Source organism: Streptomyces sp. CA-278952, assembly GCF_028747205.1.
Lineage (GTDB): Bacteria > Actinomycetota > Actinomycetes > Streptomycetales > Streptomycetaceae > Streptomyces.
In genome coordinates this window covers 6,889,182-6,946,157 of record NZ_CP112880.1, presented here as the reverse complement: position 1 = coordinate 6,946,157, position 56,976 = coordinate 6,889,182, and the positions used below count along the sequence as shown (strand labels likewise).

The window sequence follows — 56,976 nt, the reverse complement described above, 5'->3', positions numbered from 1 at the left end:
TCGATCCGGTCCGCGTACTGCGCGTACCCCTCGACGAGCTCCATCGTGAATTCACCGACCGGCGGCTGACGGTCGTCGGTCCGCGAGAGCCGAACCCAGTCCGCGAGCACGCTCTGCACGGACTCACCGCGCTGGTCGGCCTCGAAGAGGATCTGGAAGGCGCGCTTGCGGGCCTTGTTCCGGGCAGCCACGGTTAGCTGTTCACCCGGCCGAGGTAGTCGCCCGAGCGGGTGTCGACCTTGATCTTCTCGCCGGTGCTGATGAAGAGCGGCACACCGATCTCGTAGTCGGTCTCCAGCGTGGCGGGCTTGGTGCCGCCGGTGGAACGGTCGCCCTGGACGCCCGGGTCGGTGTGCTTGATCGTCAGCTCGACCGCGGCGGGCAGCTCGACGTAGAGCACCTCGCCCTCGTGCTGGGCGACGGAGGCGGTGAAGCCCTCGATCAGGAAGTTGGCGGCATTGCCGACGGCCTTGCGGTCGACCATGAGCTGGTCGTAGGTGTCCATGTCCATGAAGACGAAGTACTCGCCGTCCATGTACGAGAACTGCATGTCTCGGCGGTCAATGGTGGCCGTCTCGACCTTCACACCGGCGTTGAACGTCTTGTCGACGACCTTGCCGGAGAGCACGTTCTTGAGCTTGGTGCGCACGAAGGCGGGGCCCTTGCCGGGCTTGACGTGCTGGAACTCGACGACGGACCAGAGCTGGCCTCCGTCGAGCTTGAGCACCAGGCCGTTCTTGAGGTCGTTCGTGGAAGCCACGGTTGCGGAATCTCCTGGACTGAAGCTGGTGGAACGACCGAGGATGCGCGCTAGAGCGCGAGCAGCTCCTTGGTCGTCATGGTGAGTAGCTCGGGTCCGCCGTCCGCCTCGGGGCGCACGACGAGCGTGTCATCGATCCGGACACCGCCCCGGCCCGGGAGGTGGACCCCCGGTTCGACGGTGACCGGCACACAAGCGTCCAGTTTACCCATGGCTGTCGGTGCCAGTTGCGGGTCCTCCTCGATTTCCAGGCCCACACCGTGCCCGGTCCTCGGCTGAAGCCCCTCTCCGTGCCCCGCCGACTCCAGCGGATGACGGGCGGCGCGGTCCACGTCCCGATAGGCGGCCCCCGGCGCCAGGGCTTCCCGGCCGGCCCGCTGAGCGGCGAAAACGAGGTCGTAGAGCTCGATCTGCCACTCGGCGGGGGCGGTGCCGATGACGAAGGTCCGGCCGATCTCGCAGCGGTAGCCGTGGTAGCTCGCGCCGAGGCGGACAGAGAGGAAATCCCCCTCCTCCACCCTGCGGTCCGAGGGCCGGTGGCGGCCCTGGCCGGAGTTGGGGCCGGTGGCCACGGAGGTGGCGAAGGCGGGGCCGTCCGCCCCGTGGTCGACCAGGCGGCGCTCCAGTTCCAGGGCGAGATGCCGTTCGGTGCGGCCGACCAGGATCGATTCGAGGAGTTCGCCGAGGGCCTGGTCGGTGATCTCGGCGGCGATCCGGAGGCAGCCGATCTCCTCCTCGTCCTTGACGATCCGCTGCTGCTCCACGGTGAAGCCCAGATCGGCCAGGATCAGGCGTGGGGCGGCCTTCCCCATGGCTCGATGCCGGGCCACGGTCAGATCGTGCTCCTCGACGGCGAGCGAATCGGCGCCCGCCGAGGCGGCGAGGCCGGCCGCGGTGACCACCGGGTCCCCGTCCGGGACGGGCAGGAGGTCGATCCGGAGCGCCTCGTCGGGCCGCCCGTGGGCGGGTTCACCGGTCGGGGCGCGGGGGCAGAGCAGAACGTCCTCGCCGGGGCCGAGCAGCAGCACGGCACCGGGCGGCGCTCCGCCCGCGAGATAGCGGACGTTGGCGGGGCGGGAGACCAGGGCGGCCGCGGAGCCCGCGGCGGCGCACCGGTCGCGGAGCAGCCCGCGTCGGACGGCGTGCACCTCTGACATGGTTCGAGCGTACGAGCGGGGGCGGCTCCCCGCCCGGCCAACGCACCCGACCGGGGTCCGGGCACCGGGGCGCCGCGCGGCCGGCCGCCGCCGGGAGGTCTCCCGGCCGGGCGGGCCGCCGACGGCTACCAGGCGGGCGGGCTCGCGATGGAGCGGGCCAGCACGTCGTCCAGGACCCGGGCGGTGGTCTCGACGTCGTACGTGGAGTTGTCGATGATCGGGAGGCCGGAGCCGTACCAGCCGGCCATCCGGCCGTGGATGCGGGCGACCTCCTCGTCGGAGAGCCTGCGGTTGCCGCTGCGGGCGGCGTTGCGCTCCAGGACGATCTCCAGGCCGGGCAGCAGGACCACGGGCAGCAGGCCGGGGCCCACGTGGCGCTTCCAGCCGCCGAGGCCGACGACCGGGCGGTCGGGGAAGACGGCGTCGTCGAGGATGCAGGAGATGCCGTTGGCGAGGAAGTTACGGGCGGCAAAGCCGCAGGTGCGCCGGGCCAGGCGGTACTGGGCCTCGGAGTGGTCGTTCCAGCCGGCCTGCGGGTCGGCGAAGCCGGAGCGGACCCATTCGCGGACGTCGTCGAGGGAGACGTGGGCGGTGGGCACCCGGCGGCGAGCCGCCCAGAGCTTGGCGACCGTGGTCTTGCCCGCCCCGGCGGGGCCGATGAGCAGGACGGCGAGCGTGGCGCCGCCGGTGCCTGCCTCGGCGGGCGGTGCGGGCAGCGGAACGGGGCCGCCGGGGGGCAGCTGGACGTGCCCGGTGTGCCCGGTGACCTGCCCGGCGGGCGGCGGCGTGGGTCCGGTGCCGCTCCAGCCCGGCTGCGGGGCCTGGCCGGGGGCGGCAGGCTGCTGGGGCCGGCCCTGGGCCGGGGGCGGAGCCTGGCCGGGAGGCGGGGGCGCCTGGCCGGGAGGCGGCGGAGGCGGGGCCTGGCCGGGCGGCGGGGATATCGGGGGCGGGCCGGGGTGGCCGGCGTGCTGGGCCTGGTACGGCCGGCCGACGTGCCCGATACCGGGGCCGTGGGGCGGCGGCAGCGGGGCCCCCGCTGCGTGCTGCATCCGGTGCCACTCCGTCTCGTAACTGCAACTGACGCTGATGGGACGGCCACCGTACCTTCCCGGGCCGTCTCGGGGTGAACGGCCCGGGAGGGTGCGAAGTGCCCGTCGGCCGCGCGGAGGGCGGACGGGCCTCCGTGTGGTGTCAGTCCGTCAGTTCGTCGGCCAGGGCGCGCAGGGCGAGCCGGTAGGAGCCGATGCCGAACCCGGCCACCGTGCCCGTGGCCACCGCGGCGACCACGGACGTGTGCCGGAACTCCTCGCGGGTGTACGGGTTGGAGATGTGCACCTCGATCAGCGGGGCGGTGCGCTGGGCGGCCGCGTCCCGCATGCCGTACGAGTAGTGCGTGAAGGCGCCCGGGTTGAGAATGACCGGAATCGATCCGTCCGCCGCCTCGTGGAGCCAGCGGATCAACTGTCCCTCGTCGTTGGTCTCCCGTACCTCGACGTCGAAGCCGAGCTCCTTGCCGAGGGCCGTGCAGGCGTCGACGAGTCCGGCGTAGGAGGTGGCCCCGTAGACGTCGGGCTCACGCGAGCCGAGCCGTCCGAGGTTGGGGCCGTTCAGGACGTAGACCCTGCGGGTCACGCGGAGACCTCCCCGTAGGCGGCGAGCAGCACGGCCGGGTCGGGGCCTTCCAGGACGGTGGGCCTGCCGATGCCGTCCAGGACGATGAAGCGCAGCAGGTCGCCGCGCGACTTCTTGTCGACCTTCATGTTCTCCAGCAGCTTGGGCCACTGGTCGCCGCGGTAGGCGAGCGGCAGGCCCACCGACGCGAGGACGCTGCGGTGCCGGTCGGCGGTGGCGTCGTCGAGGCGTCCGGCGAGCCGGCCCAGCTCGGCGGCGAAGACCATGCCGATGGAGACGGCCGCGCCGTGGCGCCACTTGTAGCGCTCGTTCTTCTCGATGGCGTGGGCCAGGGTGTGGCCGTAGTTGAGGATCTCGCGGAGTCCGGACTCCTTGAGGTCGCTGGAGACGACCTCGGCCTTGACCCGGATGGACCGCTCGATCAGTTCGGCGGTGTGCGGCCCGGCCGGGGTGCGCGCGCCCTCGGGGTCGGCCTCGACCAGGTCCAGGATGACCGGGTCGGCGATGAACCCGGCCTTGATGATCTCGGCCATGCCGGAGACGTAGTCGTTGACCGGCAGCGAGTCCAGCGCGGCGAGGTCGCAGAGGACCCCGGCGGGCGGGTGGAAGGCGCCCACCAGGTTCTTGCCCTCGGCGGTGTTGATGCCTGTCTTGCCGCCGACGGCCGCGTCGACCATGCCGAGCACGGTCGTCGGGACCGCGATCCAGCGCACCCCGCGCAGCCAGGTGGCCGCGACGAACCCGGCGACGTCCGTGGTGGCGCCGCCCCCGATGCCGACGATGACGTCGGTGCGGGTGAAGCCGGTCTGGCCGAGCGCCTTCCAGCAGTAGGCGGCGACCTCGACGGTCTTGGACTCCTCCGCGTTCGGCAGCTGGATGGCGATGGCCTCGTACCCCTGGTCGACGAGGTCCTGACGGACCGCCTCACCGGTCTCGGCGAGCGCCTCCGGGTGCAGTACGGCGACGCGTCGCGCGCGGTCGCCGATCAGCTGGGGCAGCTCGCCCAGGAGCTGGTGGCCGACGAGGACCTCGTACGGGTCGGAGCCCGCGGAGCCTGCGACCTGGATGCGGGTGGGGCCCTGCTGCGTCATGCCGGTGTTCTCCACGCCGGGGGCCGCTTGGCCCTCCGGCAGTTCCAGTGCGTCGATGATCGCCTGGGCGACCTCTTCGGGGGTGTGTTCGTCGGTGGCGACGACGGTCCGGGCGACCTCTTCGTAGAGGGGGCGGCGCGCGTCCATCAGCTCGCGCCACTGCCGGCGCGGGTTGACCGCGAGCAGGGGGCGGGCGGCGCCCAGGCCGACGCGGCGGACGGCCTCGTCCACGTCCATGGAGAGGTAGGCGACCGGACGGCCGGCCAGCAGCTTCCTGGTCGCCGCGTCCAGGACGGCACCGCCGCCGAGGGCGAGGACGCCGGTGTGCCCGGCGACGGCCGCCTCGACGGCCCGGCGCTCCAGGGCGCGGAAGTGCTCCTCGCCCTCGTCGTAGAAGATCTCCGCGATCGGCTTGCCGGCCGCGGCGACGACGTCCGCGTCGGTGTCCCGGTAGGTGGTGCCGAGCCGGGCGGCGAGCAGTTCGCCGACGGTGGACTTGCCGACGCCCATCGGGCCGACGAGGACGACCAGGGGGCCGCTCATCGGATCTGGAGGTGGTCGAGGTACGACTGGACGTTGCGGTGGGTCTCGGGGACGCTGTCGCCGCCGAACTTCTCCGCGACCGCGTCGGCCAGGACGAGGGCGACCATGGCCTCCGCGACGATGCCCGCGGCCGGGACGGCGCAGACGTCGGAGCGCTGGTGGTGGGCCTTGGTGGCCTCGCCGGTGACGACGTCCACGGTGGCCAGGGCGCGCGGCACGGTCGCGATGGGCTTCATCGCGGCGCGGACGCGCAGCAGCTCGCCGGTGGTGAGCCCGCCCTCGGTGCCGCCGGACCGCCCGGAGGTGCGCCTGATGCCGTCCTCGGTGGCGACGATCTCGTCGTGCGCCTGGGAGCCGGGGACCCGGGCCAGCTCGAAGCCGTCGCCGACCTCGACGCCCTTGATGGCCTGGATGCCCATGAGCGCGGCGGCGAGCCGGGCGTCCAGGCGCCGGTCCCAGTGCACGTGCGAGCCGAGCCCGACGGGCACGCCGTAGGCCAGCACCTCGACGACTCCGCCGAGGGTGTCGCCGTCCTTGTGGGCCTGGTCGATCTCGGCCACCATCGCCTTGGACGCGTCGGCGTCCAGGCAGCGGACCGGGTCGGCGTCCAGCTTCTCCACGTCGGCGGGGACGGGGACGACCCCGTACGGGGCCTTGGCGGCGGCCAGCTCGACGACATGGCTGACGATCTCGATGCCCGCGGTCTCCTTGAGGTAGGAGCGGGCGACGGCTCCGAGGGCGACGCGCGCGGCGGTCTCCCGGGCGCTGGCGCGCTCCAGGACCGGCCGGGCCTCGTCGAAGCCGTACTTCTGCATCCCCGCGAGGTCGGCGTGGCCGGGCCGGGGGCGGGTCAGCGGGGCGTTACGGGCGAGCTTCGCCAGTTCCGCGGGGTCGACCGGGTCGGCCGACATGACCTGCTCCCACTTGGGCCACTCGGTGTTGCCGACCATGACGGCGACCGGGGAGCCCATGGTGAGGCCGTGGCGTACGCCGCCGAGGAAGGTGACCTCGTCCTTCTCGAACTTCATCCGCGCGCCGCGGCCGTAACCGAGCCGTCGCCGGGCCAGCGCCTCCGCCACCATCTCCGTGGTGATCGGGACACCGGCGGGAAGGCCCTCCAGCGTCGCCACCAGTGCGGGGCCGTGCGACTCCCCCGCGGTCAGCCAGCGCAACCTGCTCAACGGTGCTCCTCATGCTCGCGCCTGAAATCCAACGGCGCCACCGGGTGCGCGGCCCTGGCCCGCCGCCTTTGATCCTCCCACGACCGGGGGCACGTTCCGGCCGCCGGTCCAGCAGACGGACGGGCGGCGCCGGTCCGCGGGCCCGTCAGCGGGCCGCGAGCGCGGCTTCCCCGGCCTGCCGCATGGCGGCCAGCGGCGCCGGGACCCGGCCGGTCATCTGCTCGACCTGGAGCAGTGCCTGGTGGACGAGGAGGTCGAGTCCGCCGACGACGGCCCCGCCGTGCGCCGACCAGGCGGCGGCGAGGGCGGTGGGCCACGGCTCGTACAGCACGTCGAAGAGGATGCCCGGGGCCGCCGGCACGGATCCGGCCAGGGCGTCGGTGGCACCGGCCGGGGTGGTGGCGATGACGAGCGGCGCGCTCAACGCCGCGGCCGCGTCCGCCCAGTCGGCGATCACGACGTCGACGCCGAGCCGCTCCCCCCAGGCCCGCATCTCGGCCGCCCGCTCGGGGCCGCGCACGTACGCCGTCACGGGTCCGGCGCAGACGGCGGCGAGGGCGGCGAGCGCGGAGGAGGCGGTGGCTCCGGCGCCGAGGACGGCGGCGGAGTCGACCTTGTCGATGCCGCGCTCCCGCAGGGCGGCGATCATGCCGGGGATGTCGGTGTTGTCACCGACCCGCCGCCCGTCCCCGGTGAACACGACCGTGTTGACGGCCTCCACGGAGGCGGCCGTCGCGCTGATCTCGTCGAGCAGCGGGATGACCGCCCGCTTGAGCGGCATGGTCAACGACAGCCCCGCCCACGAGGGGTCCAGCCCCGCGACGAAGCCCGGCAGCGCCGCCTCGTCGACCTCGAACCGGTCGTAGGACCAGTCGTCGAGGCCGAGCGCGGCGTACGCGGCGCGGTGCAGGACCGGGGAGAGGGAGTGGGCGATGGGCGAACCGAGGACGGCGGCCCGGCGGCGCATATCAGCCAAGTCCCTGCTGCTCCTTGAACTTGTCGTTCAGCTTCTCGTGCTCCTCGACGGTCTTCGTGAAGTCGGTCTTCTTGCCGTCGAGCGAGATGAAGAACATGTAGCCGTTCGTGGTCGGGTTGAGCGACGCCTTGATGGCGTCCATGCCCGGGTTGCTGATCGGCCCCGGCGGGAGACCCGCGTGGTAGTAGGTGTTGTACGGATCCGGGTTGGTCCGGATCTCCTTGGAGCTGATCTTGATCTTGCTCTGGTTGTTGAGGTAGTTGAAAGCGGAGTCGAACTCGAGCTTGCGGTTGGTGATGATGTTGTCGGGTTCGAGCCGGTTGTAGACGACTTCCGCCATCTTGCGGAAGTCGTCGTGCGTGAGGCCCTCCGCCTGCACCAGGCTCGCCACCGTGAGCACCTGCCACGGCCCGTCGAGGTTGAACTTCTTGGCCGTGGCCTCGAAGTCGATGTCCGCGTACTCCTTGTTGGCCCGCGCGACCATCCGCTTCAGCGCGTCCTCGGGCTTCGACCCCTTGGCGACCGGATAGGCGGCCGGGTACAGGAAGCCCTCCAGCGGGTCCTTCACGTCCGGGTTGTCGCCCACCCAGTCGGGCAGCCCCAGGGACTCCGCCTTGGTCTTGGCGATCTTCGCCGTGGTGCCCTTCTCCAGTCCCAGCCGCTCGTCGATCTTCGCGTAGACCGCGACGTTACGGGTCCCCTCGGGGATCACGAACGCGTTCTGGCTCTTCGGGTCGAGCATCAACTCGATCGCGCTGGCGGCGGACATCTCCTTCTTGAGGAGGTAGACGCCGGCCTGGAGCAACTTGCCCTTGGGGTTGTCGTTCTGCGCCGCGACGAAGGCGTCGGAGGACTTGATGACGCCCTTCTTGCGCAGGATGTTGGCGATGTCGTAGCCGAGCGACTTTTCGGGGATCTCGACCTCGACCTCGCCCGTGCCCGTCCCCGCGTAGTCGGCCGGGGCGCCGAACTGCTCCTGCCAGAAGGTGTAGCCGACGTAGCTGACTCCGCCGAGGCCGCCGACCAGGACGACGGAGACCACCAGACAGGCGACGCCGCTGCGGCTCTTCTTCTTCCCCTTGCCGCCCCGGCGGTCGCTGCCGCCGCGATCGCGGCGCGAGGCGCGCGAACCGTCGCCGTCCGGGTCGTCGTCGTCGCGCGGCTCGCGGCCTGCCGGTTCGTCCGCACCGGTGAAGAAGGGGTGCGTCTCCTCCTGCGGTTCGTCCGGGTCCCACTCCGTCGGCTGCTGCTGCGGCTCGGCCACGGCGTCGCGGCGGCCCGGGGGCTGCGGCGGAGGGTAGGCCTCAGGGGTGCCGTAGTAGTCCTGCGACGCGTCGTAGCCGCCGGGCTGCTGGGCGTACGGGTCCTGGGGCTCGGCCCCGTACGGCATGGCGGCCTGCTGCCCGGTGTCCCAGCCGCCGTTGTACTGCGGCTGGGCACCCGGCTGCTGGGCGTACGGGTCCTGCTGGGGCGTGCCGTACTGCTGGTGGTTCTGCTGCTGCCCGTACTGCTGATGCTGGTCGTACGGCTGCTGCTGCGGGTACTGCTGGTGGTCCTGGTACTGGTGCTGGTTCTGGTGCTGCTGGGCGTACGGGTCCTGCGGATAGGACTGCTGCTGGTCGCCGTACTGGCCCTGGCCGTGGGCGGCCTGCTGGCCTCCCCATCCCTGGTCCCCGTACAAGGGGTCCTCGGGATGCCACGGTTCGGAGCCGGGGCCCCGGCCATACTCAGTCATCGATCCCCTTGAGCCGCGAGACGACGTTCCGTCTCTTCGCTTCGCTGTGCGGTGTTTGTTCGAACACCGCCGCATCGCGCGGAACGTTACCGTATCGCGATCAGACAACCGCTTCGACGCCCTCACCCGGGGGATTGCCTGACGCCCGTTCGGACTCCAGAGCGTTCTGAAGGATCACCACAGCGGCAGCCTGGTCGATGACAGATCGGCCCTTCTTGGACTTCACGCCCGAGGCGCGCATCCCCTGAGCGGCCGTCACTGTGGTCATCCTCTCGTCCACCAGCCGCACCGGGACGGGCGCGATCGAGTGGGCGAACACCTGGGCGAACTCCCGGACCTTGACGGCCGCCGGGCCCTCGCCGCCGGCGAGGGAGCGCGGCAGACCGAGGATGACCTCGATCGGCTCGTACTCCTCGACGAGTTGGCGGAGCCGCCGGTGGGCGGCCGGGACGTCGCGTCCCGGCACGGTCTCCACCGGCGTGGCCAGGATCCCGTCGGGGTCGCACGAGGCGACCCCGATCCGGGCGTCCCCGACGTCGACGGCGAGCCGTCGGCCCCGGCGCATCGGCGTCATCCCGCTCGTCACGCGGTCTCGGTGACGAGGCGTTCGACGGCGGCCACGGCGTCGCCGATGGCGGCCGGGTTCGTGCCGCCGCCCTGGGCGACGTCCGGCTTGCCGCCGCCACCGCCGCCGAGGGTCTTGGCGGCGGCGCGCACCAGGTCACCGGCCCTGAGACCGCGCTCGCGGGCGGCCTCGTTGGTGGCGATGACGGTGAGCGGGCGGCCGTTGGCCGTGGTGAACAGGGCCACGACGGCCGGCCGGCCGCCCTGGATGCGCCCGCGGACGTCCAGGACCAGCTTGCGCAGGTCGTCGGCGGAGGTGCCGTCGGGGACCTGGCCGGTGACCAGGGCGGTACCGCGGACGTCCTTGGCGGAATCGACGAGTCCGGCGGCGGCCGCGAGGACCTTCTCCGCGCGGAACTTCTCGATCTCCTTCTCGGCGTCCTTGAGCTTGCCGAGCATGCCCGCGATCTTCTCGGGGAGCTCCTCGGGGCGGCCCTTGACCAGCTCCTGGAGCTGGGCGACGACCGTGTGCTCCCGGGCCAGGAAGTTGTACGCGTCCACGCCGACGAGGGCCTCGATACGGCGCACGCCGGAGCCGATGGAGGACTCGCCGAGCAGCTTCACCAGACCCAGCTGGGCGGTGTTGTGGACGTGGGTGCCGCCGCACAGCTCCTTGGAGAAGTCGCCGATGGTGACGACGCGGACCCGCTCGCCGTACTTCTCGCCGAACTCGGCGATGGCGCCCTGCTTCTTGGCCTCGTCGATGGACATGACCTCGGCCTGGACGTCGAGTTCCCGCGAGAGGACCTCGTTGATCCGCTGCTCGACGTCGGTGAGGACCGTGCCGGGGACGGCGGCGGGCGAACCGAAGTCGAAGCGGAAGCGGCCGGGCGAGTTCTCCGAGCCGGCCTGGGCGGCCGTCGGGCCGAGCGCGTCGCGCAGCGCCTGGTGCGTGAGGTGGGTGGCGCTGTGGGCGCGGGCGATGGCGCGGCGGCGGGTGCTGTCGATGGAGGCGAAGACAGGAGCCCCGACCGTCACCTCGCCGACCTGGACGACACCCTTGTGCACGTGGACGCCGGGGACCGGCTTCTGGACGTCGCGGATCTCGATCACGGCGCCGGTGTCGAGCCGGATGCGGCCGGTGTCGGCGAGCTGGCCGCCGCCCTCGGCGTAGAAGGGGGTGCGGTCCAGGACGACCTCGACCTCGTCGCCCTCGGTGGCGGCGGGCGAGGGCACGCCGTCGACCAGCAGGCCGACGATGGTGGACTCGCCCGCGGTGGCGGTGTAGCCGGTGAACTCGGTGGCGCCGGAGGTGTCGGCGACCTCGCGGTAGGCGGAGAGGTCGGCGTGACCGGTCTTCTTGGCGCGGGCGTCGGCCTTGGCCTTGTCGCGCTGCTCCTGCATGAGGCGGCGGAAGCCGTCCTCGTCCACGGAGAGCCCCTGCTCGGCGGCCATCTCCAGGGTGAGGTCGATCGGGAAGCCCCAGGTGTCGTGGAGCAGGAACGCCTTGTCGCCGGCGAGGACCTGGCCGCCGGCGGCCTTGGTCTCGGTGACGGCGGTCTCCAGGATGTTGGTGCCGCCCTTGAGGGCCTTGAGGAAGGCCGCTTCCTCGGCGAGCGCGACCGTCTCGATGCGCTTGCGGTCGGTGATCAGCTCCGGGTACTGCAGGCCCATCGTGTCGATCACGACGTCGACCAGGTCCTTCACCACGGAGCCGGTGGCGCCCATGAGACGCATGTTGCGGATGGCGCGGCGCATGATGCGGCGCAGCACGTAGCCGCGGCCCTCGTTGCCGGGGGTGACGCCGTCGCCGATGAGCATCACCGACGTACGGATGTGGTCGGCGACGACGCGGAGCGAGACGTCGGTTCCCTGCTCGGCGCCGTAGCGGACGCCGGTCAGCTCGGTGGCCTTGTCCATCACGACGCGCAGGGTGTCGGTCTCGTACATGTTCTGTACGCCCTGGAGGATCATGGCGAGGCGTTCGAGGCCGAGACCGGTGTCGATGTTCTTCGACGGCAGGTCCCCGAGGATCGGGAAGTCCTCCTTGCCGTCGCCGGCGCCGCGCTCGTACTGCATGAAGACCAGGTTCCAGATCTCCACGTAGCGCTCGTCGTTGACGGCCGGGCCGCCCTCGACGCCGAACTCCGGGCCGCGGTCGTAGTTGATCTCCGAGCACGGGCCGCACGGGCCGGGGACGCCCATGGACCAGAAGTTGTCCTTCTTGCCCAGGCGCTGGATGCGCTCGGCGGGAACGCCGATCTTGTCGCGCCAGATCTGCTCTGCCTCGTCGTCGTCGAGGTAGACCGTGATCCAGAGCTTCTCGGGGTCGAGGCCGTAGCCGCCGTCCTCGACGGAGTTGGTCAGCGCCTCCCAGGCGAGCTGGATGGCGCCTTCCTTGAAGTAGTCCCCGAAGGAGAAGTTGCCGCACATCTGGAAGAAGGTGCCGTGGCGGGTGGTCTTGCCGACCTCTTCGATGTCCGGCGTACGGACGCACTTCTGCACACTGGTGACGCGCGGGGCGGGCGGCTTGACCTCGCCGAGGAAGTACGGCTTGAAGGGGACCATGCCCGCGGGGACCAGCAGCAGAGTCGGGTCGTCCGCGATGAGCGACGCCGAAGGCACGGCGGTGTGACCGCGCTCCTCGAAGAAGCTCAGCCAGCGGCGGCGAATTTCAGCCGACTCCATCAGTGGTCCTCATTCCGGTTGTTCGAGTTGTAGGGGAGCTTGCGGTGCGTGTTCGCGTTCGCGGGCGGTTCGGCCGCTTCGACGGCGAAGTGCCGCTGTACGGGGAGGTCGGGGTCGACCGGCGCTTGAAGGCCCAGGGCGCCGCCCAGTTCGGATTCGCGCCGGACCATGCCCTCGCGTACGTCGAGGGCGAAGTCCTTGAGCTTGTGACCGGTCTCGATCGCCTTGTCCGCGGCCTGCGCGGCGAGGCTCTCGGGGGTCAGCTGCTTGAGCTTGCGGTTGACCTTGGTGGTGGCCCACACACCGGCGGCTGCGCCGGCGGTGAACCAGAACGTGCGGCGGAACATCGCTCGATCAGTCCTTCTGTCCGCGGGCGTTTCGGCGTTCGCGCCTGCGTCCGCGCGCCGAGGGTACGGTCCGGCCGACGATCACCGTACGGCGGGCGGAGCCGCGGCCCCGCGCCGGTTCCGGTTCGGGCTCGGGTGCGGTGCGGCGGCCGAGGGCCTGCCGTACGCCGTAGCCGAACGCGGCGACCTTGACGAGGGGGCCGCCGAAGGTGGAGGCGACGGTGGTGGAGAGCGCGGAGGCGTTGGAGGTGACCTCCTGGACGTCGCTCGCGATGGCGTCGACCTTGTCCAGCTGGGTCTGCGCGGAGCGCACCGTCGCCGAGGCGTCGGCCAGCAGCGGAACGGCCTGGTCGGTCACGTCCGCCACGAGCTTGGTGGTCGCCCTGAGCGTCTGGGCGAGCCTCACCAGCACCACGGCGAGGAACGAGACCAGGATCGCCCAGAAGACGGCCACGAGGATCCCGGCCACCTCTCCACCGGACACTGTGCACCGCTCTCTGCTCGTCGCTCGGCCCTGCCGGGCCTTGTCTCCGTCGGTCGCGTCCGGGCCTGGGCCCGGACGCCCGATCGTCGTCACACGAGCCTATCGCGCCGCGCATCTCCTCCCCTACCGCATTCTCCGCGGGCCGGGCGGGAGTTGCCATAACGAGATTGTACGGAGAGCTTTCAAGCCAGTACGCTCCGTGTTTTATGCGACGCCTGCACGACCCCTGCCCGAATCCCGACGATCCGGACGCCCGCCCCGCACCGGCTCCCGGCAACCTCCCGGCCGAACTGAACCCCTTCGTGGGGCGCGCGGACGAACTGGCCGAGCTGGGCGGGCTGCTGGAGGAGTCCAGGCTCGTCACCGTCGCCGGAGTGGCGGGGGTGGGCAAGACCCGGTGCGTCATCCGGATCGCCGCGCTTCGGGAGAAACGGTACTGCGACGGGGTCCTGCTGGCCGAGCTGTCCGCCGTCCGCCACCCGGATCTGCTGGAACACGCCCTGATCGACGCGCTGGGCCTGACCGATCACACCAGCAGACCCCCGCGCGCTGTCCTCGTCGAACATCTCTCCGAGCGCCGGACGCTGCTGGTGATCGACGGCTTCGAGCACCTCGTCGACGGCTGCGCCGACCTCGTCACGGAACTCCTGCGCCGGGCCCCGCGCCTCCAGGTGCTCGCGGCCGGACGCTGCCCCCTCCGGGTGGACGGGGAGCGGACGTTCCCGCTCGCCCCGATGTGCGACGGGGACGCCGTGGAGCTCTTCACCGAGCGGGCGCGCGGGGTCCGGCCGGGGTGGGAGCCGACGGCGGGCGAGCGGGCGTCCGTGCTGGAGCTCTGCCGCCGCCTCGACGGGATTCCGCTGGCCCTCGAACTGGCGGCCGGGCGGCTGCGCGCGCTCTCGGTGGAACAGGTGCTCCTGCGCCTGGACGACAGGTTCCGGCTGCTGACCGGGGGCCGTCGCGGCGCACCGCCCCGCCATCAGACGCTGCGTACGGCGATCGGCTGGAGCCATGAGCTGTGCACGCCCGAGCAACGACTGCTGTGGGCGCGGCTCTCGGTGTTCGCGGGGCCGTTCGACCTGGAGGCCGCGGAGTACATCTGCGGCGGGCCGGATCTGCCGGCCGACTCGGTGCTCGATGTGCTGGACGAGCTGCTCGCCCAGTCGGTGGTGGAGCGCGAGGACGGCCCGGCCGGCGCCCGCTACCGGCTGCTGGACACGGTCAGCGAGTACGGGGCGCAGTGGCTGGCGGCCGCCGGGGACGCCTCGCGGCTGCGGCGGCGGCACCGGGACTGGTTCCTGGGGCTCGCGACCTGGTGCGAGCTGGACTGGTTCAGTCCGCGCCAGGCGGAGGTGGCGGCGCGGATCGACTGCGAGCTGCCCAATCTCCGCCGGGCGATGGAGTGTTCGATGGAGAGCCCCGACGAGGTGCACCTGGCGCAGTACCTGGCGGGCACGCTGTGGTTCTACTGGGCCGGCTGCGGGCGGCTGTCCGAGGGGCGGCACTGGCTGGACCACGTCCTGGAGGAGCCGACCCCGCACGACGCCGCACGGCTGAAGGTGCTGTGGGTGCTGGGCTATGTGGCCGTGCTGCAAGGTGACGCGGTGGGCGCGATCTCGGCGCTCCAGGAGTGCTGGGAGGAGGCCGAGCGCTCCGGGGACGCGACGGCACTGGCGTACGCGGTGCACCGCACGGGGTGCCTGGCGATCGTGACGGACGACCTGCCGCGCGCCGAGGAGCTGCTCCGCGACGCGCTCGGCCGGTACCGCGAGGTCGGCGAGCTGAACAGCAATGTGCTGATGGCGCAGGTGGAGTTGGCCATGGCGGTGGCGTTCCTCGGCGATCTGGACGCGGCGGCGGCGATCTGCGACGAGGTCCGGGAGGTCTGCGAGGACCACGGGGAGCGGTGGGCGCTGGCGTACGCGCTGTACGTCCTGGCGTACGCGGCGCTGCGGCGGGGACGGTCGGCCCGGGCGCGGCAGATGCTCGGGGAGTCTCTGAGGATCGGCCGGACGTTCAACGATCTGCTGGGCACGGTCCTCTCGCTGGAGCTGCTGGCCCTGGTGACGGCGGTCGAGGGGGACGCCGGGGAGGCCGCCGTGCTCCAGGGGGCGGCGGAGGGCATCTGGCCGTCGGTGGGGCTGCGGCTGTTCGGCTCGGCGTTCTACGGGCGGCCACGGGCGGAGTGCGAGGAGCGGGCGCGCCGGGAGCTGGGGAACGTGGCGTACGAGGAGGGGCTGCGGGCGGGCCGGCGGCTGGATCCGGCCACCGCGGTCGACCGGGCCCTGGCCGGCGGCGGACCGGCCGCGGCGATGGACGGACCGGGCGCGGGCGGCGCGCCGACCACGGGCGGATCCGGGGGAACGCGAAGGCCCGCCGCCTCCCGGATGACAGGGAGGGGCGGGCCGGAGCGCTGGTGAGAGCGGCTACGCCTGGATCAGCGGGCGTAGTACTCGACGACGAGCTGCTCGTCGCAGATCACCGGGATCTCCTTGCGGTTCGGGTCCCGGTCCAGGCGGAAGGCCAGGGCCTTCAGGTTCACCTGGAGGTAGCGCGGGGTCTCACCGTCGGTGTCGTAACCACCCTCGCGGGCCACCTGGAAGGGGACCTTGGAGCGGCTCCGCTCGCGGACCATCACGACGTCGTCGGGACGGACGCGGAACGACGGCTTGTCGACCTTGCCACCGTTGACCTCGATGTGGCCGTGGACGACCATCTGACGGGCCTGGTAGATGGTGCGGGCGATGCCCGAACGCAGGACCAGGGCGTCGAGGCGGCGCTCGAGCTCGACGACCAGCGCCTCGCCCGTCTTGCCTTCGGCCTTCTTGGCACGGTCGTAGGCGCGCGCCATCTGGCGCTCGCTGATGTCGTACTGCGCACGCAGGCGCTGCTTCTCCAGCAGACGGACCTTGTAGTCCGAGTTCTGCTTGCGGCCACGGCCGTGCTCGCCCGGCGGGTACGGACGAGCTTCGAAGTACTTGACAGCCTTGGGCGTCAGAGCAATGCCGAGGGCACGCGACTTCTTGACCTTGGGACGCGACTGGTTAGGCACGTTCTCCAGACCTCCGTTGTGGGTTAGGTTAGGCTTACCTTACTCAAGGAGATCGCATGTCTCGCCCTGGGAACACCACTCACGTCACGGACAGCACAGACAGCGGCAGCACACCAGAAGGTGCTGCTACGACGGAAGGCCGATCTGATCGTGGTCAGCCGCGTCCCAGCGGGCTTGAAAACACTCGGATGCCGTCAGCAGCCGAGCGCACACGAACTCTCGTACAGAGTACCTGCTCCGCGCTGCTCGTCGTACCGGGGCTGGATCTCGCCCGCGCCGACCCCCTTATCCCGGACAGCAGGAGCGTGGGCCCCGAGGGCGACCTGTTCCTCGAATTCTCCGCGGATTCCCCGGCCGTTCGGGCCGCCACGCACGCGGAGGGCGACGAGCTGACCGCCGTGCTGGAGATCACGGACGTCGCCCCGGTCTCCGTACCCCACCGGATCCGCGGCCGCGCGTGGGTCTCCGGCTGGCTCACCTCCGTCCCCGGGCTGGCCGAGCCCGGCCGGATGATGCTGCGGCTGGAGTTCGGCGAGGCGTACGTGGACGATCTCTGGGGCGCCGAGGACATCGAGCCGGAGGACTTCCGCGACGCGGCTCCCGACCCGCTGGTCTTCCACGAGCCGGAGCTGCTCCAGCATCTGCACTCGGCCCACGACGAGCAGCTGCGCACCCTGTGCGGTCTGCTGGGCGAACGCACCGCCCGCGCCTGCTCGCCCCGCCGGCCCAAGGCCGTGCCGGTCGCCCTGGACCGCTTCGGGCTGCGGGTCCGCTTCGTCGAGGACCGGGGCTCCTGCTTCGACGCCCGCTTCGAGTTCCCCGAGCCGGTCCGCGACGTCACCGAGCTGCGCCGCGCCATGCACACGCTCTTCGAGGCGGCCGCCTCCTGATCCGGCGGCGGAGAGGCCCTGGAGAAAAAACTAGGACGGCTCCGCGCTCTCGCCGGAACGGCCCAGGCGCTCGCGAACGCGCTCGACGACGTCCGCGTACCGCGCCTCGGCACCGTAGCGGGTCGGGGTGTAGTACCGCCGGTCGCGGACCGCGTCCGGGGCGTACTGCTGGGCGGCGATGCCGCCCTGCACGTCGTGGGGGTAGACGTACCCCTGGGCATGGCCGAGCTTGGCGGCGCCCTTGTAGTGGCCGTCGCGCAGATGGGCCGGGACAGGCCCCGCGAGCCCCTTGCGCACGTCCTCCTGCGCGGCGGAGATCGCCAGGGTCGCCGCGTTGGACTTGGGGGCGAGCGCCAGCGCGATGGTGGCGTGGCTGAGGGTGAGCGCCGCCTCCGGGAACCCGATCATGGCCACCGCCTGGGCGGCGGCCACGGCGATCGGCAGCGCGGTGGGATCGGCCAGGCCGATGTCCTCGCTGGCCGAGATCATCAGCCGGCGGGCGATGAACCGCGGGTCCTCCCCCGCCTCGATCATGCGGGCCAGGTAGTGCAGAGCGGCGTCCACGTCGGAGCCGCGGATCGACTTGATGAGCGCGCTGGCCACGTCGTAGTGCTGGTCGCCGTCCCGGTCGTACTTCACGGCGGCGCGGTCGACGGTAGCTTCCAGCGTCTCCAGGGTGATCTCCGCCTCGCCCGTGGCGATGGCCGCGCCCGCCGCGGCCTCCAGCGCCGTCAGGGCCCGGCGCGCGTCGCCGCCCGCGATGCGCAGCAGATGCGCCTCGGCGTCCTCGGGCAGGGTGACCGCCCCGCCCAGGCCCCGCTCGTCGGTCAGCGCCCGGCGCAGCAGATCACGCAGGTCGTCGTCGGTCAGCGATTCCAGGGTGAGCAGCAGGGACCGCGACAGGAGCGGGGAGATGATCGAGAAGTACGGATTCTCCGTGGTGGCGGCGATGAGGGTCACCCAGCGGTTCTCCACGGCGGGGAGCAGGGAGTCCTGCTGGGCCTTGGAGAAGCGGTGGATCTCGTCGAGGAAGAGGACGGTCTCCTTGCCGAAGCCACCGGTGGCGCGACGCGCGCTCTCGATGACGGCGCGGACCTCCTTGACGCCCGCGGTGATCGCGGAGAGCTCGACGAAGCGCTTGTTGGTCGCCTTGCTGACCACGTACGCCAGGGTCGTCTTGCCGGTGCCGGGCGGGCCCCACAGGATGACCGAGGACGCGCCGGCCGGACCGCCGCCCCCCTCACCCACGAGGCGGCGCAGCGGCGAGCCCGGCTTCAGCAGATGCTGCTGGCCGACGACCTCGTCGAGGACACGGGGACGCATCCGGACAGCGAGGGGGCTGCTGGACGGGTCCTTCTCCTGGCGGTCTTCGGCGGCTGCGGTAAAGAGGTCGGGCTCCACGTCATGAAGCCTATGCGACCCCACTGACAGCGCCGCCGGTCACCTACCAGATTGGTAGGTGAGGGTCAGCTGGTCCAGAAGTCCCACCAGCGGGTCAGGATCAGCATGCCGATGATCCCGATCCACATCACCGGCAGCACCCACGGAAACTCGGTGAGTCCATTCCGCAGCCAGGCCGGGGCCGGGAGGATGCGGTGCTTGACGTTGTGCGTGGTCACGTAGCAGAACATGACGATGGTGGCGACCCAGGCCAGGCAGCACCACAGGCAGAGCGAGTTGATGTTGTACAGCGACTGGTACTGGAGCCAGGTGCAGAAGCCGACGCCGAAGAGCGTCCCGGCGTTCAGCCCGAGCCAGAACCAGCCGCGGAAGCGGGCTCCGGCGAGGAGCCCCGTCCCGATCGCGATGACCATGCCGTACGTGACGAGGCCCAGCATCGGGTTGGGGAACCCGAACACGGAGGCCTGCTCGCTCTTCATGATGTTGCCGCACGCGACGACGGGGTTGAGGCTGCACCCGGGGGTGAAGGAGGGGTCCTCCAGCAGCTTGAACTTGTCGAGCGTGATCACCCAGGCGGCCAGCAGTCCGGCCGCGCCGGTGATCACCAGCAGCAGGGCGAGACCGCGTCCGGCCCCGAAGGTGCGCTTGCGGCCGCCCTCGTCCTGGTCGGAGGAGAGATCGTGGTCTACCGCTGCAGTCGTCATATCGCCGTTCCGTCACCGAGTGGTCAGCCGGGCATGGTCATTGTGCCGCACCCCCGGACGGATCAACTGTTCGATGGACATAAAGGTGTGCGTCCGCGAGCGCTCCCCCGGGGCGGGGCCACGGGGTGGCGGGGCCGGGACGACGGAAGATGTACGGGTCCCCCGCGCCGGTCCGGCGACGCCGCCCGCGCGGGCGGCCCCAAGTCGGGGTCACCGGCGAGGATGAATCCCCTCTCGCCTGGTTGACGGCGGACAGAAAGGCGCGGGCGGCAGGACCTGAGGTCCCGCCGCCCGCGCCCCGCTCACGACTCGGTCAGCCGAGGCGCTTCGTCAGCTCCGCCGCGACCTCGGCCAGCTCCACCGGGCCCTGCTCGCCGGACTCCATGTCCTTGAGCTGGACGACGCCGTCGGCGAGATCGCGCTCCCCCGCTACCAGGGTGTAGCGCGCGCCCGAGCGGTTGGCGCTCTTCATCGCGCCCTTCAGACCGCGGCCGCCGAACGCGAAGTCGGCGGCGATCCCCGCGCGGCGCAGTTCGGTGACGACGCCGAACAGCACCCGGCGGGCCTCCTCGCCGAGCGGGACCGCGTACACGCTGGTGGTGCGGGGCAGGTCGAGCTCGATGCCCTCGGCCTCCAGCGCGAGGACCGTGCGGTCCACGCCGAGCGCCCAGCCGACGGACGGCAGCTCGGGGCCGCCGATCATCTCGGACAGTCCGTCGTAGCGGCCGCCGCCGCCCACCGCGGACTGGGCGCCGAGACCGTCGTGGACGAACTCGAAGGTCGTACGGGTGTAGTAGTCGAGGCCGCGCACCAGCTTCTCGTCGTCCTCGAAGGCCACCCCGGCGGTCGTGAGAAGCGCCCGGACCTCCTCGTGGTACGCCTTGCACGCGTCGCAGAGGTGGTCGCGGAGCTTCGGGGCGTCCGTGAGCTGCTTCTGTACGTCGGCCCGCTTGTCGTCCAGGACGCGCAGCGGGTTGATCTCGATGCGGCGGCGGGTCTCCTCGTCGAGGTCCAGGTCGCGCAGGAAAGTCTGGAGCGCCTCGCGGTAGACCGGGCGGCACTCCTTGTCGCCCAGCGAGTTCAGCAGGATCCGGAACCGGCGCAGGCCCAGCGAGCGGTACGCCTGGTCGGCGAGGATGATCAGCTCGGCGTCCAGGACCGGGTCCTCGGTGCCGATGGCCTCGGCGCCGACCTGCGAGAAGTGGCGGTAGCGGCCCGCCTGCGGGCGCTCGTAGCGGTAGTACGAGCCGGAGTACCAGAGCTTGACGGGGAGGTTGCCCGCCTTGTGGAGATTGGCCTCCAGGGCGGCGCGGAGCACCGACGCGGTGCCCTCGGGGCGCAGGGCCAGCTGGTCGCCGCCCTTGGTGGTGAGGGTGTACATCTCCTTGGTGACGATGTCGGTGGACTCACCGACACCGCGGGCGAAGAGCTCGACGTTCTCGAAGCCGGGCGTCTCGATGTAGCCGTAGCCCGAGTCGCGCAGCGGGGCCGCGATGGCCTCGCGCACGGCGAGGAACGTCGCGGACCGGGGCGGGGTCAGGTCGTACGTGCCCTTGGGTGCCTGGAAGGTGCTCACGATTACGTCTCTCGTCTACATTCCTCGGCGCGGCGCCGCGTCCAGACCGTTCAGGAACGGGTTGGAGGCGCGCTCGCGGCCGATGGTCGTCTGGGGGCCGTGGCCGGACAGCACCACGGTCGAGTCGTCGAGCGGCAGGCACACACGGGCCAGCGACTCGAGCAGCTCGGCATGGTCGCCGCCGGGCAGGTCGGTGCGTCCGACGGAGCCGGCGAAGAGCAGGTCGCCCGAGAAGAAGACCGGCGGAACGTCCGCGGCCTCGGGCATCCCGAACGTCACCGACCCCTTGGTATGGCCGGGCGCGTGCGAGACGCCGAACTCCAGACCGGCCAGGGTCAGCTTCACGCCGTCGGCCAGCTCCTTGACGTCGTCCGGCTCCCCCACGGTCAGCTCGCCCATGAGCGGCATCCCGATCGAGCGGCCGAGCGCCTTCTCCGGGTCGCTCATCATGTAGCGGTCCTCGGGATGGATCCAGGCGGGGACGTCATGGGCACCGCAGACGGGGACGACCGAGGCGACGTGGTCGATGTGGCCGTGGGTGAGGACGACGGCAACGGGCTTGAGCCGATGCTTCTTCAACGTCTCCTCGACGCCCTGGGCGGCCTGGTGGCCCGGGTCGATGATCACGCACTCCTCACCGGCGGCGGGGGCGACCAGATAGCAATTGGTCCCCCAGGCCCCGGCGGGGAACCCGGCAATGAGCACGATCGTCCTTAATGTTCGTCCGGAGGATGCGGCAACGGCGAAGGATGCGGCGGATCAGAGCCTACCGGCGCTCCTCATGACACAGGTAACCCATATACGGTACGGGCAACTCAGGCCCTCATCTCACGACGTAACAAGGAGCCCAACCGGTGTCCAGCAGCGAACAGCGGCGGCGGCAGCTCGCCCGGGAAAAGTTCGAGCGCCAGCAGAAGCGCCGGGAGGAGGCCCGCAGCAGGACGAGGCGTATCACCGCGATCGTCGCGGCCTCGGTGGCCGTGGTCGCCGTCGTGAGCGTGAGCGCGTTCGTCGTGGCGGGCAAGGACGACGACAAGGACAAGAAGAGCGACGCGGCGTCGAGCCAGAGCCCCGCTCCGGAGCCCTCGGAGAGCGAGAGCAAGGCTCCCACGCCGCCGATGAAGATCGACAAAAAGGCGAAGTACACGATGTCGCTCAAGACGAGCCAGGGCGACATAGCGTTCTCGATGGACGCGGCGAAGACTCCGGAGACGGTGAACTCCTTCAAGGCGCTCGCCGACAAGGGCTACTTCGACGACACCAAGTGCCACCGGCTGACCACCCAGGGCATCTTCGTGCTCCAGTGCGGCGACCCGAAGGGCGACGGCACGGGCGGTCCGGGCTACAACATCCCGGACGAGAACCTGGACGCGCTCGGCAAGGCGGGTGCCGACGGCACGGTGGTCTACCCGCCGGGCACGGTGGCGATGGCCAATACCGGCCAGCCGGACTCCGGTGGCAGCCAGTACTTCCTGGTCTACAAGGAGACGAAGCTCCCGCCCACCTACACCCCGTTCGGCACGATGGACGACGCCTCGCTGAAGGCCGTCCAGAAGGTCGGCGAGGCCGGTGTCGAGGGCGGTGCGGGCGACGGCGCTCCCAAGAAGGCCGTGACGGTCGAGAAGGCTTCGGTCGGCAAGGGCTGATCCGGCGGGACGGGAACGGCGGTACGGCGACCGGCCGGGCGGCCACCGGCGGGCGGAGCGCTGCCGGGAGCCGGAGCGAAGAATTTCAGCCGTGCTGAGTGCGGACAGCCGGGTGGCCGGTCGCCTAGATTGGCGTTGTGCAGGGCGGGCGATGCCCGCCCCAGGAAACTGTGGACGATGCCCGGGGGGCGAACCCCCTCGCAGGCATCAGGTGGAGGAGGCGCTGTGAGCAGCGACCCGTGGGGCCGCGTCGATGAGACGGGCACCGTGTACGTGCGTACGGCCGAGGGCGAGCAGGTCGTCGGATCGTGGCAGGCCGGTTCGCCCGAGGAGGCTCTGGCCTATTTCGAGCGCAAGTACGACGGCATTGTGGTCGAGATCGGCCTCCTCGAACGGCGGGTGAAGACCACCGATCTGTCGGCGAAGGACGCGACGACGGCCATCGACCACCTGCGGCAGCAGGTCGACGAGCACCACGCGGTGGGCGACCTCGACGCGCTGCGCAAGCGGCTGGACGCGCTCGTCGCGACGGTCGAGGCGCGACGCGAGGAGCGCAAGGTCCTCAAGGCCAAACAGACCCACGAGGCCAAGCAGGCCAAGGAGGCACTGGTCGCCGAGGCGGAGGAGCTGGCACAGAGCGAGCAGTGGCGCTCGGCCGGTGAGCGGCTGCGGGCGCTGGTGGACACCTGGAAGGGTCTCCCCCGCCTCGACCGCAAGTCGGACGACGAGCTGTGGCACCGCTTCTCGCACGCCCGCTCGGCGTTCTCCAAGCGGCGCAAGGCCCACTTCGCCGCCCTGGACGCCCAGCGCGAGGACGCCCGTAAGGCCAAGGAGAAGCTGGTCACCGAGGCCGAGGCGCTGTCCGGCTCCACGGACTGGGTGACCACGGCCGCGCGCTACCGCGACCTGATGACCGAGTGGAAGGCGGCGGGGCGCGCCCAGCGCGAGTCCGAGGACGACCTGTGGAACCGCTTCCGCGGCGCCCAGGACGTCTTCTTCGCAGCCCGCAGCGAGGTCTTCGCGGAGCGGGACGCCGAGCAGGGCGAGAACCTCAAGCTGAAGGAGGAGCTCGCCGCGGAGGCCGAGAAGCTGGTGCCGGTGAAGGACCTCAAGGCCGCCCGGGCCGCGTTCCGGTCCATCAACGAGCGCTGGGAGGCCATCGGCCACGTACCCCGTGACGCCCGCCCCAAGGTCGAGGGCCGGATGCAGGCGGTGGAGCGGACGCTCCAGGAGTCCGAGGAGTCGGAGTGGCGCCGGACGAACCCGGAGGCGCGGGCCCGCGCCGCGGGTCTGACCGGGCAGCTCCAGGCCGCCGTGGACAAGCTGCGCGGCCAGATCGACACCGCGCGCGCCCAGGGCAACAACGCCCGTGCGGACAAGCTGGCCAAGGAGCTGGAGGGCCGCCAGGCGCTGCTGGACCAGGCGCTCAAGGGCCTGGAGGAGTTCGGCGGCTGAGACAACGGCTGCCAGAAGCCCCGGTACGCGTCGCGTGTACCGGGGCCTTTCCGTTGCCGCCGCTAGGGGCGGGACAGCCCTCAGGGCCTGCGGGCCGAGGTGACCCGGTAGACGTCGTAGACGCCTTCCACGCCGCGCACGGCCTTCAGGACGTGGCCCAGGTGCTTGGGGTCGCCCATCTCGAAGGTGAAGCGCGAGGTGGCCACCCGGTCGCGGGAGGTCTGGACGGCCGCGGACAGGATGTTGACGTGCTGGTCGGAGAGGATCCGGGTGACGTCGGAGAGCAGCCGGGAGCGGTCCAGCGCCTCGACCTGGATGGCGACCAGGAAGACCGAGGACTGCGTGGGGGCCCACTCGACCTCCAGGATCCGTTCGGGCTGCTGCGAGAGCGACTCCACGTTGACGCAGTCGGCCCGGTGCACGGAGACGCCGCTGCCCCGGGTGACGAAGCCGATGATCGGGTCGCCGGGGACGGGCGTACAGCAGCGGGCCAGCTTGACCCAGACGTCCTCGACGCCCTTGACGACGACGCCCGGATCCGCGTTGGCCCGGCGCTTGCCGCGACCGCCGTGCGAGGGCGGAGTGGACTCGGCGAGGTCCTCGTTGGCCTCGTCGTGGCCGCCGAGTGCCTGCACCAGCTTCTGCACGACGCCCGCCGCCGCGACATGGCCCTCGCCGATCGCCGCGTACAGCGAGGAGATGTCCGGGTAGCGCATCTCGTGGGCGAGGGTGACGAGGGAGTCGCCGGTCAGGATGCGCTGGATCGGCAGGTTCTGCTTGCGCATGGCGCGCGCGATGGAGTCCTTGCCCTGCTCGATGGCCTCGTCGCGGCGCTCCTTGGAGAACCAGGCGCGGATCTTGTTGCGGGCGCGCGGTGACTTGACGAAGCCGAGCCAGTCCCGGGAGGGCCCGGCGCCGGCCGCCTTGGAGGTGAAGACCTCGACCAGGTCGCCGTTGTCGAGCGTCGATTCGAGCGGGACGAGCCGCCCGTTGACGCGTGCTCCTATGGTCCGGTGGCCGACCTCGGTGTGGACGGCGTACGCGAAGTCGACGGGGGTCGCGCCGGCGGGCAGCGCTATCACGTCGCCCTTCGGCGTGAAGACGAAGACCTCGTTGCGCGAGAGGTCGAAGCGCAGGGACTCCAGGAACTCGCTGGGGTCCTCGGTCTCCTTCTGCCAGTCCAGCAGCTGGCGCAGCCACGCCATGTCGTTGACGGTGTCCTGCCCGCGCCCGGTGCTCTTGGGTACGTCGGTACGCACCTTGGAGGCGCCGGCGGAGGGCTCCTGCTTGTACTTCCAGTGGGCGGCGATGCCGTACTCGGCGCGGCGGTGCATGTCGAAGGTGCGGATCTGGAGCTCGACGGGCTTGCCGCTGGGACCGATCACCGTGGTGTGCAGTGACTGGTACATGTTGAACTTGGGCATCGCGATGTAGTCCTTGAACCGCCCGGGCACAGGGTTCCACCGGGCGTGGACGGTGCCGAGCGCCGCGTAGCAGTCGCGGACCGTGTCGACGAGGACCCTGATGCCCACCAGGTCGTAGATCTCGGCGAAGTCGCGGCCTCGCACGATCATCTTCTGGTAGACGCTGTAGTAGTGCTTGGGGCGACCGGTGACGGTGGCCTTGATGCGGGCGGCGCGCAGGTCGGCCTGGACCTCGTCGGTCACTATGGCGAGGTATTCGTCGCGCTTGGGGGCGCGCTCGGCGACGAGCCGGACGATCTCGTCGTACATCTTGGGGTAGAGGATCGCGAAGGCGAGGTCCTCCAGCTCCCACTTGATGGTGTTCATGCCCAGCCGGTGCGCCAGCGGGGCGTAGATCTCCAGCGTCTCGCGGGCCTTCTTCTCCTGCTTCTCCCGCTTGAGGTAGCGCATGGTGCGCATGTTGTGCAGGCGGTCGGCGAGCTTGATGACCAGGACCCGGGGGTCCTTGGCCATGGCGACGACCATCTTGCGTACCGTCTCGGCCTGTGCGGCCTCGCCGAACTTGACCTTGTCGAGCTTGGTGACGCCGTCGACGAGCAGGGCGACCTGGTCGCCGAAGTCGCGCCGCAGGGTGTCCAGGCCGTACTCGGTGTCCTCGACGGTGTCGTGCAGCAGGCCCGCCATCAGCGTCGCCGGGTCCATGCCCAGCTCGGCGAGGATCGTGGTGACGGCCAGCGGGTGGGTGATGTAGGGGTCGCCGCTCTTGCGCTTCTGGCCCCGGTGCCAGCGCTCGGCGACCTGGTAGGCCTTCTCGATCTGGCGGAGCGTGGCCGTCTCGATCTTGGGGTCGTTGCCCCGGACGGTACGCAGGAGGGGTTCCAGGACCGGGTTGTACGGGCTGGAGCGCTGTACGCCGAGGCGGGCGAGGCGGGCCCGCACCCGGTTGGAGGAGCCGCCGGTGCGGGAGGCGGACCCGGCGGTGGCCCCGGTCCTCGCCGGGGGGCCAGGAGCCGGGGGCTTGGGCGCCTCGGGGGCCGGTTTCCTTGCCGGTGGCTGCGCGGGCCCGGTCGTCCCGGCCGGAGTCGGCGGAGTCTCGGGGCCTGCGGGCTTCGCCGGAGGGGCGGCCGGCCCGGCGGGCTTCGCGGCGGCCGGGGGGCGCGCGGCGTCGGCGGCGGGCGCGGGCTCCGGCGCGTTCGAGGGCGCGGCCTTTTCGCCCGTGGCGGGGGCCGCCACGGGCTTGTCGGGCTGCGGGGCGGCGGCTGACTGGGCCTCGTCTGGCAAGAGCGCTCCTCGTGCGGATCCGGGGTACCCGGAGAGCCCATGGTATCGACCCCCCGGCGGGACCTCGCCCGGGGACGGTGGGAGCCTGCACAACGAGGGAGGGGCACCCGGTGTTCCCGGGTGCCCCTCCCTCGTGCTCGGTGCCCGTCGCGAGACGGTGACCGAGCGGATCAGACCGTGATCAGAGCCTCCAGCGGTGCGCCTGCGAGGCCCGGCTCCAGGCGGGCCCGGCCCGCGAGGAAGCCGAGCTCCATGAGCACCGCGACGCCCGCGACCTGGGCGCCGGCCCGCCGGATGAGCTCCAGGGAGGCCTCGGCGGTGCCGCCGGTGGCGAGGACGTCGTCGATGATCATGACCCGGTCCTCCGCGTCGAGGTCCTCGGCGTGGATCTCGATCTCCGCGCTGCCGTACTCCAGCTCGTAGGACTGGCTCAGCGTGGCGCCGGGGAGCTTCCCGGCCTTGCGGACCGGGATGAACCCCATGCCGGCCCGGACCGCGACGGGCGCGGCCAGGATGAAGCCGCGCGCCTCCAGGCCGACGATCTTCGTGGCGCCGTGCCGTACGCACAGCTCCGCGAGGGCGTCGGTGAGCGCCGTGAAGGCCACCGGGTCCGCGAGCAGCGGGGTGATGTCCTTGAACATCACGCCCGGCTTCGGGTAGTCCGCGACATCGCGGATCCGGCTGAGCAGCAGCTCCCTGGTGGATTCGGTGGTGCTCGTCATCGCTCAGCGCTTCCCGGGGGTGCGGCCGTGCGACCGGGGACGGCCGATCGCCGTGCCCGCGGTCTCGGCGTCGTCGTACTGGTCCTCGGGGCCGTCGTCGTCGGGGGACTCGCCCTTGGCGGCCGCGGCGGCCCGCTTGGCGAGGATCCGCTTCTTCAGCGCCTTCATCTGCGGCTCGCGTTCCTTGAGGTCGGCGACGAGCGGCGTGGCGATGAAGATCGAGGAGTAGGCGCCGGCGGCGAGACCGACGAACAGCGACAGCGAGATGTCGTTCAGCATGCCCGCGCCGAGGACGCCACCGCCGATGAACAGCAGACCGGCCACCGGCAGGAGCGCCACCACGGTGGTGTTGATGGAGCGGACGAGCGTGCTGTTGATCGACCGGTTGGCGATCTCGCTGTACGTGAAGCGGGTCTGCTTGGTGATGTCCTTCTGGCCCTCCTTGAGGCTGTCGAAGACCACCACCGTGTCGTACAGGGAGTAACCGAGAATGGTCAGCAGACCGATCACCGTGCCCGGTGTGACCTCGAAGCCGACCAGGGCGTAGACGCCGACCGTGATGGTGATGTCGTGGATCAGCGCGATGAGGGCGGCGACGGCCATCCGCCACTCGAAGGCGATGGCCAGATAGATCACCACCAGGATCATGAAGACCCCGAGGCCGGTCCACGCCTTGTTGGCGATCTGCTCACCCCAGCTGGGGCCGACCAGGTCCGCGTTGATGTCGTTGGCGGGGATGCCGAGCTCGTCGGAGAGCGTCTCCTTGATCTCGTTGGCCTTGGCGGTGTCGACCTCGGTGATCTGGATGCGCAGACCGCCGTTGCCCAGCTCCTGCACGATCGCCAGGTGGCCGGAGGCCTCGGTCGCCACGTCCGTGGCCTGGGCGGTGGAGATCTGGGCCTTGGTGTCGGTCGTGAAGACCGCGCCGCCCTTGAACTCGATGCCCATGCGGAGGCCGCCGACCGCCACGCCGATGATGGCCGTGATGGTGATCAGGATCGAGATGCCGTACCAGATCTTGCGGTTGCGGATGAAGTCGTAGCCGACCTCGCCGCGGTAGAGCCGGGCGCCGAGATTGCCGAGTCGCGACATCTCACGCCTCCTTCGGTTCGGTGGGGGCGTTGACACGGCGCGAGCGGCGCAACGGCGGCTGGGCGCCGAGCCGCTTCGGGTCCAGCCCGGACCACGGTCCGCCCTTGGAGAAGAACTTCGTCCGGCCCATGAGCGTCATCAGGGGCTTGGTGAAGAGGAACACCACGACGACGTCGAGCAGGGTGGTGAGGCCGAGCGTGAAGGCGAAGCCCTGCACCTTGCCGACGGTGACAATGAAGAGGACGACCGCGGACAGGAACGATACGAAGTCGGAGACCAGGATGGTGCGCCGGGCGCGTGGCCAGGCGCGCTCGATGGCCGGGCGCAGCGTGCGTCCCTCGCGGATCTCGTCTCTCACGCGTTCGAAGTACACGATGAACGAGTCGGCTGTGATACCGATCGCGACGATGGCACCGCAGACCGCCGGGAGGTTCAGCGCGAAGCCGATGGCCGGTCCCAGCAGGGCCATGATCGTGTACGTCAGGACGCCCGAGACCAGGAGGCTCAGCAGCGCGATGAACGCCAGCCCCCGGTAGTAGGCGACCAGGTAGATCACGACCAGCGCGAGACCGATCGCGCCGGCGATCAGACCCGCCTTGAGCTGTTCGTCGCCGAGGGCGGCGGTCACCGTGGTGACGCTCACCTCCTCGAAGGTCAGCGGAAGCGCACCGTACGACAGGATGTTGCCGAGGTCCTCGGCGGACTGCTGGTCGAAGCTGCCGGAGATCTGGGCGTTCTTGCTGAGCGCCGTGCGCACCGAGGGCGCGGAGACGACCTCGCCGTCGAGGACGATCGCGAACTGGTTCATCGGCGGCTGCTGCTGCGAGAGCCGGCTGGTGATCGTCTGGAACTTCTTGGCGCCGGCGGAGGTGAACTCCATCGACACGATCCACTCGCCAGTCTGCTGCTCGATGGCGCCCTTGGCGTCGTCGACGTCGCTGCCGGAGACCTCGGCCGGGCCGAGGACGTACTTCTCGTAGCTGCCCGGGACGTTCGAACCGCAGGCGACGATCGAGTCGGTGGGCTTGGCGTTCTCGCCGGCCTCCGAGCGCTGCTTGGGATCGGTGCAGTCGAGCTTGGCGAACTCCTCCTGGAGCTTGGCCGTGGCCGGGTCCGCGGGAGGCGAGGCCTCGGGGGAGTCGGACGGCTTCGGCTTGTCGGAGGCGCCGGGGGTCGGGTCGTCCTTCGTCAGTGCCCCGGTGACCGCGCGGCCCTGGGTGGTGGCGCTCGCCGAGGGGGTGGCCTCCGCATCGGTGGCCTTCTCGCCCTCGTCCTTGGGCTTGTCCTCACCTTCGGCGGACTCGCCGGGCTTCGGGGTTGCGCTGCCCGAGGGAGTTCCGGAGCCGGAGGGTGTGGGCTGCTCGGGGCCGCTCGCCTGAACTGTCAGAACAGGCCGGAAGTAGAGCTGGGCGGTGGTGCCGACCTGCTCCTGGGCCTGCTTGGAGTTCGTCCCCTTGGGGATGTTGACGATGATGTTCTTCGAGCCCTGGGTCTGAACCTCGGCCTCGGAGACGCCCAGACCGTTGACGCGCCGCTCGATGATCCCGACCGCGGTGTTCATGTTGGTCTGGTTGATCGCGTTCGGCTTGCCGGGCTGGTTCTGTGCCTCCAGCGTGATCGACGTCCCGCCGGCCAGGTCGATGCCCAACCGCGGCGTCGTGTGCCCGGACAGGAACATCCCGCCGGTGAGCGCGACCATGGCGATGAGGATCAGAGCCAGGGCCCGCCCCGGCCTGCCTTGACCGCCGGACGGCCCTCGGCCCTTCTTGGGTGCTGCCACCTTCTCGTTTCTCCCTGTCCAACCGCCCCGCGCCGGGTACGCGCCCGAGCGGCCACGAAGTGTAGTGGGGACCCTGCCCCCGCAGACGACCGCACGGTCCCGGGGACGCCCCGCGCCGGTGGGCGCGCGACGTCCCCGGGATCGTGAGAACTACTTGGAGTCGGCGTCGCCGTCGGTCTTGCTCTCGTCCTTGGCGTCCTTGGCGTCCTTGACCGCGGCGTCCTCGGGCTCGACGTCGTCGGCCGCGTCGTCCTTGGCCAGGTCGATCTTGGCGACCTCGGCGGAGTCGGACTCGCCGGTCAGCGAGGAGGCGTCGTCGGGAACGACGGTGCCGTCCGCGTCCAGCTCCGGGTCGTCACCGTGCACGATGCGGTTGTACTCCGCGTCGTCCAGGACGGCGCCGATGGAGTTCTTCGCGTAGATGGCGTGCACGCCGGGAGCGACCTCGAGGATAACGGTGTCGTCGTGGACTTCCTTGACGGTGGCGTACATGCCCCCGATCGTCCGGACGCCGGTGCCGGGCTGCATGTCGTTGCGCATCTGCGCGGCCGCCGCCTGCTTCTTCTTGGCGGAACGGGTCATCAGGAACATGGCCCCGATGAGCACGATGAAGGGGAGGAGAGTCAAGATATCCACGGGACGGGAATTCCTTCGCACGACCGCGCTGGAATGCGGCCTGTATATACGGGGGTGGGTACACCGACCGGTAAGGGCGGCATCGGCGGAGTCTAAGCGAGTCCGCATCGTTGGAACAACGCCCAGCATGGCACCGGGGTTCCTGTGCACGCGAACCTGTGACCCATCACGCCCCGAACAGACCCTGTTGTCCCTTTGCTCCGTGCTGCGGCGGGACCAGCCCCAGATGCGCCCAGGCCGCCGGGGTGGCGACGCGGCCGCGCGGGGTCCTGGCCAGCAGTCCTTCCCGTACGAGGAAGGGCTCGGCGACCTCCTCCACGGTCTCCCGCTCCTCCCCCACCGCTACCGCCAGCGTGGACAGCCCCACCGGGCCGCCGCCGAAGAGCTTCAGCAGGGCGCCGAGGACGGCACGGTCCAGCCGATCGAGTCCGCGGGCGTCAACCTCGTACACCTTGAGGGCGGCCATTGCGATCTCCCGGTCGATCGTGCCCTCCGCCTTGACCTGGGCGTAGTCGCGGACGCGGCGCAGCAGGCGGTTGGCGATACGGGGGGTGCCGCGGGAGCGGCCGGCGATCTCGGCGGCGCCCTTCACGTCGATGACGACGTCGAGGAGGCGGGCGGAGCGGTGGATGACGCGCTCCAGCTCGGCGGGGGCGTAGAACTCCATGTGTCCGGTGAAGCCGAAGCGGTCGCGCAGCGGGGGCGGGAGCAGCCCGGCCCGGGTGGTGGCCCCGACCAGGGTGAAGGGGGGCAGTTCGAGCGGGATGGCGGTGGCGCCGGGGCCCTTGCCGACGATGACGTCGACCCGGAAGTCCTCCATCGCCATGTAGAGCATCTCCTCGGCGGGCCGGGACATGCGGTGGATCTCGTCGAGGAAGAGGACCTCGCCCTCCTGGAGGGAGGAGAGGATCGCCGCGAGGTCGCCGGCGTGCTGGATGGCGGGGCCCGAGGTGATCCTGATCGGGGCGTTCATCTCCGCCGCGATGATCATCGAAAGAGTGGTCTTGCCGAGGCCGGGGGCGCCGGAGAGCAGTACGTGGTCGGCGGTGGCCCCGCGGGCGAGGGCGGCCTTGAGGACCAGGTCGAGCTGTTCGCGGACCTTCTCCTGGCCGACGAACTCGTCCAGGTCCTTGGGGCGCAGCGCCGCCTCGACCGCGGTGTCCTCGCCGTCGAGATGGCCGGCGTCGACCAGCCGGTCGTCGAGGACCGGGCCGGTGGGCTCGTCGGTCTCGGGTCCGGTCTCGTCCCAGTTCATCAAGGGGCCTCTTCGGTGGTTCGGTGCCGGTCAGCGTGCGCGGTTGAGAGTCTGCAGGGCGGCCCGCAGCAGCTGCGGCACGGGGGGCGCCGTGCCCTCGGCGACGGCGGCCTCCGCCTGCGGGGCGACGGCGTTGACGGCCTCGTCGGCCTCGCGGCTCGCGTACCCGAGGCCGATCAGCGCGGCCTGGAGCTGGTCGCGCCAGCCGGAGGTGACGGGGGTGCCGATGCCCTGCTGGCCGATGTGCGCGCCGACCGGTTCGCCGAGCCGGTCCTTGAGCTCCAGGAGCAGCTTCTGCGCGCCCTTCTTTCCGATGCCGGAGACGGCGGTCAGCGCCTTCTCGTCGCCGGTGGAGACCGCGAGGCGCAGGGCGTCGGGGCTGTGGGTGGCGAGCATGGCCTGGGCGAGACGGGGGCCCACGCCGCTGGCGGTCTGGAGGAGCTCGAACACCTGCCGCTCGTCGTCGTCCGCGAAGCCGTACAGCGTGAGCGAGTCCTCGCGGACGACCAGTGAGGTGGCGAGCTTGGCCTCCTTGCCGACACGCAGGTCGGCGAGGGTGTGCGGGGTGCACTGGACCGCCATGCCGATGCCGCCGACCTCGATGACGGCGGTGGTCGGGGCGAGGGCTGCCACCGGGCCGGAGACGAAAGCGATCATGTGGTGCGGCCTTTCAGCGTGCGGGACGTGCCGGGGGCCCCGGGCGGGCCGGGCGGGCGAGAAGCCCCGGGGGTACGGGAGGCGCCGAGGGTGCCGGCCGCCCCGGACGTGCGGGACGGGCCGGACGCGCGGTGGGCGGCGACGGCCTGCTGGAGCCGGTTCTGCGCGGGGGCGCGCCAGATGTGGCAGATGGCCAGCGCCAGGGCGTCGGCGGCGTCGGCGGGCTTGGGCGGTGCGTCCAGCCTCAGCAGGCGGGTCACCATGGCGCCGACCTGGTCCTTGTCGGCGCGGCCCGATCCGGTGACGGCCGCCTTGACCTCGCTGGGGGTGTGCAGGGCGACCGGGATGCCGCGGCGGGCGGCGCAGAGCATGGCGACCGCGCTGGCCTGGGCGGTGCCCATCACGGTGCGGACGTTGTGCTGGGCGAAGACGCGCTCGACCGCGACGAATCCCGGGGAGTGTTCGTCGAGCCACTGTTCGATGCCGCGCTCGACGGCGACGAGCCGGTCGCCGAGCTCGGCGTCGGAGGAGGTGCGCACGACGCCGACGCCGATCATGGTCAGGGGCCTTCCCGCGACTCCTTCGACCACGCCGACGCCGCACCGGGTCAGCCCCGGGTCAATGCCCAGAACGCGCATGGAGCCCCCTGTCCTCAGCCCGTCGCCGGCGCGCGCCGCGCCCGCTCGGTCATCTGCGTCCGCTCGATCATCTGTTCCCGCAGGCTATCGGCTCGCACTGACAATCCGTCGCAACCACAGGACGACGGGCCGACGGGGAGTGCCCCGTCGGCCCGTCGTGGGAGACCTGTCGGCCGTGCCGTCAGGCGTCGACCTTCTCCATGACCTCGTCGGACACGTCGAAGTTGGCGAAGACGTTCTGCACGTCGTCGCTGTCCTCCAGCGCGTCGATGAGCTTGAAGATCTTGCGGGCGCCCTCTTCCTCCAGCTCGACCTGCATGGTCGGGAGGAAGTTGGCTTCGGCGGAGTCGTAGTCGATGCCCGCCTCCTGGAGCGCGGTGCGCACCGCGACCATGTCGGTGGCCTCGCTGACCACCTCGAAGGTCTCGCCGAGGTCGTTGACCTCCTCGGCGCCCGCGTCGAGGACCGCGCCGAGGACGTCGTCCTCGGTCAGCTCGCCCTTGGGCACGATCACGACACCCTTGCGGTTGAACAGGTACGAGACGGAGCCCGGGTCGGCCATGGAGCCGCCGTTCCGGGTCATCGCGACACGTACGTCGGACGCGGCACGGTTGCGGTTGTCGGTGAGGCACTCGATGAGCACCGCGACACCGTTGGGGCCGTAGCCTTCGTACATGATCGTCTCGTAGTCGGCGCCGCCCGCTTCGAGACCGCCACCGCGCTTGACCGCGGAGTCGATGTTCTTGTTCGGGACGGAGCTCTTCTTCGCCTTCTGGATGGCGTCGACGAGCGTGGGGTTACCGTCGGGGTCCACGCCGCCGGAGCGCGCCGCGACCTCGATGTTCTTGATCAGCTTCGCGAAGAGCTTGCCGCGCTTGGCGTCAATCACGGCCTTCTTGTGCTTCGTCGTAGCCCATTTAGAGTGGCCGGACATCTGCCTTCTCCTTCGCGTCACCAAAATCGAGTCGAACCCGAGAGATCCTACCGGGGTCCGCTCAGTTCACCGCGCGCACCATGTCCACGAACAGAGCGTGTACGCGATGGTCGCCGGTCAGTTCGGGATGGAACGAGGTGGCGAGGGCGTTTCCCTGCCGGACGGCCACGATATGCCCGCCGTGTTCGGCGATGACCTCGGTCTCGGCCCCGACGGACTCGACCCACGGCGCACGGATGAACACACCGTCCACCGGGCCGCCTTCGACGCCGCCGACCTCGACCGCGGCCTCGAACGACTCGTTCTGCCGGCCGAAGGCGTTGCGCCGCACGATCATGTCGATGCCGCCGACGGTCTCCTGGCCCGAGCGGGGGTCGAGAATCTTCTCGGCCAGCAGGATCATTCCGGCACAGGTGCCGTAGACCGGCATCCCGGCCCGGACCCGCTCGCGGAGCGGCTCCAACATGCCGAAGAGCACGGCCAGTTTGGACATGGTGGTGGACTCGCCGCCCGGTATGACCAGGCCGTCGACCTCGGCGAGCTCCTCGGGACGCCGGACCGGCCTGGCCAGGGCGTCCGCCGAGGCCAGGGCGATCAGATGCTCCCGTACGTCGCCCTGGAGAGCCAGAACGCCGATCAGGGGGGTGTCGCTCATCAGTGGTTACCAGCCGCGGTTGGCGTAGCGCTCGGACTCGGGCAGGGTGTCGCAGTTGATGCCGACCATGGCCTCGCCCAGGTTGCGGGAGGCGTCCGCGATGACCTTCGGGTCGTCGTAGAAGGTGGTGGCCTTCACGATGGCGGCGGCGCGCTTGGCCGGGTCGCCGGACTTGAAGATGCCGGAGCCGACGAAGACGCCCTCGGCGCCGAGCTGGCGCATCAGCGCGGCGTCGGCCGGGGTGGCGACGCCACCGGCGGAGAACAGCACGACGGGCAGCTTGCCGAGCTCCGCGACCTCCTTGACCAGCTCGTAGGGGGCGCGGAGGTCCTTGGCGGCGGCGTACAGCTCGTTGTTGTCGAAGCCGCGCAGCCGGGCGATCTCGTTCTTGATCTGGCGCAGGTGGCGGACGGCCTCGACGACGTTGCCGGTGCCGGCCTCGCCCTTCGAGCGGATCATGGCCGCGCCCTCGGCGATGCGGCGCAGGGCCTCGCCCAGGTTGGTGGCGCCGCAGACGAAGGGGGTGGTGAAGGCGAACTTGTCGCTGTGGTTGACCTCGTCGGCCGGGGTGAGGACCTCGGACTCGTCGATGTAGTCGACGCCGAGGGACTGGAGCACCTGGGCCTCGACGAAGTGGCCGATGCGGGACTTGGCCATCACCGGGATGGAGACGGCCCCGATGATCTCCTCGATCATGTTGGGGTCGGACATCCGGGCCACGCCGCCGTCCTTGCGGATGTCGGCCGGGACCCGCTCCAGGGCCATGACGGCGACGGCGCCCGCGTCCTCGGCGATCTTCGCCTGTTCGGCGTCGACGACGTCCATGATCACGCCGCCCTTGAGCTGCTCGGCCATGCCGCGCTTGACGCGGGCGGTGCCGGTGGCGGGGTACTCGGCGGACTGCGGGGTGCTGGGAAGCGTGGACACGGGACCTCACTCGGTGGAAAGACGCTGGATACTGCAACGCCGAGCAAACGCCCCGGGACCAGTCCACAGCAAGGGCCAATGGACAGGCCGTGGATCGTTTTGGCCCTGGGATCGATCCCCGGATCGGCCCCTGAATCAATCCTGGCTCAGCGGCTGTCAGGTGCCGGGCCGGTCCGCGAGGGCCACCGGCGGGGCGTCGTCCATCTCGAAGGCGAGCGGGAACGGGGCGTGCCCGGCCAGCCGGAAGAGCCGGACGGTACGGTGCCGGCGCAGCGCGCGGGCGGCGCGTACGGAGTCGTTGTGGAAGCGCCGGGCCATGGGGACGCGGCGTACGGCGGCGGCCAGTTCGGTGGCCGCGTCCTCTCCTCCGGGGATCTCCTTCACCGCGTCGACCTGGGCCGGTTCGCCGAAGACGGCGCGCAGGGCGGTGCTCAGTTCGCTCTCGGCGACCTCGCGGTGGTCCTCCTCGGCCTGCCGGGCGGCGTGCGCGGCCTCGTACAGGACGATCGAGGCGGCCGGGTCCAGGACGCCGGAGGTGGCCAGCTCCTGGGTGACCGAGGCGCGGCGCAGCAGTTGGGCGTCGAGGGCGGCGCGGGCGGCGTCGATCCGGGAGTGCAGGCGGTCGAGCCGGCCGGCGGTCCAGCTGAGGTACACGCCGACCGCGATGAGGGCGACGACGATCCAGACGATGAGGGTTACGGTCACGGGCCCACACGCTACCGTCGCCGGGGGCCCCCGCTTCAACAGGAGCCCCCGGGGCTCAGTCCCGGGCCAGCCCGAACCGGGCCCGCAGCCCGGAGCGTTCGTCCGCCGCGACCGAGGCGGCCCCGTCGGTCACCGTCTCGTACACCGCGAGGATGTCGGCCCCCACCGTCGCCCAGTCGAAGCGCCGTACGTGGGCCTCGCCGCGCTCGCGCAGTCCGGCCCGGCGCTCGGGGTCGCCCAGCAGCCGGATCGCGGCGGCGGCCAGCGCGTCGGCGTCCTCATTGGCGAACAGGTCGCCCGCCGCGCCCTGGTCCAGCACCTGCGCGAAGGCGTCCAGGTCGCTCGCCAGCACCGGAGCACCGGCCGACAGCGCCTCGACCAGGATGATGCCGAAGCTCTCGCCGCCGGTGTTGGGGGCCACGTACACATCGACGCTGCGCAGCAGCCTGGCCTTGTCCTCGTCGCTGACCATGCCGAGGAACTCGACGCGCTCGCGCAGTTCCTTCGGCAGGGTCTGAACCGCCTCCTCCTCGTCGCCGCGCCCGGCGACCAGCAGCCGGGCCTCGGGGTGGGCGGCGAGGATCGCGGGCAGCGCCTTCATCAGGACGGGCAGGCCCTTGCGGGGTTCGTCGATGCGGCCGATGAAGCCGAGGGTCCGGCCCTGCCATTCGGACTTCGGCTCGGCCTTGGCGAAGAAGCCGACGTCGACGCCGTTGGGGATGACGACGGCGTCCCCGCCGAGGTGCTCGACCAGGGTGCGCCGGGCGTACTCGCTGACGGCGATCCGGGCGCTGATCTTCTCCAGCGCGGGCTGGAGGATCGGGTACGCGGCGATCATCGCCCGGGAGCGCGGGTTGGACGTGTGGAAGGTGGCCACGATCGGCCCCTGCGCCGCCCAGCAGGCCAGCAGGCCCAGCGACGGGGAGGTCGGCTCGTGGATGTGGATGACGTCGAACGTGCCGTCGTGGAGCCAGCGCCGCACCCGGGCCGCCGACAGGAAACCGAAGTTCAGCCGGGCGACGGAACCGTTGTACGGGACGGGGACGGCCCGGCCCGCCGAGACGACGTAAGGAGGCAGTGGCGTCTCGTCGTCGGCGGGGGCCAGGACGGAGACCTCGTGGCCGAGCCGGATCAGGTGTTCGGCGAGGTCCCGGATGTGGAACTGCACGCCGCCAGGTACGTCCCAGGAGTACGGGCAGACGATGCCGATCTTCACGTGGGTTCCCCCAGGGGGTCCAGGTCGTCCAGCCAGAGCCGCTGGAGCATGTGCCAGTCCTCCGGGTGTTCGGCGATGCCGCCCGCGAAGGCGTCGGCCATCGCCTGGGTCATGGCGGCGGCCTTCTCGACGCGGGTGCCCTCCCGCGGCACGTCGACCGCCGGATGGATGCGCCCGCGCATCACCGGGCCGTCGTACCAGAGGGTCACCGGCAGCAGCCTCGCTCCCGTCTGCTGGGCGAGCAGCGCCGGGCCCGCGGGCATCCGGGCCGTGGCACCGAAGAACGACACCTCGACACCGGACGCGGACAGGTCCCGGTCCGCGACCAGGCAGATCAGCCCGCCCGCGCGCAGCCGCCGGGCCAGCGTGCCGAAGGCGGACCCGCCGCTGTGCGGGAGGACCTCCATGCCCAGGCCCTCGCGGTAGGCGACGAACCGGTCGTAGAGGGTCGCGGGCTCCAGGCGTTCGGCGACGGTGGTGAAGGGGATCTTCAGGTCGGTGGTGGCCCAGGCGCCGGCGAGATCCCAGTTGGCCAGGTGCGGCAGGGCGACGATGACCCCGCGCCCGGCGTCCAGACCCTCGGTCAGGTGGTGGGTGTCGGCGATGTCGATGCTGTCCTTGATGCGCTCCGGGCTCCAGGCCGGCAGCCGGAACGACTCCATCCAGTAGCGCATGTAGGAACGCATCCCGGCCCGCGACAGCTGCGCCAGCCGTTCCGGACCCGCGTCGGGGACGACCCGGGCCAGGTTCGACTCCAGGCGCAGCACGCTCTTGCCGCGCCGCTTCCACGCCTGGTCGGCGATGGTGCGGAAGAGCCGGGCGGCGGCGGGCTCGGGCAGCTTCTTGACGGCGCCCCAGCCCAGTCCGTAGAGCCCGTCGGTGAGCCGCCCCTTCAGGTCGGACGCGCGGGCGCTCACCGGTCGCCCTCGCTCCCCTGACCGACCTGACCGGCCTGACCGACCTGACCGGCCTGACCGGCCTGACCGACCTGACCGGCGGCGGACGGGTCCACGACGGCCGGTCCCGCGGCGGCCTCCGCCGCGTCCGCCTCGGCGGATTCGCGGCGTACGGTCACCACGCGCTGGATCAGCGTCACGAGGCTGCCCGCGGCGACGATCCAGAGCGCGATCGGCAGCAGGACGTCGATACCGGGGACGCCGAACGCGTGCAGTCCGGCGAGGCCCGCGGCGACCAGCGAGATCACCAGGCGCTCGGCGCGCTCCACGAGACCGTTGACCGCGACCGGCAGGCCGATCGACTCGCCGCGCGCCTTGGTGTACGAGACCACCTGGCCGCTGGCCAGGCAGAAGATCGCGACGGCGCACAGGATGTTGTCGTCACCGCTGCCCGCGTACCAGAGGGCGAATCCGGCGAAGATCGCTCCGTCGGCGACCCGGTCCAGCGTCGAGTCGAGGAACGCGCCCCACCGGCTGGAGATCCCGGCCTGCCGCGCCATGTTGCCGTCGACGAGGTCGGAGAAGACGAAGATCGTGATGACGATCGTGCCCCAGAAGAACTCCCCCATGGGGAAAAAGACCAGCGCACCTGCCATCACTCCGGCCGTGCCGACGAGAGTGACCGCGTCGGGGCTGACCCCGAGGCGGAGCAGCAGAGCGGCGAACGGTGTGAGGACACGCGTGAAGAATGCACGCGCGTACTTGTTCAGCATGGCCTTCCCGAGGGTTCGGTTCGCCGAGCGGCCCCTTCGGCCACCGGCTGGCCCATCGTAGTCACCGCCGGTGCCTTCCACCGGACGGGCACCCGCCGCCGGGTGTCACACCGGCCCCCGCCACGGGGCGGGCGCGTGCGGGACGCTGTGGCCCGTTCCGGTGCCCGGCTTCCGGGCCGTGCGCCGGTGCGCGCCGTACGAACTGCGCCGTGCGCGACGTACGGACGGGGCCGTGCGCGACGTATGGACGGGTCCCCGGAGCGGTGCCAAGCTCGAAGGACCGCGGGCGTCGCCGAAGCCGCCGCGGCGGCCTCCCCGTGCCCGTGACCACCGCTGCTCCGCGCGCGGTCGCCCTCCCCCGCACCGCGCCATCGACCGGGAGGCACGCACCATGGGCGACAAGGCACACGCACACCCCGGGGCCGCCGGAGGAGTACCGACGGCCGGCCACCCCTCCGCCGTACGGAACGTGGTGCTGGTCGGCCCCAGCGGATCGGGCAAGACCACGCTGGTCGAGGCCCTGGCCCTCACTGCGGGAGCCGTGAACCGGGCCGGGCGGGTCGAGGACGGGGCGACCGTCTCCGACTACGACGAGATCGAGCGGCGCCGACGGCGTTCCGTGCAGCTCTCGCTGGTCCCGGTGGCCTGGGACGGCTGCAAGATCAATCTGCTGGACACCCCCGGCTACGCGGACTTCGTCGGGGAGCTGCGGGCCGGTCTGCGCGCCGCGGACGCGGCCCTCTTCGTCGTCTCCGCCGCTCAGGACGCGGCGTCCGTGGCCGCGACCACCCGGGCCGCCTGGGAGGAGTGCGCGCTCGTCGGCATGCCACGCGCGATCGTCGTGACGCACCTGGACACCGCCCGCACCTCCTACCGGGAGATGAACCGGATCTGCGCCGAGGCCTTCGGGGGCGGGGACCCCGACGCCGTACTGCCGCTGTACCTGCCCGTGCTGGGGCCCGAGGGCGCCGACGGGCACGCCCCGCTCACCGGGCTCACCGGGCTGCTGAGCCGGCGGATCCTCGACTACTCCTCGGGGGAACGCGCCGAGCGGCCCCCGGCGCCCGACCAGGAGGAACCCCTTCGGGCGGCCCGCGACCGGCTGATCGAGGGGATCATCGCCGAGAGCGAGGACGAGTACCTGATGGACCGCTATCTCGCCGGCGAGGACCTCGACGTCGCCACGCTGATCGCCGACCTCGAACAGGCCGTCGCCCGGGCATCCTTCCACCCCGTCCTCACCGCGGCGCCCGCGGCCGAGGGCGCCCGACAGGGCATCGGCACGGTGGAACTGCTGGACCTGATCACCCGCGGCTTCCCGACCCCGCTGGAGCGCACCCCGCCCGCCGTCACCACCCCGTCGGGCGAGCCGCGGCCCGCCCCGGTCTGCGATCCCGGGGGCCCGCTGGTCGCCGAGGTCGTCAAGACGGCCTCCGACCCGTACGTGGGCCGGGTCTCGCTGGTCCGCGTCTTCTCCGGCACCCTGCGCCCCGACGACTCCGTCCACCTCTGCGGCCACGGCCTGGACGCGACGGGGCGCGCACCGCGCCCCTGTCACGAGGCGGAGATCCGCGTCGGGGCGCTCACCTCACCGTTCGGCCGCCGGCAGCACGCCCTGGACCGGTGCGTCGCGGGCGATCTGGCGTGCGTGGCCCGGCTCGGCGAGGCGGAGACCGGCGACACGCTCTCCCCGGCCGACGACCCCGTCCTGATCGAGCCCTGGTCGACGCCCGACCCGCTGCTCCCGCTGGCCGTACGGGCGCACGGCAAGGCGGACGAGGACAAGCTGTCGCAGGGCCTGGCCCGGCTGGTCGCCGAGGACCCCACGCTGCGCCTCGAACAGAACCCGGAGACCGGTCAGGTCGTCCTGTGGTGCCTGGGCGAGGCCCACCAGGAGGTGGCCCTGGAGCGGCTGCGCAGCCGCTACGGCGTCCAGGTCGACGCGGAACCGCACCGGGTGCCGCTGCGCGAGACGTTCGCCGGGCGGGCCGCCGGGCGCGGACGGCACGTCAAACAGTCGGGCGGGCACGGCCAGTTCGCGATCTGCGAGATCGAGGTGGAGCCGCTGCCGCCGGGCTCGGGCATCGAGTTCGTCGACAAGGTCGTCGGCGGTTCGGTGCCGCGTCAGTTCATTCCCTCGGTGGAGAAGGGCGTGCGGGCCCAGGCCGCCCGGGGGCTGGCCGCCGGGCGCCCCCTGGTCGACGTGCGCGTCACGCTGCTGGACGGCAAGGCGCACTCGGTGGACTCCTCGGACGCCGCGTTCCAGACCGCCGGGGCGCTCGCGCTGCGCGAGGCCGCGTCCGACGCCCGCATCCAGCTCCTGGAACCGGTGTGCGAGGTGAGCGTTCTGGTCCCCGACGACTACGTGGGTCCGGTGATGAGCGACCTCTCGGGGCGGCGGGGCCGTGTCGTGGGCACCGAGCAGAGTCCGGGCGGGCGCACCGTCGTACGGGCCGAGGTACCGGAGACCGAGGTCGGCCGGTACGCGGTGGACCTGCGCTCCCTGTCGCACGGCACCGGCCGCTTCGACCGCGCGTACGCCCGGCACGAGGCGATGCCGCCGCAGGTGGCGGACCGGGTCCGTGCGGAGCGGGCGGACGGGCCACCCGGCGCGTGACCGGCGCACTGTCGCACACGCCCTCCGGTGCGCGCCGGTGACCGGTGGTGGGGTGATCCGGACGATACGCTGTGGTCGCAGCTCAGAAGGTATGCCGCGTACGGTAGTTGGGCACACCGCAGGAGCAGACGTGCGGCGAGTGGGGGCGACAGGTGGCCAACGACGGATTCGACTTCTCACCCGGGGCCCAGATCCCGATCCAGGGCTCGGGCGGCCAGACCGTGGCGACCAACGCCCTGGCCTCGGCGGCGTATCGGGACAGTCCGGTGGAGACGATCCTCGACGCCAACAGTGAGTGGCACAAATCGGTGGTGAAGCCGGGCTCCTCGAAACTCTTCAAGTCCGACTACTTCAAGCCGAATCTGGGCGAGGCGTTCGCCCGTGCCGTCCAGGAGCGGATGCTCGGCGGCGCCCGCAAGGCGCTCATCCAGTCCTTCGGCACGGACCCGCAGACCGTGGTGGAGCACTGCCTGTCGGCGAACAACCTGCGCAAGGCCCGTGACACCCGGCTCACCCTGGTGACCGTGGTGTTCGGCGTCCTGTTCCTGCCCGGCATGCTGGCCTGGGTAATCGCCTTCCGGGTCCGGGACGCGCTCAACAAGTCCAAGGACACGGCGTTCCGCGCGGTCGGCACGGTCCTCCTGGCCGCCTTCGGGATCGGCGCGCTGGTCCTGATGGTCAAGCTCCCCCTGGACGGGCTGCTCGCGCTCTACGTCCGGGGCGCGCTCATCGCCCCGGTGATCGGCTGGCTGATCGCCAAGCGGATCGCGGAGACCTCGGCCAAGGACATGCGGGCCCGCTGGGAAGGCCTGCTCTCCGGCGCCGGGGTGATCGCGAAGATCCCCGAGGCGGTGCCGAAGAACCCCAACGAGACCGCCCGCGAGGCCCTCCGCCAGGGCCTGGAGAAGCTGTCGGCCGAGCAGCAGTCGAACGCCGTCTTCTACGCCGGTCCCAAGGGCGTTCTCGGGATGGGCACCCGCTGGGGCAGCTGGCAGCTGGCCGAGGAACTGCTCCCCAAGGACCCGACGAGGGAGATCCACCAGTTCCGCAGCTGGGACCTGATCCGGATCATCCACGACCAGCTGAAGATGCTGGAGCGCGGACCGCTGAACACCGGCGGCTTCCCGAAACCGTCCGTGAAGCACTGGATCGTCTCGCCCATCGGGGAGAACGCCGACTCCGTCACCCGCCCGGCGGGCGAGGACGTCGCCACCTTCCAGGTGAAGCCCCACGAGATACAGCGGATCTGCAATCATCAGCAGTTCGGCAGCGGTGACCGGCACTACCTGGGCGTCCAGTTCACCCTGTGGGACGGCCAGCTGGTGATCACCATGATGATCACCGTCACCGTGCTCCACGAGACCCTGCGCATCGAGGTCACGGGCCATGCGCTGGGGCCGGTGCACGGCCTGTTCCTCTCCAAGCCGGCGGCGAAGACGAAGACCGTCAACAAGACCGTCCGCTTCTGGGAGACCCGGGACGTCCAGCTGGCGCTGGTGGACGCCAAGGAGGTCGTCCGGCTCGCCCTGCGGGCCCCGCTCACCTGGTATCCGCCGCTGCTGGACTACCTGGGCGGGAAGATAGTGCTGCCCGAGCCGTTCGGGCTGCGGCACGCGTGGGCGGCCAAGCCGTGGAACCACCGCTTCATGGCGGACGACGCGATGCGCGCCGCCACCCCGGTGCTGCGGGCCGTGCACACGGCGGCGATGCGCGTCCTCGCGGAGAACGGCGTCGACACGGAGCGCTTCGACAACCGCTCGATGATACTGAGCGGCCTCGTCCAGGACCCGGCCCCGCGCAAGGCCGATGTCTACGACGCGTAGCAGCGCAACGGGAGAGGGGGAGGCCCGGCCGGGCCTCCCCCTCTCACCTACCGCGCTCAGCGGGCAGGCAGCTCGCCCTGCGGCCAGGCGTCGGCCAGCATCGCCCGGGTGTCGCCCAGCAGCTGGGGCAGCACCCTGGTGTGGCCGATGACGGGCATGAAGTTGGCGTCCCCACCCCAGCGCGGTACCAGATGCTGGTGCAGATGCGCGGCGATCCCGGCGCCGGCCACGGAGCCCTGGTTCATGCCGATGTTGAAGCCGTGCGCCCCGGAGGCCGCCCGCAGCGCGACCATCGCCCGCTTGGTGAAGTCCGCCAGCTCCGCCGTCTCCGGGCCGTCCAGTTCGGTGTAGTCGGCCACATGACGGTAGGGGACGACCATGAGGTGACCACCGTTGTACGGGTACAGGTTCAGCACCGCGTAGACGTGCTCGCCGCGCGCCACGAGGAGCCCGTCCTCATCGGATTTCGCGGGGATCGAACAGAACGGACAACCGTCCTCGGCGCCCGGGCCGCTCGGCTTGTTCTCGCCCTGGATGTACGCCATCCGGTGGGGAGTCCACAGGCGCTGGAATGCGTCGGGCGTCCCCACGCCGATCTGCTGCTCCGGCTCACTCGTCATGCCGATCAGCATATTGCGTCACCACGGCGGAGCGTGTCGCCGGGGCCGCACCGCCCGGCCGCCCGCGATGCTGAGGCGATGAGCGACCGACCCGCCCCCGAGCCACCCGCCCGGCTGACCCGCTGGGAGCGGCGCATGGAGGTTCCGCTCTTCGCCGCGGGACTGCTCTTCCTGACCGGATACGCGGTCCGGGTGCTGACCCCGCACGACGACGGGCCCTGGAACGACCTCGCCCTGGCCCTCGTCTGGTCGACCTGGCTGCTGTTCCTCGTGGACTACGGGGCGCGGCTGCGGCTCAGCGGACTGGGCGCGCGCTTCCCGCGCACACACTGGCTCGACACCCTGGTCCTGCTGCTGCCCCTGCTGCGCCCGCTGCGCATGGTGAAGGTGTACACGGCGGTGCAGCAACGCCGCGACCGCCCGCGGCTCGGTCTGTACGCGCGAGTGATCTCGTACGCGGGCCTGACCGCCGCCCTGCTCGGCTTCGCCGCCTCGCTCGCGGTCTACCACCTGGAGCACACGGCTCCCGGCGCCTCGATCCGCACGTTCGGCGACGCGGTGTGGTGGGCGTGCGCGACGCTCACGACCGTCGGTTACGGGGACGCCGCACCGGTCACGTTCTGGGGCCGGACGGTCGCGGCGGGGCTGATGGCCGGCGGCCTGGCGCTGCTGGGTGCGGTCACGGGGTCGTTCTCGTCGTGGCTGATCCAGGTGTTCACCCGGGAGGACGAGAGACGGCCCCCGGAGCGCGGTTGACGCTCCGAGGGCCGTTCCTGCGTGACGGATCAGACCTGTGCGCGGTCCTCGACGGCCTTCGCGATCTTGGCGAGGGCCTCGTCGACCGGGATGCCGTTCTCCTGCGAACCGTCGCGGTAGCGGAAGGAGACGGCGCCGTTGGCCATGTCCTCATCACCAGCGATGATCATGAAGGGCACCTTGGCCTTCTGCTGGTTGCGGATCTTCTTCTGCATCCGGTCCGAGGACGCGTCCACGTCCACCCGCAGCCCCTGCTTGCGCGCCTTGGCGGCGAACTCCTGGAGGTAGGGAATGTGGGCGTCGCCGATCGGGATGCCGACCGCCTGGACCGGCGCGAGCCAGACCGGGAAGGCGCCGGCGTAGTGCTCCAGGAGCACGGCGAAGAAACGCTCGATGGAGCCGAACAGGGCACGGTGGATCATGACCGGGCGCTGCTTGGAGCCGTCGGGCCCGGTGTACTCCAGGTCGAAGCGCTCGGGCAGGTTGAAGTCGAGCTGCACGGTCGACATCTGCCAGGTACGGCCGATGGCGTCCTTGCACTGCACGGAGATCTTCGGGCCGTAGAACGCGGCGCCGCCCGGGTCCGGGACCAGGGGCAGGCCCTGCTTCTCGGCGACCTGACGCAGCGTCTCGGTGGCCTCTTCCCAGGTCTCGTCGGAGCCGACGTACTTCTCCGGGTCCTTGGTGGAGAGCTCCAGGTAGAAGTCGGTGAGCCCGTAGTCGCGGAGCAGGTTCAGCACGAAGGTGAGCGTGCGGTCGAGCTCCTCGGCCATCTGCTCCTTGGTGCAGTAGATGTGCGCGTCGTCCTGCGTGAAGCCGCGCGAGCGGGTCAGGCCGTGCACGACGCCCGACTTCTCGTACCGGTACACGGTGCCGAACTCGAAGAGGCGCAGCGGCAGTTCGCGGTACGAGCGGCCCCTCGCGTCGAAGATCAGGTTGTGCATCGGGCAGTTCATCGGCTTGAGGTAGTAGTCCACCCCGTCGTCGAGCTGCATGGGCGGGTACATGCCGTCGGCGTACCAGTCCAGGTGGCCGGACTTCTCGAAGAGCTTGCCCTTGGTGGCGTGCGGGCTGTAGACGAACTCGTAGCCCTCCTCCTCGTGACGGCGGCGCGAGTAGTCCTCCATGGCCCGGCGGATGACGCCGCCCTTGGGGTGGAAGACCGCGAGGCCGGGGCCGATCTCGTCGGGGAAGGAGAAGAGGTCCAGCTCGTTGCCGAGCTTGCGGTGGTCGCGCTTGGCGGCCTCCTCCAGGAACTCCAGGTGCGCCTTGAGCTCGTCCTTGGTCGGCCAGGCGGTGCCGTAGATGCGCTGGAGCATCGGGTTCTTCTCGCTGCCGCGCCAGTAGGCAGCGGCGTTGCGCATCAGCTTGAACGCCGGGATGAACCGGGTGGTGGGCAGGTGCGGACCCCGGCAGAGGTCCTTCCAGCACAGGTCGCCGGTCTTCGGGTCGAGGTTGTCGTAGATGGTCAGCTCGCCGCCGCCCACCTCGACGTCCGCGCCGTCGTCCGAGGAGGCGGAACCCTTGATGCCGATGAGCTCCAGCTTGTACGGCTCGTCGGCCAGCTCCTCGCGGGCGGCCTCGTCGGAGACCACGCGGCGGGAGAACTTCTGGCCCCGCTTCTGGATCTCCTGCATCTTCTTCTCGATGGCCTTGAGGTCCTCGGGCGTGAACGGCTTCTCGACGTCGAAGTCGTAGTAGAAGCCGTCCTTGACCGGCGGGCCGATGCCGAGCTTGGCGTCGGGGAAGAGCTCCTGCACGGCCTGGGCCATGACGTGCGCGGTGGAGTGGCGCAGGATGTTCAGGCCGTCCTCGGAGGAGATCTCCACCGGCTCGACGGACTCGCCGTCCTGGAGCTCGTAGGAGAGGTCCTTCAGCTCGCCGCCGATGCGCGCGGCGACGACGGTGCGCTGACCGGGGAAGAGCTCGCCGGCCGTCGTGCCCGTCGTCACCACGTGCTCTTCCCGCTCGGAATCGCGTTGGATGATCACACGGACGTCTGACACCGGTCTCTCCTGACTGAGGGGGCGCCTGCCTTCACATGGCCAAGCACTGCGAATCGTACCGAGCCGTACGCCCCCGACGCGAACGCCTTCCGGGCAGCGCTACCCCTCCTCCCCCGCGCACGCCTCCTCGAAGAAGTCCACGTTCTCCTGGAGGGCCTTCATCAGCCGGTCCCGTTCGGCCTCGTCGACCTGGACGGGCGCGACCTGACAGGCCCCGGTGAGCCGCCGGAAGCCGCCCCGGTTCTCCAGCCGCCCTTCCACCCGGAGCGGCAGTCCGACCAGGTGGGCGTGGCCCGCGATGCGGTACGCCTCCTCGTCCAGCTCCACGCGGACGTGCGCGACCTCGGCCCCGGCCAGTACCCGCAGCCGTACGATTCCGGCGCCGCGCGGCCCCGAGCGGCGCAGCCGGACCACCGCGCCGGTCAGCCGCACCTGCACGGCGGGTTCGTCGCGGAGGTAGCGGGCTCCGGCGGCGCGCAGGGCGGGCAGGTCGCCCGGGGAGAACTCGACGGGCGCGGGGCGGGCCGGGCAGCCGTCCGGGGTGCCTGCGGCGGGCGCCCACCGCAGGTCGATCCGGGCCCCCTCGGAGCCGCGCACCAGGGCGATCAGCGCCTCGGTCAGCTCCCGGCCGACGCCCGCCGCGACCGCGCTGTCGAAGGCCTCCATGCCGCCGGTGGCCCGCTGGTAGTCCACCGCCTCGCGGGTGGCGTGCAGGGCGTGGCAGAGCCGCACCGCGACGGCGCGGCCGGAGGCGACGGGGACGTACGCGGTGAGGCTCCGGCCGTCGGCTCCGGGCCCGATCAGGGCGTCGTCCAGGGCGGCGCGCGCTTTCCGGCGGTGCCGGGCCCCGTGGTAGCCGGCCCGGCCGCGGGCCGCGAGGGCTCCGGCCATGAGGACCTGCCGGGCGGCCGAGCGCAGCTCCTCCGCCTCGGTCCAGCCCGAGGCGCCCGCGGCTCCGGCCGCCGTCTCGGGGACCTCGCGCCACCAGCGGATCTCGTCGCTGGGCAGGGTGAGGGAGAGGAGGATGTCGCGGGCGGAGGGGGCGGCGCTGCGGCCGAGGGCGAGCAGGGCCTCCTCGATCAGCTCCCCGCTGTCGGGGAAGCCCGCGCTCTCGGGCACCAGGAGGCTGGTCGTCCCGGCGGCGGATCCGGGTGGGGTCCAGCGGCCGTAGCGTCCCGGTGCTCCCCCGCGCCGCTGCCAGCCGTGCCGGCGCAGGAGGGCCCCGAGGACGGCGGGGTCGGGGCGTTCCTCACCGGTCCCGGCGAGGGGCGGGGGCCCGGGGCGGGCGGTGGGATGCGAGCGGGCGGCGGGCAGTCCCGCTCCCCCCGTGGGCTCGTCCATCGACCGGTGCATCAGGGTCTCCCTCCGGCCCCGACCCGGGCCATGATGTCGCAGAGTGCGCGGTCGTCGAAGATCCGTGAGGTCGGGATGCGCACAGTGGTCCGGTGCCGGCCCGTCACCGCGTGGCCGGCCAGGTTGGTCCAGTAGCAGCAGTGGCGCAGGTCGAGGCCCCCGGGCCCGGCGCGCAGCCAGTCGTCCTGGCTGCGGGGGACGATCATCACGACCAGGATCTTGTGCACCGACACCGGGCTGCGGGCGAGCTTGACGAGGTGGGCGTTGTCGAGCGTGAAGGAGAACGCCCCGCCCGCCGGGTGCGGCGGTATCTGGTAGGTGCATTTGAGCTGCACCTTGATGGTCACTTCGTCGTCGACGGTGTGGGCCGGGGCGCCGTGGCTGACGTGCCAGTCGATGCCGTTGTCGGGGAAGGGCTGGGACAGGGAGCATCCCGCCGCCGCCGCGACGGCGTGCAGGTAGCCCACCTGAAGGGTCTCCATGCAGGCGGTGGTGGCGAGGGAGCCGCGCAGCGGCGCGTCGAGCTGCTGCGGCGGCCGGGGCCCGGGGGCCTCGGCGCGGGCGGTTCCCCCGGGGTCGGGCTGCGCGAGCGCCATGGCTCCGTGTGCCTTCCGGGCGTGCCGATCGATGGCAGGTGGTCTGCCGGCGGGGAGTGGTGGGCTGGACGGATCGACGGACGCCGGAGGCAACTCCCCGGCGTCTCACCTGTGTTGTCACCGCATCGGACCGCCCGCAAACGGCGTATCAGGCAAACAGCCCGGGTATCACCGATATCGGGCGGAGGAAACATTCCATCTGCCGTGCGGGTGCGAGGAGTTCGGGGATGATGCACTGGTTCGAGGGGCCGCTGGCCGCTTTTGACACGGAGACAACAGGCGTGGACGTTGAGCGGGACCGGATCGTTTCGGCCGCTCTCGTCGCGCAGGACACCGCGGGCGGTCGCGTCCGCGTCACGCGCTGGCTGGTCAATCCGGGGGTTCCGGTCCCGCCGGGGGCGACCGCGATCCACGGTCTGACCGACGATCACCTTCAGCGCAACGGGCGTTGGCCCGCCCCGGTGATGGACGAGATAGCCCGGGCCCTGGCGGAGAGCTGCGCGACCGGGCGGCCGCTGGTCGTGATGAACGCCCCCTTCGATCTGACGCTGCTGGACCGGGAGCTGAGACGGCACCGGGCGTCGTCGCTGGCCGGCTATCTGGACGGTGTGCCGATGCGCGTCGTGGATCCGCGGGTGCTGGACAAGCACCTGGACCGCTACCGCAAGGGCCGTCGTACGCTCACGGATCTGTGCGCGAGTTACGAGGTGGTGCTCGACGGCGCCCATGACGCGGCGGCCGACGCGACGGCCTCGCTGGAGCTGGTACGGGCGGTGTGCCGGCGCTTCTCGGCCCGGCTGGAGCGGCTGTCGCCGTCCGAGCTGCACGCCTTGCAGGCGACCTGGCACGCGGCCCAGGCGCGTGGCCTGGAGGCGTGGTTCGCGAAGAGCGGGACGCCGGAGACGGTGGATCCGGCGTGGCCGCTGCGCCCGGAACTGCCCGCGGCGGCGTGAGGGGTTCGAGGTGTGGGACATGCGAAAGCCGGTCCGCGTGATGCTGGCGGACCGGCTTTCCCCGGTGGGCGATACTGGGTTCGAACCAGTGACCTCTTCGGTGTGAACGAAGCGCTCTCCCACTGAGCTAATCGCCCGGGAACGGGTTGAACCATACAGGGCTTCGAGGGCTTCGTTCAAACTCCTTCCGGTCGGGCTCTACTCAGGGCGCCGCGGCCGGGAAGTGAGTATCCGAGCGCATGTACGGGCCGGGGGGGCCGGGCCCACACTCCCGTACATGGAACACGTGCCCCCGCCCGCCGAGGAACTGGCCCTCCTCGACCGAGAACTGGCCGAGCTGGACGCCCGCAGGGCCCAGCTGCTGACCCGGCGCACCTGGCTGCTCGCCGCGCTGCGGCCGCCCGCGCCGACGGCCGCCCCGGGCTGGGGAGCGCCTTCCGGCGCCCCCGCGCAGCCGTGGGGCTATGTGCCGAAGCAGCCGTCCGCCCCGCGCGGCGCGCAGAACGTCCTGCTGACGCTGGGCGGTCTGCTGCTGACGGTCGCGGCCGTCGCGTTCACCCTGGTGAGCTGGGGCTCGATGGGGATCGGCGGCCGGTCGGCCGTGCTGGCCGCGGTGACCCTGGGGGCGCTGATCGCCCCGGCGGTGCTGCTGCGGCGGGGGCTGGTGGCCACCGCCGAGGCGCTGGCCGCCCTGGCCCTGGTGCTGACGCTGCTGGACGTCTACGCGGTCCACGCGGTGGCCGCGCCGGACACCGACGGGCTCGGCTTCACGGCGGTCGCGGCGGCGGTGCTCGCGGCGCTGTGGACGGCGTACGGGCTGGCGCTGGGCACGCTGCGCCTGCCGTTGCCGGCCGCCGTGGTGCTGGCGCAGTGGCCGCTGCTGTTCTGGACCTGGGCCGCGGGCGCTCCGGCGCTGGTGGTCGGGTGGGCACTGCTGGCGACCGCGGTGCTGGACGGAGCGATCGCCCTGTGGGGCAAGGGCGCCGGGGTGCGGGTCACGGCGTGCGTCGGGGGATCGGCGATGGGGTTCTCGGCCCTGATGGTGGGCCTGGCGCTTTCCACGACGGCCTCCGGGCCGCTCGGGGCGGCGGCTCCGGGCGCGTTGCTGCTGGCAGCGGCTGCGGCGGCTCTGGCCGGGGCATGGCGCGCACCGCAAGGTTTCGCACGGGTGGGCGGGGTGGTGGCGGGCCTCGCGGCGGTGGCCGCGGTGGGCGGCGCGCCGGCCGCCGCGCTGCCGGACGGCTGGCGGGTGCTCGCGTATCTGCTGTGCGGCCTCGCCCTGACCGGGGTCGTACGGGCGGGGGTGCCGAGGGACGCAGCACGCGGGGTGCTGGCCGCGTCGGGGGTGGTGGTGGCCGGTGCCCTGGTGTGGGCGCTGCCGCCGCTCGCGGCGGTGCTGCTGGGCCCGGGGACGCTGCTGTCGGACGTGTGGGCGGGGTCGCCGGAGGGCTTCCGCTCCGCGCTGGGGTCGACGCTGCCGTGGTCGGAGCTGGCCGCGGCCCCGGTGGTGCTCGCGCTGGTGGCCGGGCTGCTGGGGGCGGCGTACCGGTGGTGGCCGTCGGTCGTGCGGATCACGGCGCCGTTGGCCGCGCCGCGGACGGCGGACACCGGCACGCCGGGAGCGGGAGTACCGGGAGCTCCGGGAGCGGCCGGGGCCGCAGCGCCTTGGCCCGGCTGGTCCGGCTGGCCCGCCTGGTCCGGTCCTGGGGCCGGTGCTCGCAAGCGGCCTTCCGGGGCGGCCCTGCGCGGGGCCGCCGGCGCGGGGGCGGCAGCTCTCGGCTGGGGCGCGATCCTGCTGTCCGGGGCGCTGCTGGACGTGCCCTACGCGCTCGCGGTGGCCGGGGAGACGGCTCTGGTGGGCGGTCTGCTCGCTCTGGCGGTCCGGAGCGCCGGGAGCGGCCGGGGCGCGACGGCGGTGCCGGTGTGCGCCCTGGTGACGGCGGTGGCCGGAGCGGTGAGCGTCGGAGTGCTGTCACTGGCGTCCGAGGGGGCCTCCTACGCGGTGTTCGGCGCGCTGGCGGCGCTGTTCGCCGGGGCGGCGGTCCGGGCGGGAGCAGAGGTGCCGCGTGCGGTGTTCGCGGTCGCCTCGGTGGTCTGGGGCACCGTGCTCACGGGGCTGGCGGGCCGGTCGCTGGGCCTCGCCCCGCAGGAGACCGCGCCGCTGGTGCTCGTGGTGCCCGCGCTGACGGTGCTGCTCGGGGCACGGCTGCGGCGGAACCCGGTGGCGCTGCCGGTGGAGCTGACGGGCGCGCTGGGCGCGCTGATCGCGGTGGGGCTCGCGGTGTCCGACGCGCCGTTCCTGGCCCTGGTGCTGGCGTTGTGCGGGGTGCTGGCCGCGGGGGCTGCGGTGCGGCCGGAGCGGCGGCCCGTGGCGGGTTACCTGGCGGCAGCGCTGTTCGTGCTGGCCACGTGGGTGCGGCTGGCGGCCTCGGAGGTGTCGTTCCCGGAGGCGTACACGCTGCCGGTGACCGTGCCCGCGCTGATGGTCGGTGTGCTGCGGCGGCGCCGGGACCCGGAGGCCTCGTCGTGGACGGCGTACGGGCCGGGGCTCGCGGCGACGCTGCTGCCGAGCATGGCGGTCGCCTGGACCGACACGGACTGGCTCCGGCCGTTGCTGCTGGGGGTGGCGGCGCTGGTGATCACCCTGCTCGGCGCGCGCTACCGCCTCCAGGCGCTGCTGCTGCTCGGTGGGGTCGTGCTGGCACTGGACGGGCTGCACGAGCTGGCCCCGTACGTGGTGCAGGTCGCGGGCGCCCTCCCCCGCTGGCTGCCGCCGGCCCTGGCCGGGCTGTTGTTGCTGGTGGTGGGAGCGACGTACGAGCAGCGGCTGCGCGACGCCCGTCGGCTCAGGGAGGCGCTGGGGCGGATGCGGTGAGCAACACCCGGTCCGGGATCACGCTGGTCACAGCGGCTCCGGGACCGGGCCCCGGCGGGCAACGCAGAGGGCCCGGGAGACGGATTCCGTCTCCCGGGCCCTCTGTCCGGGTGGGCGATACTGGGTTCGAACCAGTGACCTCTTCGGTGTGAACGAAGCGCTCTCCCACTGAGCTAATCGCCCGGGCGCACCGCAAACATTACCCCATGTCAGCGGTGCTCCTGGACCGTCCCCGGGCTACTCGCTGATCTTCCACGGCATGGTGAGCCCGAACTTCCAGACGTAGATTCCGGCCAGCACCGCCATGATCACGAGCCCGAGCGTGGTGAGGATGATGTTGCGTCGCCGGACCTTGGGATCGAGGGCCCGCTGCGCCGCCTCGGTGACCTTGCGCTTGGTCCAGCGCAGCACCAATTGGGCCCAGACGAACTCGGTCGCCCAGATCGCCATACCGCCGAAGATCACCAGCCAGCCGGGGCCCGGCAGCACCAGCATGAGCACGCCCGCGATCACCACGCCGAGACCGACGATGAAGACGCCGACCTGCCAGCTCAGATGGAGCGCTTTCGACGCCTTGATGAAACCCGGCGCCCGCGAGCCCAGCTCACGCTCCACCCGGTCCGATTCCCCCGTGGCGGGTGCCGGGGCCGCCTGGTCGGCGACCTCGCTCCGCTCGTCACTCTCCGCGTTCATGAAGCTCAACTTACCCGACCTGTCCTCGTCACTGGAATGGGCGCATAACTCAAAGTTACACGCCGCTGAGCGAGGGACCCGAAGCATCACAAATGGGTCAGAGGGGTTTACAACGCCACCGTAGGTGGCATGTCGATTTCGCCGACGTGCGAATCCCCGAGCGCACACTGAGCGAAAGGCCCTGGCGCTTATGAACACCACGGTCAGCTGCGAGCTGCACCTGCGCCTCGTTGTGTCGAGCGAGTCCTCACTGCCTGTACCCGCGGGCCTGCGGTATGACACGGCCGATCCCTATGCCGTGCACGCCACCTTCCACACCGGAGCGGAGGAGACGGTCGAATGGGTATTCGCCCGCGACCTCCTTGCCGAAGGGCTGCACCGGCCCACCGGCACCGGAGACGTCCGCGTCTGGCCATCTCGTAGTCACGGTCAAGGCGTCGTATGCATCGCCCTGAGCTCTCCAGAGGGAGAAGCCCTGCTCGAAGCCCCGGCGCGAGCCCTGGAGTCGTTCCTGAAGAGGACCGACGCCGCGGTTCCGCCCGGCACCGAGCATCGTCACTTCGATCTCGACACGGAGCTCTCCCACATCCTGGCCGAGAGCTGAGCCAGGCAGAGAGCCGCTCTACGCCGTCCGACTCGGGGCGACGGCGTCGTGCTGACAACCGCATAGGGCAGACACCGGCGCCGTCGTCGCGGAAACCACCGCGACGACGGCGCCGGCGCGCCCGGGCGCACCGGCTCCTCCTCCCAGGGGCGGAGGGGTCCGTTCCACTCCCCGCCGGGCCCGCACCGGGCCCGGCACCGGCGGGCCGAGCCAGTAGAGTCAGCCGCCATCGGCAGGCGCCCGCCCGCCGGAAGGCCAGGGAGCGAAGCGTGCTGATCCCTCACGACACCCGGATCGCCCTCGACACGGTGGTCGATCTGGTGAACACCGCACCGGAGAACGAGCCGCCGCGGGACGACCCCAGGGGCGGACTCGCGGACGGGCCCCAGGACGGCCTCGGCGATATCGCCGCGCTGTACGCCTTCGCGGAGCGGCATCTCATCAGCGGGGTCGGCGCGCTCGGCGAGAAGGACCTGACCGCCGTGCGCGACGTCCGGGCCCGTTTCGCCGAGGTCTTCGCGGCGCCGGACCCCCGCGCCGCCGCCGACCTGGTCAACCGGCTCGTCGCGGCGGCCGGGACCACCCCGCAGCTCACGGACCACGACGGCTACGACTGGCACGTGCACTACTTCGCCCCGGACGCCTCGATCGCCGACCATCTCGCGGCCGACTGCGGCATGGCACTTGCCTTCATCATCGTGGCGGGCGAGCAGGAGCGGCTGCGGCGCTGCGAGGCCCCGGACTGCGGGCACGCGTTCGTCGACCTGTCGCGCAACCGCTCCCGCCGCTACTGCTCCAGCCGTACGTGCGGGAACCGGCTCCACGTCGCGGCGTACCGGGCCCGGCGCAAGGAAGCCGCGGGCTGAAGCCCGGGCCGCGCCCCCGCACGGTGGCGCGAGGCGTCACAGCACGAAGAGATCGTGCAGGGCGGCCATCAGCAGCAGGCCCCCGATCACCGTCAGGAAGATCATCAGGGGCGGCTGGGAGAGCGCGAAGAGACAGCCGCGGGGCTCTTCGGCGGGGGGTGCGGGGGCATCGCCCCGGGAAGTGTCCACCATCTCGGGGTGATCATGACGCACCCGCGGCCGGGTTGGCGATCAACCGGGGTCATTGCCCCGGGAGTTCACCGTCCCGTGGCCATCGATAATCGCTCCCGCGTACGGGGAGCCGTCAGGCATTCGGGCCGGTGGCGCGAGTGCCCGCGCCCGCAGGACCGTCCGCCGTCTCAGATGCCGTGCTTCTTGAGGATCGCCTCGATGTCGCTGAAGTCGTCGCCGGGCGCGGTGGCCTCCTGCTTCTTCTTCGGCTGCGGCGTCGGCTTCGCGGACGCTGCCGCGGGTCCCGCCGTACCGCCCGCGCCGAGCGAGGGAGCGGAGGCGGCCGGGGCCACCGCCTCGTTCCGTCCGGCCGCCCGCGCGGCCTTGCGTTCCGCGCGGGTGGTGCCGCTGCGGCGCTCGATGGCGCGGGTGGTCATGAACAGCAGCCAGGAGAGGCCGAGCACTCCGAAGCCGAGCCAGACGCTCGGCTTGAAGGCGATCCCGGCGACCCACTCGACGACCCCGGTCAGCACGAGCCCGACGGGGACGAGGGAGTAGGCGGCGATCCTCGTGGCCGTGAGGAACCGCTTGCGGTACGCGGTCACCGCGGCGATGCCGAGGCCGGCCGCCGACACCGCGGAACAGATGGTCTCGGCAAGCATCAGGGCCTCCAGGCGCAGGGGATACGTCCCTTCCATCCTGCACCGGCGACCGCCGTCGGGGCCACGTTGGCCGTCCACCTCAGGGACATTTCAGGGCCGGACTCCTCCCCGGGGGGTGGCCAAGGGCTGTCCCGTCATCCCTGCTGAATCAGCGCGCGGCGTCAGTATGCGGTGCATCGCAAGGCGGAGGGACGTCCGCATACTGGATGTATGGGGATGTTCCGACAACGCGGCGAGGCGCCGTAGCTGTCGTGGTGCGCCCGCCAGGGATGACGGGGCAGCCCTCAGGTCCCGGTTGGGTCGCGCCCGCCCGGCCTGAAAGACTGGGCGCATGAGCGATTCCTCCCCCGCGGCACCGGTCGTCCTCGACCTCTGGTGCGATCTCGAATGCCCCGACTGCCACCGAGCCCTCGACGACGTGCACGCCCTGCGCGCCCGGTACGGGGACCGCGTCGAGATCCGGCTGCGCCACTTCCCGCTGGACAAGCACAAGCACGCCTACGCCGCGGCCCAGGCCGCCGAGGAGGCGACGGACCAGGGCAAGGGCTGGCCGTACATCGAGGCGCTGCTGTCCCGCACCGCCGACCTCGGCCGCACGGGCGAGCCGGTGCTGCTCGCCGTGGCACGGGAACTGGGCCTGGACGCCGAGGAGTTCGACACCGCGCTGATCGACGGCCGGCACCTGCTGATCGTCGACGCCGACCAGGCGGAGGGCAAGGCGATCGGCGTCACCGGCACGCCCACCTATGTGATCGGCGACGAGCGGCTGGACGGCGGCAAGAGCCAGGACGGGCTGCGCGAGCGGATCGAGGAGATCGTCGACGGCGTCCTGGCCGCACGGGACCGGTAGCGGTCAGCGGCGGCCACTGGTAGCGGGCAGACAAGACCGGTAACGGGCAGACAAGGCC

The 56,976-nt window shown here is 71.7% G+C and carries 52 protein-coding genes and 2 tRNA genes (1 of these 54 cut by a window edge); 12 read left to right on the top strand and 42 right to left on the bottom strand.

Annotated elements, in window-relative coordinates:
* The 13 genes from nusB to N7925_RS30805 all read right to left on the bottom strand — a co-directional run.
* On the bottom strand, positions 1-191 hold the 5' portion of the coding sequence (nusB, locus tag N7925_RS30865; protein ID WP_007453233.1) for a transcription antitermination factor NusB. The gene continues 241 nt to the left of window position 1, outside the view; only the first 191 of its 432 coding nucleotides appear in the window; its start codon is at positions 189-191; its stop codon lies beyond the left edge, outside the window.
* 2 nt (positions 192-193) lie between these two features.
* The gene (gene efp, locus N7925_RS30860; protein ID WP_265602755.1) at positions 194-760 is read right to left on the bottom strand and encodes an elongation factor P; all 567 of its coding nucleotides are present in this window, start codon (positions 758-760) and stop codon (positions 194-196) included.
* 50 nt (positions 761-810) lie between these two features.
* Positions 811-1,917 carry a M24 family metallopeptidase gene (locus tag N7925_RS30855; RefSeq protein WP_265602754.1) on the bottom strand — a complete coding sequence of 369 codons (1,107 nt, stop codon included), beginning with the start codon at positions 1,915-1,917 and terminating at the stop codon, positions 811-813.
* Positions 1,918-2,042: 125 nt separating this feature from the next.
* Positions 2,043-2,966 carry an AAA family ATPase gene (locus N7925_RS30850; protein WP_274345805.1) on the bottom strand — a complete coding sequence of 308 codons (924 nt, stop codon included), beginning with the start codon at positions 2,964-2,966 and terminating at the stop codon, positions 2,043-2,045.
* A gap of 142 nt (positions 2,967-3,108) precedes the next feature.
* Positions 3,109-3,549 carry a type II 3-dehydroquinate dehydratase gene (locus N7925_RS30845; protein WP_265602752.1) on the bottom strand — a complete coding sequence of 147 codons (441 nt, stop codon included), beginning with the start codon at positions 3,547-3,549 and terminating at the stop codon, positions 3,109-3,111.
* Positions 3,546-5,183, bottom strand: a complete 1,638-nt coding sequence (gene aroB, locus N7925_RS30840) for a 3-dehydroquinate synthase (protein ID WP_274345804.1) — start codon at positions 5,181-5,183, stop codon at positions 3,546-3,548. Before aroB ends, N7925_RS30845 begins: the two co-directional genes overlap by 4 nt.
* Positions 5,180-6,364, bottom strand: coding sequence for a chorismate synthase (gene aroC / locus N7925_RS30835; protein ID WP_265602749.1), 1,185 nt, complete (start codon positions 6,362-6,364; stop codon positions 5,180-5,182). The genes aroB and aroC overlap by 4 nt, the downstream gene beginning before the upstream one ends.
* 145 nt (positions 6,365-6,509) lie before the next feature.
* Positions 6,510-7,340, bottom strand: a complete 831-nt coding sequence (locus tag N7925_RS30830; RefSeq protein WP_265602748.1) for a shikimate dehydrogenase — start codon at positions 7,338-7,340, stop codon at positions 6,510-6,512.
* Positions 7,333-9,075 carry an endolytic transglycosylase MltG gene (gene mltG / locus N7925_RS30825; protein ID WP_274345803.1) on the bottom strand — a complete coding sequence of 581 codons (1,743 nt, stop codon included), beginning with the start codon at positions 9,073-9,075 and terminating at the stop codon, positions 7,333-7,335. The genes N7925_RS30830 and mltG overlap by 8 nt, the downstream gene beginning before the upstream one ends.
* Positions 9,076-9,175: 100 nt before the next feature.
* Positions 9,176-9,649 (bottom strand): Holliday junction resolvase RuvX, encoded by a 474-nt coding sequence (ruvX, locus tag N7925_RS30820; protein ID WP_265604060.1) that lies wholly within the window; start codon positions 9,647-9,649, stop codon positions 9,176-9,178.
* 8 nt (positions 9,650-9,657) lie between these two features.
* Positions 9,658-12,327 (bottom strand): alanine--tRNA ligase, encoded by a 2,670-nt coding sequence (gene alaS, locus N7925_RS30815; protein ID WP_265602746.1) that lies wholly within the window; start codon positions 12,325-12,327, stop codon positions 9,658-9,660.
* Complete coding sequence (locus N7925_RS30810; protein WP_265602745.1) at positions 12,327-12,674, bottom strand: DUF6167 family protein; 348 nt, start codon at positions 12,672-12,674, stop codon at positions 12,327-12,329. Before N7925_RS30810 ends, alaS begins: the two co-directional genes overlap by 1 nt.
* Before the next feature lie 7 nt (positions 12,675-12,681).
* The gene (locus tag N7925_RS30805; RefSeq protein WP_007457957.1) at positions 12,682-13,143 is read right to left on the bottom strand and encodes a DUF948 domain-containing protein; all 462 of its coding nucleotides are present in this window, start codon (positions 13,141-13,143) and stop codon (positions 12,682-12,684) included.
* 221 nt (positions 13,144-13,364) lie between these two features.
* On the opposite strand from N7925_RS30805, the gene N7925_RS30800 reads away from it, so the two are divergent.
* A complete protein-coding gene (locus tag N7925_RS30800; RefSeq protein WP_274345802.1) occupies positions 13,365-15,578 on the top strand; it encodes an ATP-binding protein in 2,214 nt (737 codons plus the stop codon).
* Positions 15,579-15,595: 17 nt separating this feature from the next.
* Here the strand turns inward: N7925_RS30800 and rpsD are convergent, their stop codons facing one another.
* On the bottom strand, positions 15,596-16,210 hold the full coding sequence (gene rpsD, locus N7925_RS30795) for a 30S ribosomal protein S4 (protein WP_018960518.1): 615 nt from the start codon (positions 16,208-16,210) through the stop codon (positions 15,596-15,598).
* A 188-nt stretch (positions 16,211-16,398) separates the two neighbouring features.
* On the opposite strand from rpsD, the gene N7925_RS30790 reads away from it, so the two are divergent.
* A complete protein-coding gene (locus N7925_RS30790; RefSeq protein WP_274345801.1) occupies positions 16,399-17,100 on the top strand; it encodes a DUF2470 domain-containing protein in 702 nt (233 codons plus the stop codon).
* 30 nt (positions 17,101-17,130) lie between these two features.
* Here the strand turns inward: N7925_RS30790 and N7925_RS30785 are convergent, their stop codons facing one another.
* The 4 genes from N7925_RS30785 to N7925_RS30770 form a co-directional block, all read right to left on the bottom strand.
* Entirely contained in the window at positions 17,131-18,501 is a 1,371-nt protein-coding gene (locus N7925_RS30785; RefSeq protein ID WP_265602742.1) for a replication-associated recombination protein A, read from the bottom strand.
* 65 nt (positions 18,502-18,566) lie between these two features.
* A complete protein-coding gene (locus N7925_RS30780; RefSeq protein ID WP_274345800.1) occupies positions 18,567-19,205 on the bottom strand; it encodes a vitamin K epoxide reductase family protein in 639 nt (212 codons plus the stop codon).
* A gap of 313 nt (positions 19,206-19,518) precedes the next feature.
* Positions 19,519-20,781, bottom strand: a complete 1,263-nt coding sequence (gene hisS / locus N7925_RS30775; RefSeq protein ID WP_274345799.1) for a histidine--tRNA ligase — start codon at positions 20,779-20,781, stop codon at positions 19,519-19,521.
* Between the two features lie 15 nt (positions 20,782-20,796).
* Positions 20,797-21,486 carry an MBL fold metallo-hydrolase gene (locus tag N7925_RS30770; RefSeq protein ID WP_265602739.1) on the bottom strand — a complete coding sequence of 230 codons (690 nt, stop codon included), beginning with the start codon at positions 21,484-21,486 and terminating at the stop codon, positions 20,797-20,799.
* A 149-nt stretch (positions 21,487-21,635) separates the two neighbouring features.
* On the opposite strand from N7925_RS30770, the gene N7925_RS30765 reads away from it, so the two are divergent.
* Positions 21,636-22,427, top strand: coding sequence for a peptidylprolyl isomerase (locus N7925_RS30765; protein WP_265602738.1), 792 nt, complete (start codon positions 21,636-21,638; stop codon positions 22,425-22,427).
* A 225-nt stretch (positions 22,428-22,652) separates the two neighbouring features.
* Positions 22,653-23,882, top strand: a complete 1,230-nt coding sequence (locus tag N7925_RS30760; RefSeq protein ID WP_274345798.1) for a DUF349 domain-containing protein — start codon at positions 22,653-22,655, stop codon at positions 23,880-23,882.
* Positions 23,883-23,962: 80 nt separating this feature from the next.
* Here N7925_RS30760 and N7925_RS30755 read toward each other — a convergent pair whose 3' ends face one another.
* The 15 genes from N7925_RS30755 to pgsA all read right to left on the bottom strand — a co-directional run bounded on the left by N7925_RS30755 (position 23,963) and on the right by pgsA (position 39,473).
* Positions 23,963-26,539 carry a RelA/SpoT family protein gene (locus N7925_RS30755; protein ID WP_416223020.1) on the bottom strand — a complete coding sequence of 859 codons (2,577 nt, stop codon included), beginning with the start codon at positions 26,537-26,539 and terminating at the stop codon, positions 23,963-23,965.
* A gap of 218 nt (positions 26,540-26,757) precedes the next feature.
* Positions 26,758-27,309 (bottom strand): adenine phosphoribosyltransferase, encoded by a 552-nt coding sequence (locus N7925_RS30750; protein WP_265602735.1) that lies wholly within the window; start codon positions 27,307-27,309, stop codon positions 26,758-26,760.
* 3 nt (positions 27,310-27,312) lie between these two features.
* Positions 27,313-28,401 carry a protein translocase subunit SecF gene (gene secF / locus N7925_RS30745; RefSeq protein ID WP_265602734.1) on the bottom strand — a complete coding sequence of 363 codons (1,089 nt, stop codon included), beginning with the start codon at positions 28,399-28,401 and terminating at the stop codon, positions 27,313-27,315.
* Between the two features lies 1 nt (position 28,402).
* Positions 28,403-30,181: a protein translocase subunit SecD gene (gene secD / locus N7925_RS30740; RefSeq protein ID WP_274345797.1), complete on the bottom strand. Its 1,779-nt coding sequence runs from the start codon at positions 30,179-30,181 to the stop codon at positions 28,403-28,405.
* A gap of 150 nt (positions 30,182-30,331) precedes the next feature.
* A complete protein-coding gene (gene yajC, locus N7925_RS30735) occupies positions 30,332-30,817 on the bottom strand; it encodes a preprotein translocase subunit YajC (protein ID WP_274345796.1) in 486 nt (161 codons plus the stop codon).
* A 166-nt stretch (positions 30,818-30,983) separates the two neighbouring features.
* Positions 30,984-32,072, bottom strand: a complete 1,089-nt coding sequence (gene ruvB / locus N7925_RS30730) for a Holliday junction branch migration DNA helicase RuvB (RefSeq protein WP_274345795.1) — start codon at positions 32,070-32,072, stop codon at positions 30,984-30,986.
* A gap of 30 nt (positions 32,073-32,102) precedes the next feature.
* Positions 32,103-32,729 (bottom strand): Holliday junction branch migration protein RuvA, encoded by a 627-nt coding sequence (ruvA, locus tag N7925_RS30725; protein WP_265602730.1) that lies wholly within the window; start codon positions 32,727-32,729, stop codon positions 32,103-32,105.
* The gene (gene ruvC / locus N7925_RS30720; protein WP_265602729.1) at positions 32,726-33,367 is read right to left on the bottom strand and encodes a crossover junction endodeoxyribonuclease RuvC; all 642 of its coding nucleotides are present in this window, start codon (positions 33,365-33,367) and stop codon (positions 32,726-32,728) included. The genes ruvA and ruvC overlap by 4 nt, the downstream gene beginning before the upstream one ends.
* Positions 33,368-33,548: 181 nt before the next feature.
* Complete coding sequence (locus N7925_RS30715) at positions 33,549-34,301, bottom strand: YebC/PmpR family DNA-binding transcriptional regulator (RefSeq protein ID WP_032794021.1); 753 nt, start codon at positions 34,299-34,301, stop codon at positions 33,549-33,551.
* A 61-nt stretch (positions 34,302-34,362) separates the two neighbouring features.
* On the bottom strand, positions 34,363-34,956 hold the full coding sequence (pdxT, locus tag N7925_RS30710; RefSeq protein WP_265602728.1) for a pyridoxal 5'-phosphate synthase glutaminase subunit PdxT: 594 nt from the start codon (positions 34,954-34,956) through the stop codon (positions 34,363-34,365).
* A gap of 6 nt (positions 34,957-34,962) precedes the next feature.
* The gene (pdxS, locus tag N7925_RS30705) at positions 34,963-35,883 is read right to left on the bottom strand and encodes a pyridoxal 5'-phosphate synthase lyase subunit PdxS (RefSeq protein WP_018960500.1); all 921 of its coding nucleotides are present in this window, start codon (positions 35,881-35,883) and stop codon (positions 34,963-34,965) included.
* A gap of 156 nt (positions 35,884-36,039) precedes the next feature.
* Positions 36,040-36,588, bottom strand: coding sequence for a hypothetical protein (locus N7925_RS30700; protein ID WP_050359396.1), 549 nt, complete (start codon positions 36,586-36,588; stop codon positions 36,040-36,042).
* A gap of 55 nt (positions 36,589-36,643) precedes the next feature.
* Positions 36,644-37,804 carry a glycosyltransferase family 4 protein gene (locus N7925_RS30695; RefSeq protein WP_274345794.1) on the bottom strand — a complete coding sequence of 387 codons (1,161 nt, stop codon included), beginning with the start codon at positions 37,802-37,804 and terminating at the stop codon, positions 36,644-36,646.
* A complete protein-coding gene (locus N7925_RS30690) occupies positions 37,801-38,721 on the bottom strand; it encodes a phosphatidylinositol mannoside acyltransferase (protein WP_265602726.1) in 921 nt (306 codons plus the stop codon). Before N7925_RS30690 ends, N7925_RS30695 begins: the two co-directional genes overlap by 4 nt.
* On the bottom strand, positions 38,718-39,473 hold the full coding sequence (gene pgsA / locus N7925_RS30685) for a phosphatidylinositol phosphate synthase (protein WP_265602725.1): 756 nt from the start codon (positions 39,471-39,473) through the stop codon (positions 38,718-38,720). The genes N7925_RS30690 and pgsA overlap by 4 nt, the downstream gene beginning before the upstream one ends.
* 391 nt (positions 39,474-39,864) lie before the next feature.
* Here pgsA and N7925_RS30680 point away from each other — a divergent pair, with 391 nt between their 5' ends.
* Together N7925_RS30680 and N7925_RS30675 are read left to right on the top strand one after the other, a co-directional pair.
* Positions 39,865-42,090, top strand: coding sequence for an elongation factor G-like protein EF-G2 (locus tag N7925_RS30680; RefSeq protein ID WP_274345793.1), 2,226 nt, complete (start codon positions 39,865-39,867; stop codon positions 42,088-42,090).
* A gap of 152 nt (positions 42,091-42,242) precedes the next feature.
* A complete protein-coding gene (locus N7925_RS30675) occupies positions 42,243-43,913 on the top strand; it encodes a hypothetical protein (protein WP_265602724.1) in 1,671 nt (556 codons plus the stop codon).
* Positions 43,914-43,969: 56 nt separating this feature from the next.
* Here the strand turns inward: N7925_RS30675 and N7925_RS30670 are convergent, their stop codons facing one another.
* Positions 43,970-44,545, bottom strand: a complete 576-nt coding sequence (locus N7925_RS30670; RefSeq protein WP_265602723.1) for an HIT family protein — start codon at positions 44,543-44,545, stop codon at positions 43,970-43,972.
* A 66-nt stretch (positions 44,546-44,611) separates the two neighbouring features.
* Here N7925_RS30670 and N7925_RS30665 point away from each other — a divergent pair, with 66 nt between their 5' ends.
* Complete coding sequence (locus tag N7925_RS30665) at positions 44,612-45,289, top strand: potassium channel family protein (protein WP_274345792.1); 678 nt, start codon at positions 44,612-44,614, stop codon at positions 45,287-45,289.
* 29 nt (positions 45,290-45,318) lie between these two features.
* Here the strand turns inward: N7925_RS30665 and thrS are convergent, their stop codons facing one another.
* The 3 genes from thrS to N7925_RS30650 all read right to left on the bottom strand — a co-directional run bounded on the left by thrS (position 45,319) and on the right by N7925_RS30650 (position 49,244).
* Complete coding sequence (gene thrS / locus N7925_RS30660) at positions 45,319-47,295, bottom strand: threonine--tRNA ligase (RefSeq protein WP_274345791.1); 1,977 nt, start codon at positions 47,293-47,295, stop codon at positions 45,319-45,321.
* A gap of 99 nt (positions 47,296-47,394) precedes the next feature.
* Complete coding sequence (locus N7925_RS30655; protein ID WP_274345790.1) at positions 47,395-48,648, bottom strand: hypothetical protein; 1,254 nt, start codon at positions 48,646-48,648, stop codon at positions 47,395-47,397.
* The gene (locus N7925_RS30650) at positions 48,648-49,244 is read right to left on the bottom strand and encodes a DUF4365 domain-containing protein (RefSeq protein ID WP_265602719.1); all 597 of its coding nucleotides are present in this window, start codon (positions 49,242-49,244) and stop codon (positions 48,648-48,650) included. The genes N7925_RS30655 and N7925_RS30650 overlap by 1 nt, the downstream gene beginning before the upstream one ends.
* A 227-nt stretch (positions 49,245-49,471) precedes the next feature.
* On the opposite strand from N7925_RS30650, the gene N7925_RS30645 reads away from it, so the two are divergent.
* Positions 49,472-50,197 carry a 3'-5' exonuclease gene (locus tag N7925_RS30645; protein WP_265602718.1) on the top strand — a complete coding sequence of 242 codons (726 nt, stop codon included), beginning with the start codon at positions 49,472-49,474 and terminating at the stop codon, positions 50,195-50,197.
* 65 nt (positions 50,198-50,262) lie between these two features.
* On the opposite strand, the gene N7925_RS30640 is transcribed toward N7925_RS30645, so the two are convergent.
* A tRNA-Val gene (locus N7925_RS30640) sits at positions 50,263-50,334 on the bottom strand.
* A gap of 140 nt (positions 50,335-50,474) precedes the next feature.
* Between N7925_RS30640 and N7925_RS30635 the strand changes: the two genes are divergently transcribed.
* Complete coding sequence (locus N7925_RS30635; protein WP_274345789.1) at positions 50,475-53,072, top strand: SCO7613 C-terminal domain-containing membrane protein; 2,598 nt, start codon at positions 50,475-50,477, stop codon at positions 53,070-53,072.
* Between the two features lie 111 nt (positions 53,073-53,183).
* Here N7925_RS30635 and N7925_RS30630 read toward each other — a convergent pair.
* Together N7925_RS30630 and N7925_RS30625 are read right to left on the bottom strand one after the other, a co-directional pair.
* Positions 53,184-53,255: transfer RNA gene (locus tag N7925_RS30630), tRNA-Val, on the bottom strand.
* Positions 53,256-53,309: 54 nt separating this feature from the next.
* Complete coding sequence (locus N7925_RS30625; RefSeq protein ID WP_265602716.1) at positions 53,310-53,765, bottom strand: TIGR02611 family protein; 456 nt, start codon at positions 53,763-53,765, stop codon at positions 53,310-53,312.
* 190 nt (positions 53,766-53,955) lie between these two features.
* Here N7925_RS30625 and N7925_RS30620 point away from each other — a divergent pair, with 190 nt between their 5' ends.
* Both N7925_RS30620 and N7925_RS30615 read left to right on the top strand, forming a co-directional pair.
* Positions 53,956-54,369 (top strand): SsgA family sporulation/cell division regulator, encoded by a 414-nt coding sequence (locus tag N7925_RS30620; protein WP_003959770.1) that lies wholly within the window; start codon positions 53,956-53,958, stop codon positions 54,367-54,369.
* 269 nt (positions 54,370-54,638) lie between these two features.
* On the top strand, positions 54,639-55,235 hold the full coding sequence (locus N7925_RS30615) for a CGNR zinc finger domain-containing protein (RefSeq protein ID WP_265602715.1): 597 nt from the start codon (positions 54,639-54,641) through the stop codon (positions 55,233-55,235).
* Between the two features lie 36 nt (positions 55,236-55,271).
* Here N7925_RS30615 and N7925_RS30610 read toward each other — a convergent pair whose 3' ends face one another.
* Together N7925_RS30610 and N7925_RS30605 are read right to left on the bottom strand one after the other, a co-directional pair.
* Positions 55,272-55,427 (bottom strand): hypothetical protein, encoded by a 156-nt coding sequence (locus tag N7925_RS30610; protein WP_164494018.1) that lies wholly within the window; start codon positions 55,425-55,427, stop codon positions 55,272-55,274.
* A gap of 167 nt (positions 55,428-55,594) precedes the next feature.
* Positions 55,595-56,068 carry a hypothetical protein gene (locus N7925_RS30605; protein ID WP_274345781.1) on the bottom strand — a complete coding sequence of 158 codons (474 nt, stop codon included), beginning with the start codon at positions 56,066-56,068 and terminating at the stop codon, positions 55,595-55,597.
* A 331-nt stretch (positions 56,069-56,399) separates the two neighbouring features.
* Between N7925_RS30605 and N7925_RS30600 the strand changes: the two genes are divergently transcribed.
* Entirely contained in the window at positions 56,400-56,918 is a 519-nt protein-coding gene (locus N7925_RS30600; RefSeq protein WP_274345780.1) for a DsbA family protein, read from the top strand.
* The last annotated feature ends 58 nt before the right edge of the window (positions 56,919-56,976 follow it).

Bases quoted from the DNA above. Each gene is read 5' to 3' on its own strand.
- N7925_RS30855 (WP_265602754.1), bottom strand. From the start codon at position 1,917: ATGTCAGAGGTGCACGCCGTCCGACGCGGGCTGCTCCGCGACCGGTGC.
- N7925_RS30850 (WP_274345805.1), bottom strand. From the start codon at position 2,966: ATGCAGCACGCAGCGGGGGCCCCGCTGCCGCCGCCCCACGGCCCCGGT.
- aroB (WP_274345804.1), bottom strand. From the start codon at position 5,183: ATGAGCGGCCCCCTGGTCGTCCTCGTCGGCCCGATGGGCGTCGGCAAG.
- mltG (WP_274345803.1), bottom strand. From the start codon at position 9,075: ATGACTGAGTATGGCCGGGGCCCCGGCTCCGAACCGTGGCATCCCGAG.
- ruvX (WP_265604060.1), bottom strand. From the start codon at position 9,649: ATGACGCCGATGCGCCGGGGCCGACGGCTCGCCGTCGACGTCGGGGAC.
- alaS (WP_265602746.1), bottom strand. From the start codon at position 12,327: ATGGAGTCGGCTGAAATTCGCCGCCGCTGGCTGAGCTTCTTCGAGGAG.
- N7925_RS30810 (WP_265602745.1), bottom strand. From the start codon at position 12,674: ATGTTCCGCCGCACGTTCTGGTTCACCGCCGGCGCAGCCGCCGGTGTG.
- N7925_RS30800 (WP_274345802.1), top strand. From the start codon at position 13,365: ATGCGACGCCTGCACGACCCCTGCCCGAATCCCGACGATCCGGACGCC.
- N7925_RS30790 (WP_274345801.1), top strand. From the start codon at position 16,399: ATGCCGTCAGCAGCCGAGCGCACACGAACTCTCGTACAGAGTACCTGC.
- N7925_RS30780 (WP_274345800.1), bottom strand. From the start codon at position 19,205: ATGACGACTGCAGCGGTAGACCACGATCTCTCCTCCGACCAGGACGAG.
- N7925_RS30750 (WP_265602735.1), bottom strand. From the start codon at position 27,309: ATGACGAGCACCACCGAATCCACCAGGGAGCTGCTGCTCAGCCGGATC.
- secF (WP_265602734.1), bottom strand. From the start codon at position 28,401: ATGTCGCGACTCGGCAATCTCGGCGCCCGGCTCTACCGCGGCGAGGTC.
- ruvB (WP_274345795.1), bottom strand. From the start codon at position 32,072: ATGAACTGGGACGAGACCGGACCCGAGACCGACGAGCCCACCGGCCCG.
- ruvA (WP_265602730.1), bottom strand. From the start codon at position 32,729: ATGATCGCTTTCGTCTCCGGCCCGGTGGCAGCCCTCGCCCCGACCACC.
- ruvC (WP_265602729.1), bottom strand. From the start codon at position 33,367: ATGCGCGTTCTGGGCATTGACCCGGGGCTGACCCGGTGCGGCGTCGGC.
- N7925_RS30715 (WP_032794021.1), bottom strand. From the start codon at position 34,301: ATGTCCGGCCACTCTAAATGGGCTACGACGAAGCACAAGAAGGCCGTG.
- pdxT (WP_265602728.1), bottom strand. From the start codon at position 34,956: ATGAGCGACACCCCCCTGATCGGCGTTCTGGCTCTCCAGGGCGACGTA.
- pgsA (WP_265602725.1), bottom strand. From the start codon at position 39,473: ATGCTGAACAAGTACGCGCGTGCATTCTTCACGCGTGTCCTCACACCG.
- N7925_RS30680 (WP_274345793.1), top strand. From the start codon at position 39,865: ATGGGCGACAAGGCACACGCACACCCCGGGGCCGCCGGAGGAGTACCG.
- N7925_RS30670 (WP_265602723.1), bottom strand. From the start codon at position 44,545: ATGCTGATCGGCATGACGAGTGAGCCGGAGCAGCAGATCGGCGTGGGG.
- N7925_RS30665 (WP_274345792.1), top strand. From the start codon at position 44,612: ATGAGCGACCGACCCGCCCCCGAGCCACCCGCCCGGCTGACCCGCTGG.
- N7925_RS30655 (WP_274345790.1), bottom strand. From the start codon at position 48,648: ATGCACCGGTCGATGGACGAGCCCACGGGGGGAGCGGGACTGCCCGCC.
- N7925_RS30650 (WP_265602719.1), bottom strand. From the start codon at position 49,244: ATGGCGCTCGCGCAGCCCGACCCCGGGGGAACCGCCCGCGCCGAGGCC.
- N7925_RS30645 (WP_265602718.1), top strand. From the start codon at position 49,472: ATGATGCACTGGTTCGAGGGGCCGCTGGCCGCTTTTGACACGGAGACA.
- N7925_RS30635 (WP_274345789.1), top strand. From the start codon at position 50,475: ATGGAACACGTGCCCCCGCCCGCCGAGGAACTGGCCCTCCTCGACCGA.
- N7925_RS30625 (WP_265602716.1), bottom strand. From the start codon at position 53,765: ATGAACGCGGAGAGTGACGAGCGGAGCGAGGTCGCCGACCAGGCGGCC.
- N7925_RS30620 (WP_003959770.1), top strand. From the start codon at position 53,956: ATGAACACCACGGTCAGCTGCGAGCTGCACCTGCGCCTCGTTGTGTCG.
- N7925_RS30610 (WP_164494018.1), bottom strand. From the start codon at position 55,427: ATGGTGGACACTTCCCGGGGCGATGCCCCCGCACCCCCCGCCGAAGAG.
- N7925_RS30605 (WP_274345781.1), bottom strand. From the start codon at position 56,068: ATGCTTGCCGAGACCATCTGTTCCGCGGTGTCGGCGGCCGGCCTCGGC.
- N7925_RS30600 (WP_274345780.1), top strand. From the start codon at position 56,400: ATGAGCGATTCCTCCCCCGCGGCACCGGTCGTCCTCGACCTCTGGTGC.